The following is a 41954-nucleotide window of genomic DNA, read 5'->3' on the forward strand; positions in this document are numbered from 1 at the left end:
TGTCCGGGTTCAGTTGCCAGCTGAAGGAGGGCGCAACGAACACACGCTGGCTGTCGACGTGATCGCGGAAACTGTGGTTGTCCTCGATAGCCAGGTTCACCCGGGACAGAACGTTGCCGTCATCATCCAGCGGTGTGTTGACGTCCACGGCGGTGCGATAGCGATCCCAACTGCCGACGCTGGTTTGCAGTGTGGTGAAGGCTTCGGGCTGGGGTTTCTTGGTGACGATGTTCACCGTACCGCCCGGATCGCCACGACCATAGAGGCTGGCGGCCGGGCCTTTGAGCACTTCGATGCGTTCGATGTTGGCCACGTCCGGCGTGCTTGGATAGCCTCGGTTGGCGCTGAAACCGTCCTTATAGAACTCCGACGTGGTGAAGCCGCGCACGCTGTATTCGTAGAGTGTCAGGCCGCCGAAATTGTTCTGTTTAGACACGCCACCGGCAAATTCCAGTGCGCGTTCGACGTTGGTGCTGCCCAGGTCCTTGAGCACACTGACGGGAACCACACTGATCGATTGCGGGATATCGCGAAGGGCGGTGTCGGTTTTGGTTGCGCTGGAGGAGCGCGTGGCGCGGTAACCCTTCACCGGGCCAGTGGGGGATTCGTAGTCGGAGGTGACGCTGATGGCGTCCAGTTCAACGGTTTGCGATTCTTCGGCGAAGACCGGATCCCCCAGCAAACCGAGGGCCAGGCCTGCGAGGGAAGCCATTGTTCGAGACGACATGTTATGTTGTTCCAATAGTGATATTGAAACAATATAACATGCCTAATGAGAATGTCTGCTGTTAACGGCTTCGGAGTCATGGATCTGCTGAGGGTGCAAAAAAGATCGCAGCCTTCGGCAGCTCCTACTCTTCTTTTTCCTTGATCGGGGCGGGTGGCGGACGCAGACCGATTTCTGCCGTGAGCTTGAGCTCTTTGCCGTTGCGCATCACCTGAATGGTGACCTTGTCGGTCGGCTTGATTCGCGCCACCTGGTTCATCGAGCGGCGACCGTCGCCGGCCGGTTCACCGTCGATGCTGAGGATCACGTCGCCCAGTTGCAGGCCGGCCTTCTGCGCCGGGCCATCACGGAAAATCCCCGCGACCACAATCCCCGGACGCCCGGACAGACCAAACGATTCCGCCAATTCCTGACTCAACGGTTGCACTTCGATGCCGAGCCAGCCGCGAATCACCTGGCCGTGTTCGATGATCGACTTCATCACTTCCATCGCCAGTTTGACCGGGATCGCGAAGCCGATGCCCTGAGAACCGCCAGACTTGGAGAAGATCGCCGTGTTGATGCCGGTCAGGTTGCCATTGGCGTCCACCAGTGCACCGCCGGAGTTGCCGGGGTTGATCGCGGCATCGGTCTGGATGAAGTCTTCGTAGTTGTTGAGCCCCAGCTGATTACGCCCGGTAGCGCTGATGATGCCCATGGTCACGGTCTGGCCGACGCCGAACGGGTTGCCGATGGCCAGGGCCACGTCACCGATGCGGATATTGTCGGAACGGCCGACGGTGATCGAGGGCAGGTTTTTCAGATCAATCTTCAATACCGCGAGGTCGGTTTCCGGGTCGCTGCCGATGACCCGGGCCAGGGTTTCACGGCCATCCTTGAGCGCCACCACGATCTGGTCGGCACCGCTAGTCACGTGGTTGTTGGTCAGCAGATAACCTTCCGGGCTCATGATCACGCCCGAACCGAGGCTCGACTCCATGCGCTTCTGCTTGGGCGAGTTGTCGCCGAAGAAGCGGCGGAACTGCGGATCTTCGAACAGCGGATGGCTGGGCTTGTTGACCACTTTGGTGGTGTACAGGTTGACCACTGATGGCGCGGCCGTGGTCACCGCGTCGGCATAGGACACCGGCCCCTGCTGCAGACCGATGGTTTGCGGGGCTTGCTGCAGATTCACGTCCAGGCTCGGTAGCCCGACCCATTGCGGGTAACGCTGCATAATCAATAGAGCAACAAGCACGCCGGCCAACAGCGGCCAGCCGGAAAAACGCAGCGCCTTGAGCATTAAGCACGTCCTACAGAGGTTGCAGGCGGTGTGAGACCGCCCATAATGTCGCGCATTATACGAGGCCGCGCGCGCCTCTGAACGGGATATTTAGGAGTCTTTTATGGCCGTCGCCCTGAGCACCCTGGTCGAAGAAGCCGACCGCTACCTGGCGAGTGCAAAGATCGCCGATTACTGCCCCAATGGTTTGCAGGTCGAAGGCCGGCCGCAAGTGATGCGCATCGTCAGCGGTGTTACCGCCAGCCAGGCGTTGCTGGACGCGGCGGTGGAAGCCCAGGCCGATCTGGTGCTGGTGCATCACGGCTATTTCTGGAAAGGCGAGAACCCGTGCATCACCGGCATGAAGCAGCGCCGGTTGAAAACCCTGCTCAAGCACGACATCAGCCTGCTGTCCTATCATTTGCCGCTGGATCTGCACCCGGAAGTCGGCAACAACGTGCAGCTTGCCCGGCAACTGGATATCACTGTTGAAGGCCCGCTGGATCCGGACAATCTGAAGGTTGTTGGCCTGGTCGGCTCGTTGAGCGAACCGATGACCCCTCGCGATTTCGCCCGTCGCGTGCAGGAAGTCATGGGGCGCGAGCCATTGCTGATCGAAGGCAGCGAGATGATTCGTCGGGTCGGCTGGTGCACCGGTGGCGGCCAGGGGTACATTGATCAGGCGGTGTTGGCGGGCGTCGATCTGTACCTCAGCGGCGAGGCCTCCGAGCAGACGTTCCACAGCGCCCGGGAAAACGACATCAGCTTCATCGCCGCCGGCCATCACGCCACCGAGCGTTACGGTGTGCAGGCTTTGGGCGATTACCTGGCGCGACGTTTCGCCCTCGAGCACATCTTCATCGATTGCCCGAACCCTATCTGATTTCAAAACTGAATGGGGTTGCCCTGTAGGAGCGAGGCTTGCCCGCGAAGAACGATAACGCGGTTCATCAGGAATACCGCGTTATCGTTCTTCGCGGGCAAGCCTCGCTCCTACAGGGGCCGTTGTGCCAAACGAGGGGGTATATTCATATACCCTTTCGATCTAGCCAGCGTCCTGATTAGAAGGGGGCGCTGTGCTAGGATTCCCCGCTCGAACACGGCCCGCAGGCCGTCCATAAGATCGTTTTCGTGAGTAGCCATGGTCGACAAACTGACGCATCTGAAACAGCTGGAGGCCGAAAGCATCCACATCATCCGCGAGGTCGCCGCCGAGTTCGATAACCCGGTGATGCTGTACTCCGTCGGTAAAGACTCCGCCGTGATGCTGCACCTGGCACGCAAGGCATTCTTCCCGGGCAAACTTCCGTTTCCGGTGATGCACGTCGACACCCAGTGGAAGTTCAAGGAAATGTACGCGTTCCGCGACCGCATGGTCGAAGAACTCGGCCTGGACCTGCTGGTGCACGTGAATCCCGAGGGTGTTGCGCAGGGTATCAACCCGCTCACCCACGGCAGTGCCAAGCACACCGACATCATGAAGACCGAAGGCCTCAAGCAGGCCCTCGACAAGTACGGCTTCGATGCGGCATTTGGTGGCGCCCGTCGCGACGAAGAGAAATCCCGTGCCAAAGAGCGCGTGTATTCCTTCCGTGACACCAAGCACCGCTGGGACCCGAAAAACCAGCGTCCCGAGTTGTGGAACGTCTACAACGGCAAGGTCAACAAGGGCGAGTCGATCCGGGTATTCCCGTTGTCGAACTGGACCGAGCTGGACATCTGGCAGTACATCTACCTTGAAGGCATTCCGATCGTGCCGCTGTATTTCGCCGCCGAACGCGACGTTATCGAGATGAATGGCACCTGGATCATGATCGACGACGAGCGCCTGCTCAATCACCTGAGCGACGAAGACAAGGCGCGCATCGTGAAGAAGAAGGTCCGTTTCCGTACGCTGGGCGACTACCCGTTGACCGGTGCGGTCGAGTCCGAGGCCACCAGCCTGACCGACATCATTCAGGAAATGCTCCTGACGCGAACTTCCGAACGCCAGGGCCGAATCATCGATCACGATGGCGCCGGTTCGATGGAAGAAAAGAAACGTCAGGGTTACTTTTAAGCTTCGAGTTACAAGCGGCAAGCTGCAAGTTAAGGGCGGTACGCGTAATTTCGCAGTTTGGTGCTTGCAGCTGGGTGTTGCGAGCCGTTATCGGATGACTCGCAATGGATTTCGAGAAGCTGATTGTCTGGCAGAGAAGCAAGTGTTTGGCGGTAAGGATCTATAGAGAGTTGTCGAGATGTGGGGACTTTGGCTTCAAGGATCAAATTACCCGCTCTGCACTTTCGGTGCCTTCCAATATTGCTGAAGGAATGGAGCGTTGCGGTCCCAAGGAAAAAGTACATTTTCTTTGGGTGGCGAAAGCTTCATGCGGTGAGTTACGCACTCAGATCCTCATCGGCCGTGAAATTGCCTACATCGCTGATCCTCTGGCTGACGATTGGATTACAGAGACCCGCGAGCTTTCAAGAATGCTATGCGGCTTGATCAACAAAATTTCTGAGTAGCTGTACGCCGACAAGCTTGCCGCTTGAAGCTTACAGCTTGGAGCTCGAATGCAATGAGTCACGCATCTGATTTGATCAGCGAGGACATCCTCGCCTATCTGGGCCAGCACGAACGCAAGGAAATGCTGCGCTTTCTTACCTGTGGCAACGTCGACGACGGCAAAAGCACCCTGATCGGGCGCCTGCTGCACGACTCCAAGATGATCTACGAAGATCACCTGGAAGCCATTACCCGCGACTCGAAAAAAGTCGGCACCACCGGTGAAGACATCGACCTGGCGTTGCTGGTCGACGGCTTGCAGGCCGAGCGTGAGCAGGGCATCACCATTGATGTCGCCTACCGCTATTTCTCCACCGCCAAACGCAAATTCATCATCGCCGATACCCCCGGCCATGAGCAGTACACCCGCAACATGGCCACCGGTGCATCCACCTGTGACCTGGCGATCATCCTGGTGGACGCCCGTTACGGCGTGCAGACCCAGACCCGTCGCCACAGCTTCATCGCCTCGTTGCTGGGCATCAAGCACATCGTTGTCGCCATCAACAAGATGGACCTCAACGGCTTCGACGAAAGCGTGTTCGAGTCGATCAAGGCCGATTACCTGAAGTTCGCCGAAGGCATCGCGTTCAAGCCGACCACCATGGCGTTCGTGCCGATGTCCGCTCTCAAGGGCGACAACGTAGTGAACAAGTCCGAGCGCTCGCCGTGGTACACCGGCCAGTCGCTGATGGAAATCCTCGAAACCGTCGAAATTTCCAGCGACCGCAACTACACCGATTTGCGCTTCCCGGTGCAGTACGTCAACCGTCCGAACCTGAATTTCCGTGGTTTTGCCGGCACCCTGGCCAGCGGCATCGTGCACAAGGGCGACGAAGTCGTTGTGTTGCCGTCGGGCAAGAGCAGCCGCGTGAAATCCATTGTCACCTTCGAAGGTGAACTGGAGCATGCAGGTCCTGGTCAAGCCGTGACGCTGACCATGGAAGACGAAATCGACATCTCTCGCGGCGATTTGCTGGTGCACGCCGACAACCAGCCGCAAGTGACTGACGCCTTCGACGCCATGCTGGTGTGGATGGCTGAAGAACCAATGCTGCCGGGCAAGAAATACGACATCAAGCGCGCCACGACTTACGTGCCGGGTTCGATCACCAGCATCGTCAATCGTGTTGACGTAAACACCTTGGCCGAAGGGCCCGCCAGCTCGCTGCAGCTGAACGAGATCGGTCGAGTCAAGATCAGCCTCGACGCGGCCATCGCACTGGACGGTTACGACAGCAACCGCACCACCGGTTCGTTCATCGTCATCGATCGACTGACCAACGGCACGGTCGCGGCCGGCATGATCATCGCCCAGCCGTTGAGCCATGGCACCAGCACCCACCACGGCAAACTGGCTCATGTGGCTACCGAAGAACGCGCCCAGCGCTTTGGTCAGCAACCCGCCACCGTGTTGTTCAGCGGCTTGTCGGGCGCTGGCAAAAGCACCCTGGCCTACGCGGTTGAACGCAAGCTGTTCGACCTGGGCCGTGCGGTGTTTGTACTCGATGGCCAGAACCTGCGTCACGACCTGAACAAAGGTCTGCCACAGGATCGCGCCGGGCGTACCGAGAACTGGCGTCGTGCTGCGCACGTTGCGCGTCAGTTCAACGAAGCCGGTCTTTTGACCTTGGCAGCCTTTGTTGCGCCGAGCGCTGAAGGTCGTGAGCAAGCCAAGGACCTGATCGGCAAGGAGCGTCTGCTGACGGTCTACGTCCAGGCCTCTCCGACGGTCTGTGCCGAGCGTGATCCGCAAGGTCTGTATGCGGCGGCCGGGGATAACATCCCGGGCGAATCCTTCCCGTACGACGTGCCGCTGAATGCCGATCTTGTGATCGACACCCAGTCGTTGTCGCTGGAAGAAAGCGTCAAGCAAGTGCTGGATCTGCTGCGTAAACGTGGCGCGATCTAAGCGTTAGCAGCAAATAAAAAACCCGCAGATGAGTGATCGTCTGCGGGTTTTTTTGTGTCTGGGAGGACGCCTTCGCGGGCAAGCCTCGCTCCTACAGAGCAAAGGAACCTGTAGGAGCGAGGCTTGCTCGCGAAGAGGCCGGTGCAGACACCTCAAACCTTCGCGGTGTACTCGCGGTGCATCTGCCCCAGCAACGCATCCTTGTCATTCCATAGCTGATTGATCCAACCCTGAAACTCAAGCCGATACACACCGTCCTGGTCGTAGTTCTTGCCGACGAACTGCGGTGGAATCTTCAGTTCCTGAAAGTGCACCACCACCTCCTTCACGTTCCCACAGAGCAAATTCCAGTAACCCGGACGCCCGGCCGGATAGTGAATGGTCACATTGACGATGGCTTCCAACTGGTCGCCCATGGCATCCAGCACGAAGGCAATACCGCCCGCTTTCGGCTTGAGCAGGTAGCGGAACGGTGAGCTCTGCTGTACATGCTTGCCCTCGGTGAACCGCGTGCCTTCGACGAAGTTGAAAATCCCCACCGGGTTATGGCGGAACTTGTCGCAGGTCTTGCGGGTGGTTTCCAGGTCTTTGCCTTTCTTCTCCGGGTGCTTCTCCAGGTAGGCCTTGGAGTAGCGCTTCATGAACGGAAAGCCGAGCGCCCACCACGCCAGACCAATCACCGGTACCCAGATCAGTTGCTGTTTGAGGAAGAACTTCAGCGGGCGAATGCGCCGGTTGAGCACGTATTGCAACACCATGATGTCGACCCAGCTCTGGTGGTTGCTGGTGATCAAATACGAGTGCTGATAGTCCAGGCCTTCCAGGCCGCTGAGTGTCCAGCGCGTGTGTCCGAGCAAGTCCATCCAGGCCTTGTTGTTGCTGATCCAGGCTTCATGGATATGGCTCATCAGCCAATCGGTAAAACGCTGGGCGGCGGGGAAGGGCAATAGCAGTTTGAAAATCGCCACGATGAACAGCGGTGTGCAGCAGACAATCGTGTTCAGCGCCAACAGCAGCGAGGCAATGACGCCTCGCAGCGGTGCAGGTAGGGAATCCAGCATTTAAAGATCCAAAGGTCGGTTGGCAGCTTGAATCGCGGTCAACGCGATGGTGTAAACGATGTCATCGACCTGCGCGCCGCGCGGCAGGTCATTCACCGGTTTGCGCAGGCCTTGCAGCATCGGCCCGAGGCTGACGCAGTCGGCGCTGCGCTGCACGGCTTTGTGGGTGGTGTTGCCGGTGTTCAGGTCGGGGAACACGAACACCGTGGCACGACCGGCTACCTGACTGTTCGGCGCCAGCTGTCGAGCCACGGTTTCGTTGGCTGCGGCGTCGTATTGCAATGGGCCGTCGATCAGTAGCGAGTTTTGCTGTTCGTGGGCGAGCAATGTGGCCTCGCGAACCTTCTCGACTTCTTCACCGCTGGCCGACTCACCGCTGGAATAGCTGATCATCGCCACACGTGGAGTGATGCCGAACGCCGCGGCCGAATCGGCGCTTTGCAAGGCGATCTCGGCCAGTTCGCTGGCGCTCGGGTGCGGGTTCATCACGCAGTCGCCGTAAACCAGCACTTCTTCCGGAAACAGCATGAAGAACACTGACGACACCAGCGTGCAGCCCGGCGCGGTCTTGATCAGTTGCAGGGCCGGGCGGATGGTGTTGGCGGTGGAATGAATGACCCCGGACACCAGCCCGTCGACTTCATCCAGCGCCAGCATCATGGTGCCGATCACCACGGTGTCTTCCAGTTGCTGCTCGGCCATCGGCGCGTTGAGGCTTTTAGTCTTGCGCAGCGCAACCATCGGTTCGACGTAACGCTCACGGATCAGGTCCGGGTCGAGGATTTCCAGCCCAGGCGGCAACTCGATGCCTTGGGCGCGGGCGACCGCTTCGACGTCCGCCGGTTTGGCCAGCAACACGCAGCGGGCAATGCCGCGCGCCTGACAGATCGCCGCGGCCTGCACGGTCAACGGCTCGCTGCCTTCGGGCAACACGATGCGCTTGTTGGCGGCCTGGGCGCGCTGGATCAGCTGGTAGCGGAACACCGCGGGCGACAGGCGCATTTCCCGTGGCGTGCCGCAACGTTGGTGCAGCCAGTTGGCGTCGAGGTGGCTGGCGACGAAATCGGTGATGATTTCCGCACGTTCGCGGTCGTCGATCGGGATTTCCTTGTTCAAGCCGTTCAACTGGTTGGCGGTGTCGTAGGAACCGGTGCTGACCGACAACACCGGCAAGCCGGCCTGCAAGGCGCCACGGCACAAATCCATGATGCGCGGGTCGGGCAGGGTGTCGCTGGTCAGCAACAGGCCGGCCAGAGGGACGCCGTTCATCGCCGCGAGGCTGACGGCGAGGATGATGTCGTCGCGATCGCCGGGGGTTACCACCAGCACACCGGGCTTGAGCAGCTCCACGGTGTTGCGCATGGTACGCGCGCAGATAATGATTTTGGTCATGCGCCGGGTTTCGTAATCGCCGGCGTTGAGCACCTGAGCGCCCATCAGGTCGGCCACGTCACGGGTGCGCGGTGCGTTCAGTTCCGGTTGATACGGGATGCAGCCGAGCAGGCGGAAGTCGCCACTGCGCAGCAACGGCGAGTGCTCCTTCAGGCGCGAGGCGAAAGCCTCCATGCTTTCGTCGGTCTTGACCTTGTTGAGGATCACGCCCAAGACTTTCGGGTCTTTCGGTCCGCCGAACAATTGCGCCTGCAACTCCACCCGGCCGGACAATTCAGTCAGCACTTCGTTTTCCGGTGCCGAGACCAGAATCACATCGGCGTCCAGGCTCTTGGCCAAATGCAGGTTGACCCGCGCCGCGTAACTGGCGCTGCGGGTCGGGACCATGCCTTCGACGATCAGCACGTCTTTGCCGACAGCGGCTTGCTGATAAAGGGTGATGATTTCTTCGAGCAGTTCGTCCAGCTGACCGTCGCCGAGCATCCGCTCAACATGGGCCAGGCCCAGTGGCTGAGGCGGTTTCAAACCGTGGGTGCGGGCCACCAGTTCGGTGGAGCGTTCAGGGCCCGTGTCGCCCGGGTGCGGCTGGGCAATCGGTTTGAAAAAGCCGACTTTGAGACCGGCCCGCTCAAGCGTACGCACCAGCCCGAGGCTGATGGAGGTCAGACCCACACCAAAATCGGTGGGTGCGATAAAAAAAGTTTGCATGCGAATTCTCTAAGGGAGCATGGCAATGGTGAGCACCTATGGCTGGTGTTCTACCGAATTTCAGTCGCCAAGGTTATCGCTAACCGAGCCTTGTGCGCACCAACCACAATCAAAGGGTTGGCCTATTTTTTCATTACGCAGCGAAGGGTCCAGCACCCAGACCCGGGATTGCCACGGCGGCTGGTGCCGCAGGTGTTGGGTATGGCCGCAGGAAAGCTCGGCCACCCAGTATCCGTCTTCGTCCTGATGAAAACCTGTGACGGTCGAGGCTTTCGTCGCGACCCGTCTGTCCGGGTTGTGTTCGCTTTCGGGCGATTGCTTCGCTAAACTTGGACATTCATCTTTCTTATGCAAAAGGTCTCGCCCCATGCTGATCGCCGCCAATAAGGCTGTCTCCATCGACTATACCCTGACCAACGACGCTGGTGAGGTCATCGACAGCTCCGCCGGCGGCGCGCCGCTGGTCTACCTGCAAGGCGCAGGTAATATTATCCCGGGCCTGGAAAAGGCACTGGAAGGCAAAGCAGTCGGTGACGAACTGACTGTCGCCGTAGAACCTGAAGATGCCTACGGTGAATACGCTGCCGAACTGGTCAGCACCCTGAGCCGCAGCATGTTCGAAGGCGTCGACGAACTGGAAGTGGGCATGCAGTTCCACGCTTCCGCGCCGGACGGCCAGATGCAGATCGTCACCATTCGCGATCTGGACGGCGACGATGTCACTGTCGACGGCAACCACCCGTTGGCCGGTCAGCGCCTGAATTTCCAGGTCAAGATCATCGACATCCGTGACGCCAGCCAGGAAGAAATCGCTCATGGTCACGTCCATGGCGAAGGTGGCCATCACCACTGATTTTCTGCGCTAAGCTTTCGAGAGCTGGAGAGGCGCCCGAGGGCGCCTTTTTAGTCCGCGGCTGTCCTTGATGGCACCGCCAAGTGGCTGTTTTGAGAAGAACACTGGAATTTGGAGTTCGTCATGAGTGCTTTTCACGACCTTAAACTGACAGCCCTGGATGGTCAGGAGCTACCTTTGGCGCCCTTCAAGGGGCGTGTCGTGCTGGTGGTCAACGTTGCCTCCAAATGTGGTTTGACCCCACAGTACGCGGCGCTGGAAAACCTTTACCAGCAATACAAGGACAAGGGGTTCAGTGTGCTGGGCTTGCCGTGCAACCAGTTTGCCGGGCAGGAACCGGGCACCGAGCAAGAGATCCAGGCATTCTGCAGCCTCAACTATGGCGTGACCTTTCCGTTGTCCAGCAAGCTGGAAGTCAACGGCCATGAACGTCATCAGTTGTATCGTCTGCTGGCGGGCGAAGGCGCGGAATTCCCGGGCGACATCACCTGGAACTTCGAAAAATTCCTGCTGGGCAAGGATGGTCGTGTGCTGGCGCGGTTCTCGCCTCGAACGGCGCCGGATGATCATTCTGTCATTCAGGCGATCGAAAAAGCGCTGAGCTGACATCCCCCTCTGTAGGAGCGAGGCTTGCCCGCGAAGGCGTCATATCAGTCGATATCAATGTTGAATGACATGACGCCTTCGCGGGCAAGCCTCGCTCCTACAATGCTTCCTATCTTTTAGACCTTAATCACCGCAATCAATAGTGCTGTGCATCGCTTGCCGCTCCGCATATTATCGCCGTCATAAAGCCTGTCCCGTGGAGCGTCCCATGCCCGTCAAAGCCCTGTTCAAGCCTTTTCATCTAGGCGCTCTCGAGTTGCCGACCCGCGTCGTCATGGCGCCGATGACCCGCTCGTTTTCGCCGGGCGGTGTGCCCAATTCCAAAGTGATCGAGTACTACCGTCGTCGCGCCGCTGCCGGGGTTGGGCTGATCATCACTGAAGGCACCACCGTTGGTCACAAGGCCTCCAACGGCTATCCGAACGTACCGCACTTCTATGGTGAAGTGGCATTGGCCGGCTGGAAGAAAGTCGTCGATGCGGTGCATGCCGAGGGCGGGAAAATCGTTCCGCAACTGTGGCATGTGGGCAGCGTGCGCCGCATCGGCACCGAGCCGGACGCCAGCGTGCCGGGTTACGGTCCGTCGGAAAAATTGAAGGACGGTCAGGTCGTGGTTCACGGCATGACCAAGGAAGATATCCAGGACGTGATCGCCGCGTTCGCCCAAGCTGCCAAAGACGCTCAGAGCATTGGCATGGACGGTGTGGAAATCCACGGTGCCCACGGTTATCTGGTGGACCAGTTTTTCTGGGAAGGCAGCAATCAGCGTACTGACGAATACGGTGGCAGCCTGGCGAACCGTTCGCGCTTCGCCATCGAACTGATTCAGGCGGTGCGTGCAGCGGTCGGCGAAGGTTTCCCGATCATCTTCCGTTTCTCCCAGTGGAAGCAGCAGGACTACACCGCGCGTTTGGTGCAAACCCCGCAAGCCTTGGGTGAGTTCCTCAAGCCATTGTCCGATGCTGGCGTGGACATTTTCCACTGCTCGACGCGACGTTTCTGGGAGCCGGAGTTCGACGGTTCCGAGCTGAACCTGGCCGGTTGGACCCGCAAGCTCACGGGCAAGCCAACCATCACCGTCGGCAGCGTCGGCCTGGACGGTGAGTTCCTGCAATTCATGGTCAACACCGACAAGATTGCGCAACCGGCCAGCCTGGAAAAACTGCTGGAGCGGTTGAATAACGATGAGTTCGATCTGGTGGCAGTGGGTCGTGCATTGCTGGTGGACCCGGACTGGGCGCAGAAAGTGCGGGACGGTCGTGAGCAGGACATTCTGCCATTTAGCCGTGAAGCGTTGATGACGCTGGTTTAAGCGGCATCCGGGCGGGCCTCTTCGCGGGCAAGCCTCGCTCCTACAGGTTAGCGTCGCACGCAATATTGCGAACGACACAAACCCTGTAGGAGCGAGGCTTGCCCGCGAAGCTTTTCAAGGCAACAACGCTGCATCAGGCAGGGATTGCCCCTGCAAACAAGCCCCGCGCAACTGTCCTTCAAACTGCTCGATAATCGCCGCCCAACCCTGGCGGCTCGCATGCTGGCGCGCATTAAGGCGCACACAGCGCAAGGTTTCGCGTTCCTCCAGCAGCCAACGTGCGGCATCGCAGAACGCCTCTTCATCCCCGGGCATAGCCAGTACGCCGTTGTAGCCATGGCGAATATGCTGGGCCGCCGCGGCCTGATCGTACGCGACCACCCCCAGCCCCGAGGCCAATGCCTCAAGCACCACATTGCCGAAGGTTTCGGTCAGGCTTGGAAACAGAAACACATCCCCCGACGCATAGTGACTGGCCAAGGCTTCGCCGCGTTGTGAGCCGCAGAAAATCGCTTCGGGCAATTCCTTCTCCAGCATCGATCGTTGCGGCCCATCACCAACCACAATCAATTTCATTTTTCGTTGTGGATAAGTCATTTTCAGCGTGTCGAAACTGCGCTTGAGCAAGCCAAGATTTTTCTCTGGCGCCAGGCGTCCTACGTGGATCAAGGCAATATCTTCCTCGGCCAGTCCCCATTGCTCGCGCAGCGATTTCAGCCGTTTGGCCGGATGAAACAACTGGCTGTCGACACCTCGAGAGAGCAGCGCCAGGCGCTCGAAACGGCGGCGTTCCAGTTCCAGTCGCTGGCTGGCACTGGGCACCAGGGTCAGGGTCGAGCGATTGTGAAACCAGCGCAGGTAGTGAGTCAGCAAGCGCGTCAGCAGCCCGAGACCGTACTGGCTGGAGTACTGCTGAAAATTGGTATGAAAGCCACTGACCACCGAAATCCCCAAGCGCCGCGCCGCGCGCAATGCGGACAACCCCAGCGGTCCTTCGGTGGCGATGTACAACACGTCCGGACGATGGCGTTTCCAGCGCCGCAGCAGCTTGTGCATCGACGACTGACCCCATTGCAGGCCGGGATAACCCGGCAGCGGCCAGCCTCGACACAGCAGCAACTCATCGTTGCTGCCCATGAGCGGGTCGCCACCCTGACGTGGCCGCACCAACTCCACCTGATGCCCGCGCGCGCGCAAACCATCGAACAAGCGGCCAAGGGTATTGGCCACGCCGTTGATTTCCGGAGGGAAGGTTTCGGTGATCAGGGTGATATGCAGAGCTGTCGTCATGACCTCAGTGTCGGCTGAGGCCATGTCGTCATTGTGACGGTGGGATGATGGATTTGTGACGAGATACTTGGCGGTGACGATTTGTGTTCATCGGACATCGCTCAGTAACCCTTGGACTCAAGGGCTCCGCTATCACCACGGCACTGGCGGGGGATGGGCTACGGCGCGGGCGATACACGACCGTGACTTATGGTCGATCGGGGCGTTCGGCGAGTCCCAGGTGCGCTGCCCCAATGGCAGTAACCACGATTTCAGCTGAGTCCACATTTCCTCGGGCGAACTGAACTCCGGCTTCTCGATCCACAATTGGATGCCTGCCCCCGCCATCGCCGGACTTTGCGCAGGAATTTCGGTGAAAGCACCTCCTGCCTTGTCCATGAAGCGGTTGGCTCGCCAGACATCATAAATGCCATGAGGCGAATGTTTGGCGTGGAAGAGGTTGTCCCAGGTTTTGTTGATAACAAAGTAGAAGTCACCGTGGGCGTTGATCACGGTATAGCCGGCATCCACCAACTCCTGCACGTTCATAAGGTTTTTCACGCTGCCCCAGATGCTCCAGCATTCGATTTGCACATGTTTGTCCAAGGCGATGATTTGATTTTTTTGCACGGCTCCATCGTTCCAGACCCGGGCGATTTTGCCTTTCACCCTTACAAAATCCGCCAGTTCATTAACGAAGTACCTGACGGCATCCTCGGAATTAGCCTCTGGATTATCTGAAGCATCACGTGCGTATTGAGCCAATTTTGGCGTGTTGTTCGGGGTGATCGGACTTAGAAAGAATTCGTCTGCCCCCAAATGGACATATCGACTGTCTGGAAACATATCCAATAGGTCGCAGAACAGTGTTTTCAGAAAGTCCCGGGCGGCGGGGATGCTGAAGTCGAGGGCTTTCGAGACAACGATACCGTTACTGAGCTTGAGTTGAAACTCTGGTCTGTCGCGCAATATCCAGCCCATATGCCCAGGCATATCCAGCTCTGGAATAACCTGGACATGATAAGCGGCGGCAGTGTCGAGCACGCGTTTCAGATCTGCTGCACTCCAGGCATCATCGCTGGAAATATCCGGGAAGGAAGGGAACATTACCCTTACCCCCTCATTGTCGGTGAGGTGTAGATGCAGTGTGTTGAGCTGGTTCCAGGCCATTTCCTGTATCAGACAGATCACCCACTCAGGACTGAACTGCCGACGCCCCATATCAATCATCACCGAGCGTTCGGCATAGACGGGGGCGTCGATCACTACGCCTGGGTCAAGCACCGTAGATACCCGAACCGCTTTATGCAGGGTCGTCAGCGCACGGGCCATGGCTCCCGGATTTTGCGCGGTGACGCGAATGGAGCGAGTGATATCGATCCGGTAGACCTCACCTTCACCATTGGCAGGGATAGGTGTATCTGCGGTATCCGGAGTGGACAGTGTCAACACTACATCGCCATCACCCGCCGGAGGGATACCTTCCGATCTCAGTACGATTGCTGGTGGCCGTGTGAGTTCGGCTGCACTCGTGAAGCCGAATGCCAAGCGTGTTGCCAAAGGGCGAAGACGCTCATCGTCAATAAGTATTCGCGTGCTCGCACTGACTACAAATCCTGTATGAGGCTCAGCAAATCCTGCATGAGACTCGGCGTGGAGTACGGATGGACTCATGCTGAGCCATGGGAAGCGCTCATTTTCACAGTGGGTATTGTGGCTTTCTGCAGCTGTTGTCATCGGTCTGATCTCCAAAAGTCGAGGGCGTCACTAAACCCTGACTACTTGAAGGTTTTTGACATGACTGAGCCCGAAGACTTATTGAATACCTGGCGCTGGCGGCTGGCTACTGTCAGAAGTAACAGGTAAGAAAAGGGCGGTAGCTAAAACAGAGCAACGATCCTGTTGGATAGAAGGCCCGGGAAACAGGGATGAGACTCTCACGAGGTAGCACCCCTGTGCTTAAAGCCGAGCTCTAATCAGCAGATCGTGTCACCAGATTTTCCGCGCCACGCTCACGCACCCAGAATAACGTTGCCCCGGCCACGGCCGCCGGCATCATCAGAATGTTGACCACCGGAATCAGCAACACCAGATACACGCTCCCGCCGAAGCCGAGGCTCTGCCAGCGCTTCTGCCGCAGCCAGGCGAGCATCTCGTTCCAGCCGAGTTTGTGGTTGTCTGCCGGGTAGTCGATGTACTGGATCGCCATCATCCACACCCCGAACAACAGCCACAGTGGCGCGGCGATGATGTTGACCACCGGGATGAACGACAGGATGAACAGACCGATGGCCCTGGGCAGGAAGTAGCCGAGTTTGCGCATTTCCCGGGACAGGGTGCGCGGGATCATGGCGATCAGTTCGCCCCAGCTGAAGGCCGGGAAGTCGTCGGTGCCGCGCACCACCACTTCGACTTTCTCCGCGAGGAAGCCATTGAACGGCGCGGCGATGATGTTGGCGAGCATGGTGAAGGTGAAAAACACCATCAACACGACCAACACGACGAAAATCGGCCAGAGGATGTAGCTCAGAAAGCTCAGCCAATCAGGCAGGGACGGCATCAGCGTATCGACCCACATACTGAACTGATGGCCAGCCAGATAGATCAATCCGACGAACAGCACCAGGTTGATCGCCAACGGCAACAACACGAACAAGCGCAGGCTTGGGCTCAGGACCAGCTTGAGGCCCTCGCGCAGGTATTGCGGGCCAGACAGAACGGGGGCGGGCATAACGTGCTCCGAGCAAAGGGGAAACGCGCCGACCTTACCGGCTTTGCCTGACAGGCGAAAGCGCGGTAGCGGCATCGACATTAACTGTAACAAAGGCGTCTATATATTCACCTCGATGGGATAGAGACCGCCTATGAGCTGGATTGTTAAACCGTATTTCCTTAATCTTCGCCCCCTCGATACGCTGCACCCATTCTTTTTACAGGACTGTCGAGCCCAAGCCTTCCCCAAGTGCTTTCAACGGTCCTTTTTTATTCCCGCCGGCAATCCGGCGTTCCGCGCCCAGTGTTTCGGGCTCGGTCAACAGGAGCAGGTCATGTCTGAAGTTCGTCATTCGCGAGTGATTATTCTCGGTTCCGGCCCTGCCGGTTACAGCGCCGCGGTCTATGCCGCCCGTGCCAACCTCAAGCCACTGTTGATCACCGGCATGCAGGCCGGCGGTCAACTGACCACCACCACCGAAGTCGACAACTGGCCGGGCGACGTCCACGGCCTGACCGGCCCGGCGCTGATGGAGCGGATGAAAGAGCACGCCGAGCGCTTTGAAACCGAGATCGTGTTCGATCACATCAATGCCGTGGACTTCGCCGCCAAGCCCTACACCCTGATTGGCGACAGCGCGACTTACACCTGCGACGCACTGATCATTGCTACCGGCGCCAGCGCCCGCTACCTCGGCCTGCCGTCGGAAGAAACGTTCATGGGCAAAGGCGTTTCGGCCTGTGCGACGTGTGACGGTTTCTTCTATCGCAACAAGCCCGTGGCTGTAGTGGGTGGTGGTAATACGGCTGTGGAAGAAGCCCTGTACCTGGCCAACATCGCCAGCACCGTCACCTTGATCCACCGTCGCGAAACGTTCCGCGCCGAGAAGATCCTGATCGACAAGCTCAATGCCCGGGTTGCCGAAGGCAAGATCATCCTCAAGCTGAACTCGACCCTGGACGAAGTGCTGGGCGACAACATGGGCGTGACCGGTGCTCGCCTGAAGAACAACGACGGCAGCTTCGACGAGCTGAAAGTCGACGGCGTATTCATCGCCATCGGCCACACCCCGAACACTTCGTTGTTCGAAGGTCAGCTGACGTTGAAAGACGGCTATCTGGTTGTGCAGGGCGGCCGTGACGGCAACGCCACTGCAACCAACCTCGAAGGCATCTTCGCCGCCGGTGACGTGGCTGACCACGTTTACCGCCAGGCCATCACCTCGGCCGGCGCCGGTTGCATGGCGGCACTGGATGCCGAGCGTTACCTCGACGATCTGCAGAACGCTTGATTCTGATTCTGTAGAAAGCAAAAAACCGGCTTCGGCCGGTTTTTTTGTGCGTGCGATTTGTTGCCGATCAAAGTACCTGTGGGAGCAAGCCTGCTCGCGATAGCGGTGTATCAGTCGACATCAAGATTGAATGGTAAATCGCTATCGCGAGCAGGCTCGCTCCCACATGGACTGTATGGACTTTGGGATCAGGACAATTTCGCGAGGCACGCCTCAAGAATATCCAGCCCTTCCTCCAGCACTGCCGCCTCTGTAGTTAAAGGCGCGAGCAGCCGAATAATGTGCCGCGATTTGCCGCTGGGCATCAGCAACAAGCCCGAGTCGCGCGCGAGGGCCAGAAGCTGCGTCAACTGCGCCGAAGCCGGTGTGCCATCGGCATTGATCAGTTCGATGCCGCGCATTGCCCCGACGCCGGTCAAGCGGCCCAGATACGGTGACAGTTCGCAGGCTCGCCAGGATGTGTAGCGGCTGACAATCGCTTCTTCCTGTTGCGCACCCCAGGCGTGCAGATGTGCGTCAGTCATTTCGTCCAGGGTCGCCAACGCGGCCGCACAGGCGATGGGGTTGCCCGAGTAGGTGCCGCCTAATCCGCCCTTGGGCAAGTTATCGAGTAGCGACTTGCGCCCGACAACCGCCCCCAGCGGCACGCCGCCGGCAATGCTTTTGCCCAGCAGGATCAGGTCCGGTTCAATACCCAATCGCGAGAACGCAAACCGCTGGCCGGTACGGCCGAAGCCGGACTGGATTTCATCGGCGATCAGCAGGATGCCTTTCTCGTCACAGAAACGTCGCAGCGCTTGGGCAAATTCCACATCCATCGCCAGGAAACCCGCTTCGCCCTGTACCGGTTCGACAATAAAACAGGCCACGTCATCAACGTCGATCTCGACGCTGAACAGCCGCTCCATCGCCTTCAGGGCCTCGGCACAGGTCACGTCATTGTCTTTGCTGGGGAAGGGCAGGTGGAACACGGGCCCCGGTAGCACACCGACTTTCTGCTTGTACGGCGCGACTTTGCCGTTGAGGTTGAGGGTGGCGAGTGTGCGACCGTGGAAGGCGCCGTCGAAGGCGATGACTGCCGTGCGACCGGTGGCGCCACGGACGATCTTCAGAGCGTTTTCCGCCGCTTCTGCACCGCTGTTGGTGAGCATGCCGCTGACCGGGTAATCCACCGGGATAAACGCCGTCAGGCGATCCATCAGTTCGAGGTAAGGCGCATGCGGGGCGGCGTTGAACGCGTAATGGGTCAGCCGGGTGGCTTGTTCGCAAATGGTCTCGACGATGCGTGGATGGCAATGGCCGAGGTTCAGCACGCCGATACCACCGACGAAATCGATGTAGCGTTTGCCATCGGTGTCCCAGACCTCGGCGTTTTTGCCGTGGCTGAGCGTGACGGGATGAACGATGTTGATTGACTGACTGATGTTTTCGCTGCTCATGGATACCGGACTCAGAAGAAGGGATGCTTCTTTTTATCTAAGCCGCGAGCAGCGGTGCCCGGCAAACGAAATAAAGTCGCCGGGTCAATATTAAAAGTCGGGATGTGCCGCTAATACCTGTAGGAGCACGGCTTGCCGGCGATGGCGTTCTTGGGATCGCCTTCGCGGGCAAGCCTCGCTCCTACAAAAAGCGTTCAGCGGCGAGTCAGCGGCTGCTGCGAGAACTTCACACCGGCCAACCCATGGGCGATCAACGCGCGGATATTGCCATGGTCGCTGCCTTCAGGCGTGGCCACTACCGAGCGGTAATGCTCGCCAAATGCCAACAGCGCTTCCTCATCGTTCAGACCTTCCAGCAATGCCAGACCCAGGGTTTTGCACGAACCTTCGTTCTGCCCGGCGGCGTTTTCCACACCACCGTTACTGAACGACTGGGGCTGATAGTCGTAACCGGCTGCGATGAATGCCAAGGTATCGGCGAAAGCGTGTTCACCGCTCTTGAGGCTGGCGTGCAGGGTGTTCAAATCACTCATTGGGTTTTCCTTTGGCGAACGCCGCTTGCTGGTCGGCGCTGGCTTCGTTCTGGTATTGGGCTTTCCACTCGGCGTACGGCATGCCGTAAACCACTTCGCGGGCTTCGTCGAGGCTGACGTCGATCTGGCGTTCGTCGGCGGCGGCCTTGTACCACTTGGACAGGCAGTTGCGGCAGAAACCCGAGAGGTTCATCAGGTCGATGTTCTGCACGTCCTTGCGGCTGTCCAGGTGGGCAACCAGCCGGCGAAAGGCGGCGGCTTCAAGTTCCAGGCGTTGTTGCTCGGTCATAAGGGGCTCTTTGAGACAGCTGCAAGCTGCAAGATGTGGTTTGCGGTGGCTTGTAGCTTACAGCTTGAAGCTTAAGGCTTGAAGCTTAGCGGCTTGCCGCGAGCGTTATCGATACCGACTCGGCGAAGCGCAAGGCATGGGGCTTGTCGACTTCGACTTCGGCGTACAGCACCGACTCGTTGACCATGATCAGGTCCAGCAACTCCTGGGTCAGGCGTTCGAGCAGGGCAAAGCGATTGCCCTCCACGTGGGCGATGATCGCCTTGGTGATGGTGCGGTAATTCAATGCGTGATCGATATCGTTGTCACGCACTGCGTCCTGGGCGGCGTACAGGATGGTCAGGTTGATCAGCACATCCTGCTTGTTGAGGATTTCGTCCTCGTTGATCCCGATGAAAGTTCGCAAACACAGGTCCTTGACCCGGATGCGTGCCATTCCTGGTTGAAGTTGTGGCATTGCTACTTGCTCCGTCCAATCAATTGCAGGAACTCCTGGCGGGTATTGCTCGACTCGCGGAAGGCGCCGAGCATCACCGAGGTGTTCATGGTCGAATTCTGTTTTTCGACGCCGCGCATCATCATGCACATGTGCTGGGCTTCGATAACCACCGCGACACCGGCGGCGTCGGTCACTTGCTGCACGGCGTCGGCGATTTGCCGGGTGAGATTTTCCTGGATTTGCAGTCGGCGGGCGAACATATCCACAAGCCGCGCAATCTTCGACAGGCCCAGCACCTTGCCCGTTGGAATATAAGCCACATGAGCCTTGCCGATGAAGGGCAGCATGTGATGTTCACAGAGCGAGTACAGCTCTATGTTGTCGACGATCACCATTTCATCGTTATCTGAGGCAAACAGCGCGCCGTTGACGATCTCGTCGACACTTTGCTCGTAACCATGACACAGGTATTGCATCGCCTTGGCGGCGCGCACCGGGGTGTCTTGCAGTCCTTCGCGGTCGGGGTTTTCACCGAGGCCGATCAGAATCTCGCGATAGCTCTGGGACAAGGAGTTGTGTGGCGGGAATAACGTCATGGGACATCCTCGCGGGAGCGGCTTATTTGACGTGCCGTCCGCCGTTGACGGTCAGGGTCGTGCCGGTGACATAAGGGTTGTCGAGCAAATAGCGCAGGCTCTGGTAGATCACTTCGCTGCCGGGCTCGATGCCCAGTGCCGATTTGGCCAGAACCCTGGCGCGGTACGCCGCGTCGTCGTCGGGATTGAACAGTAGCAGGGCTGGCGCGATACCGTTGACCTTGATTCCCGGCGCGTACTTCGCGGCAAAAGACAGGGTCAGGCTGTCGAGCCCGGCTTTGCTGGCGCAGTAGCCGATGTGCTTGCTGCTGCCCCTGCGGGTCACGTCATCACTGATATGCACGATATCGGCGGGATTTGAGCGCCGTAGCGAATCGGCACAGTGCAGGTTGATCAGGTAAGGCGCCAGCATGTGCACGCTGAACATGCGGGTGAAGGCCGCGGCTTCGGAGCCCGGGGTTTCTGCCTGCCATTCGGAAGCGTTATGGACAATCGCCCGCAAACTGTCGGTGTGGTTTTTCAGTTCGCCGATGAACGCAAGGATGCCGGCCTCGCTGGAAAAGTCCGCAAACACCGCGGTCGCCCCCAGATCACGCAGGGTTTGCACACCAGGGCGTTCGCTGCGATAGCTGAAAATGACCGGATAGCCGTCTTCGAGCAAACGCTGCGCACAGTGCAGGCCGACACGCTGGCCGGCACCGGTGATGAGGATTGGGGCTGCGGTAGAGGTCATGAACGGCTCGCGTCGCGGTAAGAGCAAAACTATACCAGCGACGGGAGTTGTTCACCTACGTCCTGCGATCGTCGCCTTTGTAGGAGCGAGGCTTGCCCGCGAAGAACGATGACGCGGTTTGAGAGATAGACCGGATTGTCTTCTTCGCGGGCAAGCCTCGCTCCTACAAAAGGGGTTATTGATTTTGGGGGGAGGGTTCGGCGGGCAACGGACGTGCCGATGGGGTTTGCAGCCACCCGGCCAGCAGACGAGTCGACAACGGAATGAAGAAGTAAACCATCAACGGCGTCAGGCACAGGGTGCTGACAAACACACGGGTCAGCAAACCCGTTTCAGCCAGCAGCGGCCCCAATACAAAGTTGAACAACAGGGACACCGGAAAGAACGCCAGCCAGATGGCCACGGCTTGTTTCCAGCGTGGCGGACGTTGACCGACCGCACCGAACCAGCCATCGATGCCACGGACCCGATGTTCCGAAGGGTGGGCAAACAGATCACTGCCGCGTCCCAGCCAGGCAGTGCGCGATGCGGAATGCTCCCAGGCGTGCATGGTCTGCTCGTCGGCGAAGCGAAAGATAATCTGGAATTCGTCATCATCGGGCGGTGGCGCGAGCACACCAGAGCCGAGGTAACCGGGGAAGTCGGTGGCCAGTTGTTCGCCTTCGCGCAACCAGGCCATCAGGTCCTGATAACGCCCATCGGCGACGCGGCGCGCAACCATCAGGGTGACGGGTGAAGTAGACATTGTGTATCTCCATATTACTAACACGTCGCTCCGGATAAGAGCTTCGCCAGACACAGCGCCGGGGTGGTGGGCTGCATCTCAAGACAAGCAAGGATTATTCCTGATTATGCCATGGACGTCTGTGCCAATTAGTTCAACAACCTGTTGAGCACTAATGGGGCAGTGGAGTTAGAATCGGATCCAATTTTATACATGGACGTAGATTTCAAAATGCCTGTGCTGACCGACGTTGCACCTGGCTTGCCTCCCAGTACCTCGCTGATGCGAGAAGAGCTGTTTCCGATTCGTGAGGTCGCGCGCCTGACAGGGGTCAACCCGGTCACGCTACGCGCATGGGAGCGGCGGTACGGTTTGATACAACCTACGCGCACCGAAAGCGGACACCGTTTGTATTCGATGACCGATATCGAGCGTGTTCGCAGCATCCTCGGCTGGATAGAACGCGGCGTCTCGGTCAGCAAGGTCGGCAAAATACTGGCCAAGACCGAGCCGCTCAAGGTGCTGGCGCAGGTCATTCCCAACGAACTCGTTCAAGCCGACTACGACCAATGGCAGCAGCGGGTCAAGGCGGCGGTGGATGCTTTTGACGAAGTTCAACTGGAGCATGTCTACGGTCAGATTTTTTCCAGTTACCCGCTGACGGTGGTGTTTCAGGACATTCTGATTCCGGTCTGGAAGCGATTGCTACAACGCCATGAAACGTTCGGTCAGACCAGCGAGTGGCTTTTCCTCGATGGTTTTCTGCGTTCTCGAGTGTTGCAACGCCTGCTGCTGGTACGTGTCATGCAACCGCGACGAGTAATTGTCTGCGCACTGGCCGATCAATGTCGCGAGCTCGATGTGCTGGTCACGGCGCTGTATCTGAGCAGCGTCGATTCGGCTATTCAGTTGCTGGCGATCGGTCAGCCTTTCGACGAGTTGATTTTGGTCTGTGAGAAGATCAAGTCCAAGGCACTGGTGCTGGTTTCCAATCACGCGCCGGCTGCCGAACTGCCTAGACGTTTGAAACGCTTGGCCATGAGCCTGGATTGTCAGGTGTTGCTGGCCGGAGAGGCATCGGACCTGGCACAGGAGAGCCTGGCTGGATCATCGGTCGGTTGTCTGGGAAACGAGGGAGTGTTAATGCGCCAGCGTCTGAAGCAGTTCCTGGCGGGAAACCTGGATACCTGAGCGTAGATAGACTGAAAGATCAGATATGCAGGGCAGGATGGGTCAGGCGATGTTGCTGAAGAATGTACTGACGCAGACGTTCGGTTTCGTCCTTGTCACTCTGGCTCAATTCGTAGGCGTAGAAACCCTGCTCGGTTTCACGCTCGAAGGTGCCGCGTAACGCAATCCGCTCATAACCTGACGGGCTGAACCACAGCGCGAAGTGCTTTGGCGCCTTGGTCTTGTTGCGAACCTCCAGCAAAACCCCTTTGAACGATATTTCATGCACCCACATCGTGCCGGGTTGGCCCTTGGCATTTTCCAGTGCCACGGGCTCTTCGAGCACCAGGCGCCATGGCCGAATCATCGGTCCGTCTTCATAGATGCTGGGGACGCCGAGGCGTAGATGCATGGCGTGAAATTCATCTTCCACCAAGTGCAGCGGGAAGGTCATTTGCTGATTTTCGAAGTTGGCCTGGATGGTGACTTGTTCATGAGCGGCCAGGCGTGTGAGCAAGTCACGAATCTGCGAACCACCGTTGACGAGTAGGCTCGACGTCGCATCTCGCACATTGAGCTGCGGGTTGTGTTGCATGTTCTGGATAAAATCCAGCTCATCCTGCGTCAGGAGTGCGTCGCGCTGCATGATTTTGCTCGAAAGTAATAATTACAAAGTCATCGGTGATTGTAGTAAATGACCACTAATTCGCAGATTGGTTTGAGCCGTTCGTCGTTTTTAGTGCGACAAGTTCCGCCTGTACCTCAGCCAACTGCGCCTCCAGCTGCGCGACTCGCTGCTGCGCCTTGACCTGAACCGTGACGTCTTTCTGCACCCCGACGAAATAGGTTTGTCCGTCGTGCGGGTTTTTTACCGTGGAAAGCGACAGTTCGTTCCAGAACGGCGTGCCGTCCTTGCGGTAATTCCTGAGGATTTCCCGGCAGGAGCCACCACTGCCCAACGCCTGCCGAATCAAGGCGAGGGCAGCCTGATCCCGGTCTCCTGCCTGCAAGAAGCGGCAATCCTGATAAAGGATTTCTTCGCTGGTATAACCCGTCAGGCGCTCGAATGCCGGGTTTACGTAAATCAGGATGTTGTCCTGTTCGCCTTCCTTTTCGGCAATCACGATGCCGTCATTGGAGGCGTCAATCACCATTTGCAGCAGTGAGGCATTGATCATCGCAGGGTCCTTTGCGTCTTGATTGATACGCTGCATTCTAAAAGATCAATGAGGTCGGTGCTGTTAATATCTCGTACTTATATTTAGATTCAGGATCAGAATTGATGAAAGTCGCCATCCTTTCCGGCTCGGTGTACGGCACGGCTGAAGAAGTCGCCCGCCATGCTGCAAGCATTTTGAACGCCGCCGGTTTTGAAACCTGGCACAACCCGCGCGCGACACTCGCCGATGTTCAGGCGTTTGGCCCCGAAGCGTTTCTGGCCGTGACCTCGACCACCGGCATGGGCGAGTTGCCGGACAATCTGCAGCCGTTGTATTTCGCCATACGCGATCAGTTGCCGGCGGCCTGGCGTGGTTTGCCGGGCGCGGTGATCGGTTTGGGCGATTCCAGTTATGGCGACACGTTCTGCGGCGGCGGCGAACAAATGCGTGAATTGTTCGGCGAACTGGGCGTGCGTGAAGTGCTGCCAATGCTGCGCCTGGACGCCAGCGAAACCGTAACGCCGGAAACCGACGCCGAGCCATGGCTGGCGGAACTGGCCAGCGCACTGCGAGGCTGACGTGTGCGGGTGCTCTGAATGGATCCAGACTCACCCGCGCACTGACTCGCTCGGCCATCAAGCTGGCTGCCAATGCAACTATACGAAGTCCGGGGGCTGACTAGACTGCTGTAACGCAGCAAAAAACAATAAAAACCCAGAAAAATAAAAAAGAGAATCCTTGCCGTGAGCGTAGCCCCCGTCCAATCGCCACACAGCATCAAAGACAAAGTCAGTGCCGCCGAATGGCAGGCCCGAGTCGACTTGGCTGCCTGTTATCGTCTGGTCGCCCTGCATGGCTGGGACGATCTGATCTTCACGCACATTTCCGCCAAGGTGCCGGGCACTGAAGACTTCCTGATCAACCCCTTCGGGCTGATGTTCCATGAAATGACTGCGTCGAGCCTGGTCAAGGTCGATCAGGCTGGCAACAAGTTGATGGACAGCCCTTACGAGATCAACCCGGCGGGTTACACCATCCACAGCGCCGTGCATGAAGTCCGTCATGATGTCGTGTGCGTACTGCACACCCACACAGCGGCGGGGGTGGCGGTATCGGCGCAGAAGCAGGGCATCTTGCCGATCAGTCAGCAGTCCTTGTTCGTCCTTTCCAGCCTGGCTTATCACGCCTACGAAGGCGTTGCGCTGAACCATGAAGAAAAGGCGCGACTGCAAGCCGACCTCGGAGAAAACAATTTCCTGATGCTGCACAACCACGGTCTGTTGACCTGTGGCGGCACCATCGCCGACACGTTCCTGATGATGTTTACCTTCCAGCGCGCCTGCGAAATTCAGGTGCTGGCGCAGAACGGTGGCGCGGAGTTGATCGCCATCGAACCGCAGATTCTGGCGGGCGCCAAGGCGATGATCGCCGGTGTCACCAAAAGTACTCAAGGGATGGGCGGTGCGCTGGCCTGGCCGGCGCTGCTGCGCAAACTCGATAAACAAGACCCGGGTTATAAACTCTAAATGGCCCTCGCCGAGATTCCCCTGTGTGTCTGGCGCAAGCGCGGCCAGACGTTCGTATTTCACGGTCAGACCATCCGCTATTGGACCGCTGGGCAGGGCGAGCCGCTGTTGCTGATCCATGGCTTCCCGACCGCCAGTTGGGACTGGCATTACCTGTGGCAACCGCTGGCGCAGCGCTATCGGGTAATTGCCTGCGACATGCTCGGCTTCGGTGATTCGGCCAAACCGGTGAGTCACGACTACAGCCTGCTGGAACAGGCCGATCTGCAACAGGCCTTACTGGCGCATCTGAACGCTGAGCAACCCGTTCACCTGTTGGCACACGATTATGGCGACAGCGTGGCCCAGGAACTGCTGGCCCGGCACTATGAAACGCGCGCTGATATCGCCAGTTGCGTCTTCCTCAATGGCGGTCTGTTTCCCGAAACCCATCGTCCAGTGTTGATGCAAAAACTCCTGCTCAGCCCCTTCGGCTGGATGATCGGGCGAGCCTTTAGCCGTGACGCGTTGGTGAAGAGTTTCCAGCAGATCTTCGGCCCACAGACCCGGCCCACCGAAAGCGAACTGGATGATTTCTGGAGCCTGGTCGACAGCAATCACGGGCAACGGATCATGCACAAATTGATCAGTTATATCCCGCAGCGCCGTGTCCAGCGTGAACGTTGGGTCAGCGCCATGCAACGTGGCGAGGTGCCGTTGCGGGTCATCGATGGCGAGGTCGATCCGGTTTCTGGCGGGCACATGGTGGCGCGCTATCGGCAACTGATTCCCGCCCCGGATACGGTCCTGCTGCCTGAGATTGGCCATTACCCACAGATCGAAGCGCCGGCGCAGGTACTCAAGCACTACCTGGAATTTCGCGATCGGCTGGTTTCACCGCCGCGCAAAGCGGCCTGTTCCTGACTATCCCGCTGCCTTATTGCGCACCATTCAGCTGCCCCCGTGTTCATTGTGACCGGCAGCGCTGTGGCTGACACTCGCACTCATTGTCCCTTGGCCTGCTGGAGTTCCCCATGAATGAGTCTGTGCGCTTCGAAGATAAAGTGGTGATCGTCACCGGTGCGGGCGGTGGCTTGGGGCGGGCGCACGCGCTGTTGTTCGCAAAGCAGGGCGCCAAAGTGCTGGTCAATGATCTCGGCGGTTCGGCTCAAGGCGAAGGCGCCAATGCGTCGGCGGCCGATCGTGTGGTGATGGAGATTCGCGAAGCGGGCGGCACCGCCGAGGCCAACCACGACTCCGTCACCGACGGTGACAAAATCGTTCAGCATGCACTCGACACTTTTGGCCGTGTCGATGTCGTGGTGAACAACGCCGGCATCCTGCGGGACAAGACCTTTCACAAAATGGACGACAGCGACTGGGACCTGGTTTACCGCGTCCACGTCGAAGGCGCCTACAAGGTCACCCGCGCCGCCTGGCCACACATGCGCGAGCAAAACTATGGCCGCGTCATCTTCACCGCCTCGACTTCGGGCATCTACGGCAACTTCGGTCAGTCCAACTACGGCATGGCCAAACTCGGCCTCTATGGCCTGACCCGCACCCTCGCCATCGAAGGCCGCAAGAACAACATTCTGGTCAACGCCATCGCCCCGACCGGCGGCACCCGCATGACCGAAGGCCTGATCCCGCCACACGTGTTCGAACAACTCAAACCGGAACTGGTCAGCCCGCTGGTGGTGTACCTGGGCAGCGAACATTGCCAGGAAACTTCGGGGTTGTTCGAAGTGGGTGGCGGCTGGATGGGCAAGGTGCGCTGGGAGCGCAGCCTTGGGGCCGGGTTTGATCCGCGGGTGGGGTTTTCGCCGGAAGATGTGGCGGCGCATTGGCAGCAGATTTGTGATTTTGAGGGGGCAGCGCATCCGAAGGACAATATTGAGGCGCTGAAGGAAATGATGGAGAACTTGCAGAAGTATTCCATCTGATTGCGCGACATCTGCCGGACTTGCCTTGATGCCAGTCAGTTAACAGCGATCCGGAAGTTGAAGAACCATTGTGGCGAGGGAGCTTGCTCCCGTTGGACGGCGAAGCCGTCCTAAAAGCGATGGCTGCTGCGCAACCGAATGGGGGCAAGCTCCCTCGCCACAGGTACGATGTTCCTCTCTTAAAACTTTAACTGACTGGCCTTGGGGCTTGCCCTGAGTACTGCCGTCACCCCTCGATGATTCCCTGCCTGAAAAGCTTTCGCTCATAAAAAAGGCCGCTGCAAACGCAGCGGCCAAAGTAAGACGTTGGATCAAGGAGCAACAAATCAACGTCAGTGAACAGGGGGCGATGAGTCGAAAAAATACGCTTCAAATCATCTGGAATCTGTCGCCAACGGGGTGGGTCTATCATCCCCGTCGCTTCGTGCTTTCAGGCCGTTTGCCGTGAAAGCCCGGCAAGAATAAGGGCTTGAGCGCAAAGGAAAAATAGCGATTCCAGACATGCACTGTTGCAGTCTGAGCAACAGTCTTTGGCTGCCCCCTGTAACAGCTGCCGAACGCAGCCTCGCGAGCTCGGCAGCTGCTACAAGCGAACGCAGCCTTCGGCAGCTGCTACGCCCATGTCCCATGCGCTGCGCTGATAACCCTCCATCCAGCCCATCCATACCCCGCGCAAAACCCCGTCCCATGCGGGCATTCATCCTTTGGAGGGACAACGCGAATACCTCCTTGGTGCGCTTATCGCTCCCGGCGTGCGGCAGTAGGGTGGGGCCTTCTGTCACTCACCGGGGAAGACGCATGACAAAAACAACAATGCGCGCCATCTTCAAACCGCAAGCGCTGGCCGCTGCGGTGGCCTTGGGCTGCTGTGCCCAGGCGCAGGCTGTTTCATTCAACATCGGCGAAATCGAGGGGCAGTTCGATTCCTCGTTGTCGGTCGGCGCGAGCTGGGGCATGCGCGATGCCGACAAGTCACTGGTGGGCACCGTCAACGGCGGTACCGGCCAGTCTTCGACCGGTGATGACGGACGCCTGAACTTCAAGAAAGGCGAGACCTTCTCCAAGATCTTCAAAGGTATCCACGACCTCGAATTGAAGTACGGCGACACAGGTGTGTTCGTCCGTGGCAAGTACTGGTACGACTTCGAGCTGAAGGATGAAGATCGCGAGTTCAAGCAGATCAGTGACAACGGTCGCAAAGAGGGCGCCAAGTCTTCGGGCGCGCAGATCCTCGATGCGTTCGTCTATCACAACTATTCCATTGCCGATCTGCCAGGCACAGTGCGCGCCGGCAAACAGGTGGTTAGTTGGGGGGAAAGTACCTTCATCGGCAACTCGATCAACAGCATCAACCCGGTCGACGTTTCCGCATTCCGTCGTCCTGGCGCGGAGATCAAGGAAGGCCTGATTCCGGTGAACATGCTGTTCGCCTCTCAGGGCCTGACCGATCAGCTCACCGTGGAAGGCTTCTACCAACTGGAGTGGGATCAGACTGTCCTCGACAACTGCGGCACCTTCTTCGGTGTCGACGTGGCGGCGGACGGTTGCAACACCGGTTACACCGTCGGCAACCCGGCGATTGCCCCGTTGGCGCCGCTCGCGGCAGCCTTTGGTCAACCTATCCAAGTCAGCCGTGAAGGTGTGATCGTGCCCCGTGGCGGTGACCGCGATGCCCGGGATTCCGGGCAGTGGGGCACAGCCTTGCGCTGGCTCGGTGACGACACCGAATACGGCCTCTACTTCATGAATTACCACAGTCGCACACCCACCGTCGGCACCTCCACCGCCGGGCTGTCGACACTGGCCAGGCTGCCGGGCATGATCAGCGCCGCCAACCGTCTGGCCCCGGGCAGCGGCTCGGGCCTGGCGCAAAGCGTGATGCTCGGGCGCGGCCAGTATTACCTCGAATACCCGGAAGACATTCGTCTGTACGGTGCAAGCTTCTCCACCACTTTGCCCACCGGCACTGCCTGGACCGGCGAAATCAGCTACCGGCCCAACGCTCCTGTGCAGGTCAACACCAACGACTTGACCCTGGCGTTGCTTAACCCGATCGCCGGCGGCGCCGCATCGCCTGTCGCGACCCGGCCAGGTGCCGACAACACGGGTTATCGCCGCAAGGAAGTGACCCAGGTCCAAAGCACCCTGACGCACTTTTTCGACCAGGTATTGGGCGCCCAACGGCTAACCCTGGTCGGTGAAGCAGCGGTGGTACGAGTCGGAGGTCTGGAGTCGCGGAGCAAGCTGCGTTACGGCCGTGATTCGGTCTACGGCCAGTACGGTTTCGGTGGCGATACCGACGGCTTCGTCACCTCAACTTCCTGGGGCTACCGCGCTCGGGCGATCCTCGATTACGCCAACGTGATTGGCGGGATCAACCTCAAACCCAACCTGTCCTGGTCCCATGACGTCGCCGGCTACGGTCCCAACGGGCTGTTCAACGAAGGCGCCAAAGCGGTCAGCGTCGGTGTCGATGCCGATTACCGCAACACCTATACCGCGAGCCTCAGTTACACCGACTTCTTCGGCGGTGACTACAACGTCCTGGAAGACCGTGACTTCCTGGCGCTGAGCTTCGGTGTGAACTTCTGATCTGGCTGAGAAGGATGATGTTAATGCGCAAGATGATTCTGCAATGCGGCGCCCTGGCACTGAGCCTGTTGGCCGCCAACGTGATGGCGGCGGTCTCGCCGGAAGAAGCCAACAAGCTCGGCACCACACTCACGCCACTGGGCGCCGAGAAGGCCGGCAACGCCGACGGCTCGATCCCGGCCTGGACCGGTGGCATCCCGAAAAACGCTGGCGCTGTCGACAGCAAAGGCTTCCTGGCTGACCCGTTCGCCAGCGAAAAACCGTTGTTCACCATCACTGCTGCAACCGTTGATAAGTACAAGGACAAGCTTTCGGATGGTCAGGTGGCGATGTTCAAACGCTACCCGGAAACCTACAAAATTCCGGTCTACCCGACCCATCGCACCGTCGGCTTGCCGGCGGAGATCTACGAGTCGGCCAAGCGTAGTGCGCTGAATGTGAACAGCATCAACGACGGTAACGGCCTGGCCAATTTCACTGGCAACCGCTATTACGCGTTCCCGATTCCGAAGAACGGCGTCGAGGTGCTGTGGAACCACATCACCCGTTATCACGGCGGCAACCTGCGCCGCATCATTACCCAGGTGACCCCACAGACCAACGGCAGCTACACGCCGATCCGCTTCGAGGAAGAGATCGCCGTACCGCAATTGATGAAGGATCTGGACCCGGAAAAAGGCGCCAACGTGCTGACTTTCTTCAAGCAGTCGGTGACCGCGCCGGCACGCTTGGCGGGTAACGTGCTGCTGGTGCATGAAACCCTCGACCAAGTGAAAGAGCCGCGTCTGGCGTGGATCTACAACGCCGGTCAGCGTCGGGTACGGCGCGCGCCGCAAGTGGCCTACGACGGGCCGGGCACCGCCGCTGACGGCCTGCGCACGTCGGATAACTTCGACATGTTTTCTGGTGCGCCGGATCGCTACGACTGGAAACTGATCGGCAAAAAGGAAATGTACATTCCCTACAACAGCTACAAACTCGACTCGCCGAGCCTTAAGTACGATGACGTGGTGAAGGCCGGGCACATCAATCAGGACCTGACCCGTTACGAGTTGCACCGGGTCTGGGAAGTGGTCGGCACGGTCAAGTCGAGCGAGCGGCATATCTATGCCAAACGCCATATGTACCTCGACGAAGACAGCTGGCAAGTGGCGCTGGTAGATCATTACGACGGTCGCGGTCAACTGTGGCGGGTGGCCGAAGGTCACGCTCAGTATTACTACGATCACCAGACGCCGGCCTACACCCTGGAGGCGCTCTACGACATCATCGCCGGCCGATACATTGCCCTGGGCATGAAGAACGAAGAGAAGCACAGCTTCGAATTCGGCTTCAACGCCAAATCTGCCGACTACACCCCATCGGCCCTGCGCGCCGAGGGCGTTCGGTAAGGGTTTTGATACATTGGCATCACCAGAGGCGACCTGCGGGTCGCCTCTTTTATGGGCGCCAATCAGCGTCCTGAATACTTCTCAACAAGTGGGTTGGAGAGGGCTAGGGTGGCCGGACAATTATAAAAAGGCACACCGCAATGACCGCCATGACTCCGTGTCTGGACCGTTCTGGATTCCTGCCCCGCCTGTCCTCTCATCACCTGTCGCGGTCTCGCCTGAATGAGCCGTTACTGGCCTCAACAGCACGGGTGAAATTGCTCTGCGCACCCGCCGGCAGCGGCAAGAGTGCGCTGCTTGCCGAATGCCTGTTGCAGGCACCAAGCCAGTGCCGGGTGCATTGGTTGCCATTGTCTGGCGTGGCGTGGAGCGCGGCGGATTTTCGTCATCGTCTGGCAGAGACTCTGGGGTTGGCCTCATCGGATGAAGCCGGGTTGCTGGGCTGTCTGGCGCGATTGCAGACGCCGACTTGGTTGTTTCTCGATGACTATTGCCGTCTGCCGAACCCGGAGCTGGATTCGCTACTGGATCGCATGCTGGCGATCAGCAGTCCGATGCTGACTTGGTGGCTGGGTGCCCGCCGCCGGCCGCAATGCAACTGGCCACGGTTGCTGCTCGACGCTGAGTTGTACGAGTGCGAGAGCACTTCGCTGGCGTTCACCCAGGGTGAAGTCGAGCAGATATTGCAGCCCTGGGTACCCGAGCAAGCCGGCAAGGTGGCGAGTCGGATCATCCAGCGCACCGGCGGCTGGTGTGCCGGGGTACGGATTACATTGCTGCAGAAGTGCGACTGGTCGCGTCAGGACAAACCCTTGGGACGGGCGGATACCTTGCTCGATTACCTGGAGCATGAGTTGTTCAGCTCGCTGACACCTGAGTTGAGCGAGGCCTGGAGGGTGCTGGCCCACTTACCCCGCTTCAATGCCCGGCTGTGCGATCACCTGTTCGGAGCTGGGGAGGGCGCGCAGTACTTGCGGACCTTACAAGCGCTGGGCTGTTTTATCGAACCTTGGGGGGATTCCACCGATTGGCTGCAGATATTCACCCCGTTCACCCAGTTGTTGCGCGATGAGCAATGGCCGGCGGGACGCTCCTGGCATCGGCGTGCCTGCCAATGGTTCTGTACCGAACAGGACTGGAAGTCGGCCTTCGAACAGGCTTTGCTCGCCGAGGAATACGAAGTGGCGGTCAGCCTATTGCAGCACTTCAGTTTCGAGCATTTGTTCGAGGAGCAAACGGTGGTGCTGTTGTTGCGTTTGCATGAGCAGCAAGGCGAGGAACTGACGCTGGGCAGCCCGCAATTGGTCGGATTGATTACCGCTGCGCTGTTGTTCGCCGGGCGTTTCGAACAGGCAACTGCCTGCATTGCTCATTTGGCGCATTTCACGCCTCAACCCTCGGCGGTGCTTCAGCGTCAACTGATTGCACGCTGGCAGGCCCTGCAGGGTTGGCTACTGCATTTGCAGGGACGAATGGAGACTTCACGCGCGCATTTCCTTGATGCGTTGAGCGCGCTCGATCCCGAATGCTGGACGGCGCGCCTGATGTGTTTGTCCGGTCTGACGCAACAGGCCTTGCTAAGGGGCGAACTCGACGTGGCGCAAGCCCATAACCGCGAGGCGCTGTGCCTGGCGCGGGCGCAAGGTTCGCTGGTGTTCGAGGGCCTGATGGAGCTCGATCATGCGCAATTGCTGGAGCAACGAGGCGCGGCGGTGCGGGCCGAAAGTCTGCTGTGCGACATCGATGAACTGCTCCGCCAGCGTTCGGATCGACCTGCACCCTTGTTGGGACGAATTGCATTGCGTCGCGGGCGGTTGGCCTTGTGCCTGGGGGCAGATGAGCGCGCTGCCGAATTCTTTCAAGCAGGTCTGGACGATTGCTTGCGCAACCACGACAAGCGCGTGTTGTATGGATTTCTGGGGCAGGCCCAACTGGCAGCGAACACGGGCGATTACGCCCAGGCGTTCGTCCGGTTGCGCGACGCCGAGCGGCTGATGCAACAACGGCATATTCCAGACACCGTCTATCGCGGCGTTCTGCTGCAAGTCAGCAGCCAGCTCTGGTTGCAACAAGGTCGCCCGGAACTGGCACACGAAGCACTGACCCGGGTGTTGCGCCACTATCGCGGACCGAATGCCCGGCAGGCACCGCCGGCGACCCTGGAACTGATTCCACGGATCGAGTACTTGCTGATACTCGCCGAAGCCCGTCTGGGGCGGGGAAAGGCCAATGCCCCGGTGCAACTTCAGCAATTGCTGGAACTGGCGCAGCAGAACGGGATGTACGCGCTGCAAACCGAACTGCAACTGACCATGGCCGAAGTACTATGGCTTGGCGGCAATACAACGGAAGCGATTGACGTGTTGCAGAAAGGATTACACATGGTTGCACGCTATCAGGGGCAACAAGCGGAGTGCGAATTGCGTTTGCGTCAGGCGCCATTGTTCGAAGCGTTGACTTCGCAGTTGCCAGGCGATGGACTTTTTGCCACCGCTTGCGAGACGAATCCGCTCAGCCACCGTGAACTGCAGGTACTAAAGTTGATTGCCCTCGGCAATTCCAATCAACAGATCGCCGATACATTGTTCATTTCATTGCATACTGTTAAAACGCATGCCCGAAGAATACACGGGAAGTTAGGTGTTGAACGCCGTACGCAAGCAGTGGCCAAGGCCAAGTTGCTCGGGGTGTGGGGCTGAGTTGGGCGGTTTTATGTGTGTGATGGGAACTTGTCGTTTGTTTAAAACGAGTGGCTGATAGTTACATGCGGTTGAAGTTGTGAATATTTGGTATTGCTTCGCCGTTTTGATGTTTCTTTTCTCTGCATTAGATTCGTGCAACTAACTGGGCATTCAGCCTGTTATAGCGATTCGTGTAAGGAGATATAAAATTAACATCATGAATACTGATTTTTCTATTAGTAACGACAGCCGTCCACAATGGCTGGTACGTGCCAATGTTGCTGATCAACTTCATTATGGCGAACTGGAACAGCAGTCTATCGCCAGTCAGATTGAACTGGATAAACAATTGGGGATTTTCGCCAGCGTGCGGGTGTATGCCCGTTATCTGGCCAATCAGGCGCTGGAACTGGAGTTTGGCAGCACGCTGGATCCTGACAGCATCACGACGTCCAGTCGCTATGTTTTCCAACAGGCTGGGCGGACATTCATTCAGGAGGACAAGCGCACCCTGACGGACTTGCTCTTGCATGGTCTGCATGAAGAAGGTCAGCGTGCAAATATCACTTTGCGCGGCGAAGGACTTCCGTCGGGGCTGAACCAGCAATGGCTGGAAGAATCCTTGAATCACGATGTTCGAGCGGCTTACGGCGCCGAATTCCGGAGTGTGTACCAACGCAGCGGTGTGCTCGCAGCAATGAACAACGTCACCCGGGATCAGCTGTTGCTGAGTGCGTTTGCCTCCAAACTTCAGGGACACCTCAACGACAGCAATCTGCAGCGGGTTCGACGTGCGGTTGCCGGGGATGCGAGCCTGACGATTGGGCCCTTACAGTTGCGTGAAGACACCCGTGCACTCAAGGGTCTGGTCGCCATTGGAAGCCGCGACGACAGCCAGGAGGACTGGCTTCTGTACGCTCCAGGTTCGCCCGATGGCCAGGATTGGTACGAGCTGCCCACCTTCAGGCGTCTGAGCCTTGATATCAGTCGGTGGACGGCAACGCAAAGCGGTCTTGACTACCTGACTTGGCAATCCCATGCATTGGATCGTGAGACGATCACCGGCTATCTGAAAAAAATCCCGCAGCTGCCTTCGCTCTGGGTCGGTGTCACGCTTGCACCTTCCCCGTTCAAGGGAGAAGAGGTGTTGAACGCAATTGGTGACAACGACCGGGCGTGGCGGGTGGCGCAGGAAGAGAGTCAGACGCCCTATGGATACCGCACCGCGTCCAACGAGCAGCGTCAACGTTTTGCGCGGATCAACTGCGAACTCAGGTCGCTACAAACCGTCGAGGTGCGTCAGGGCGGATTCGTCAGCTTTGAACGTTTTTGCCATCAACTGATCAAGCAACGCGTAGAAGAAGTTCTTCTGCAAAGAGGTGAGCGTGTAGTCATCAATCCTGACCGAATCAATGTGGAAATCAGGAACAAAAGATGACACTGACCCAGTTGATTGTCGGCGAAGTGCACTTTTATGCCGATGGTGAAGGCCAACCCCTTTACCCCAGATTCACACTGGCTGCTGATCATCCGCCGATCAACAAGCTCGATATCCGCGATATTGCCAGTTGGTCGAATACGCTACGTCCTGGCGAGAAGTACATCGATATGTTGCGCTCGGTTCACCTCAACCGATCCCATTCTGAGGGGGCATTCAAGCGACAGATCTACATGGCGGTACTGCAACGTCAGATGAAAGTGGCAATCATGCAGGGGGCATTCACTGGACGGTTGCCCAAGGAGCACTTCGCGGAGTTGATCGAAGTTGTCGAACAGTTCAATCCGCTTCAGCCCCTGCCGACAAGTCCTGTGGGCGAGGCGCCTGGCGATGTGCGTTACAGTGCGTTGTTCAACCTCCATCTCAGGGGGCGTTTGGTGGTCGGGGTGTTCGTGTTCAGGCTGGTGGTGGCTGGGCAAGTCGAGGAGTATTTGTTTACCCCGGATGCACCGGACGGACGTGAGCTACGACCGTTCAAGGAGTTTGTGTCGGCAGTGAAAAAAGGCACGCTCGGTGATTATCTCCATGATCGGGTTTTTGCCAAGTATCAACCGCAGGTCGGCGCTTACCTCACTGATCTTGAACAATTGAGCAACTTTACCGAGGCTCCTACCCTGGAGCGCAATAGTCGCGTCACCGACTTGAACGACTGCTACAACGACGTGGTGTACAAAGTCATTTCCGATGTCGACGAGAAGACCGAAAGCCTTAACGAAATCATCTGGGGCCTGGTGTACAACGCAGTCGTCACGGCGGCCAGTGTCATCAGTATTGTTTATGCGCCAGTAGGTATCGCACTGAGTGCGGCCTTGCTGACCCAGAACCTGGTGCAAGGCGCCGAGGCCTACACGGAGGGCAATCGGGCAAAAGCCCTGAGCCACTTCAAGGAGGCGCTGTTTGAACTGGCGTCTCTGGGCAAGGCCGGTCTTGGCAAGTCGGGCGCCAGTGAGTTGCAGAAAAATCTCATCGGGTTGCTGGGCGATGCATTAGAGGTAGAAGCGTTGTATGCGGCTGCCACCGGGCAGCCCCGCCTGCATGAGCGGGCGCGGGAGGTGATTCAGGAGATTCTCGATGATCCGGAAACCATCAGCAGCAAAACCACCGTTGTGTAACGACCCGGTCTGTTGACCAGCAACGGATGGCCGCCGATGTCGATTCGTGTTCAGCGAGCGACTTCGTCGGCCTCATAACCCATCCGCCAGCTCACAGCCCGGGTCGCCGCCAGCAAGCGCTGCGCCGCCGGGCCGTTTTCATCGGCGTGGAACAACGAGGTCGGGCCGACGATGGTCATCACCGCCGCCACCTGCCCGACCGCGTTGAACACCGGTGCCGACAACGCATCGACCCCCGGCATCAGCAAACCATGCACATGGTGCAGGCCGCGCTCGCGGATCTGTTCGCACAAGGTTACGTAGGTTTTCTCATCGGCCAATGGATGAACGCCGGCGGCGCGGACTTCGAGATCGCGCAACTCGTCGGTTTCGCGGTGCGGCAAATAGGCACTGAACACCAGCCCTGTCGACGAGCTGAGCAATGGCAGAACCGAGCCCAGTTGCGTGACCACCGTCACCGCGCGCACCGCCGGTTCGATGTGCACCACCGTTGCGCCCTGATTGCCCCACACCGCTATAAAGCAGGTCTCATTCAGATCGTCGCGCAGTTCGGACAGGGGCAGGGCGGCGACTTTCAGCACGTCCATACTGTTCAAGGCAGCCAGGCCGACCCGAAGTGCTTCACGGCCGAGGCCATAGTGGTTGGTGGCGGTGTTCTGCTCGGCAAAACCACTGGCGATCAGCGCCTGTAGATAGCGGTGGACCTTGCTGGCCGGCATCTGCACGTGTTCGGCCAGACGCGACAGCGAGGTGGATGGCGACAGCTCGGCAAGCGCCTTGAGGATGTCGGTGCCGACCTCGGCCGAGCGGACTTTCTGTTTACCGTTGCTTTCGCTGGTCATGGAGGCGGTGTGATCCCGGGACGAATGGGCGTCTTTATAGCTTGACGGTCAATACCAATCAAATTACGTTATGCGTAATCGAATTACGACAAAAATAACCCAGGCGTGCCAAGACCTCTTCAGCAGAGCGACAGGCCACGGCCTACTCCCCGTTCAGGAGGCTCCATGAACCTCGATTCAACGGCGCCAGCGCTGGCTTATCAGTCAGGCTTCGGCAACGAATTCAGCAGCGAAGCATTGCCAGGCGCACTGCCCGTCGGCCAGAACTCCCCGCAAAAAGCTCCTTACGGCCTGTACACCGAATTGTTCTCCGGCACTGCGTTCACCATGGCTCGCAGCGAAGCACGGCGGACCTGGATGTACCGCATTCAGCCATCGGCCAATCACCCGGCATTCGTCAAACTGGATCGGCAACTGGCCGGTGGTCCGTTGGGTGAAGTGACCCCCAATCGCCTGCGCTGGAACCCCTTGGACATTCCGGCCGAACCCACCGATTTCATCGACGGGCTGGTGAGCATGGCGGCCAATTCGGGCGCGGAGAAACCGGCCGGGATCAGCATTTATAACTACCGCGCCAACCGTTCCATGGAGCGCGTGTTCTTCAACGCCGACGGCGAAATGCTGTTGGTACCGGAACTGGGCCGTCTACGCATCGCCACCGAACTGGGCGTGCTGGAGCTGGAGCCGCTGGAAATCGCCGTCCTGCCTCGCGGGCTGAAATTCCGCGTCGAACTGCTCGACCCGCAAGCCCGCGGCTACATTGCCGAAAACCATGGCGCCCCTCTGCGCCTGCCGGATCTGGGGCCAATCGGCAGCAACGGCTTGGCTAATCCGCGAGACTTCCTGACGCCGGTGGCCCATTACGAAAACCTCAAGCAACCGACCACCCTGGTACAGAAATTCCTCGGCCAGTTATGGGGTTGCGAGCTCGATCATTCGCCGCTGAATGTGGTCGCCTGGCACGGCAATAACGTGCCTTACAAATATGACCTGCGCCGTTTCAATACCATTGGCACCGTCAGTTTCGATCATCCGGACCCATCGATTTTTACCGTTCTGACTTCACCGACCAGTGTGCATGGTCTGGCCAACCTGGATTTCGTGATCTTCCCGCCACGCTGGATGGTCGCCGAAAAGACCTTCCGTCCGCCGTGGTTCCACCGCAACCTGATGAACGAATTCATGGGCCTGATCCAGGGCGAATACGATGCCAAGGCCGAAGGTTTCGTGCCTGGCGGTGCGTCGTTGCACAGCTGCATGAGCGCCCACGGCCCCGACGGCGAAACCTGCACCAAGGCGATCAACGCAGAGTTGGCGCCGGCTAAAATCGACAACACCATGGCTTTCATGTTCGAGACCAGCCAGGTGTTGCGCCCGAGCCGATTCGCCCTCGATTGCCCGCAACTGCAAAACAATTACGACGCTTGCTGGGCCACGTTGCCCGCCACTTTCGACCCGACTCGGAGATAACCCATGACTCAGACTTCCATCACTCGTAGCTGGGTTGCCTCCGCCAACGGCCACGCGGATTTTCCACTGCAAAACCTGCCGTTGGGCGTGTTCAGCATAAAGGGCTCCGCGCCGCGCAGTGGCGTGGCAATCGGCGACCATGTCTTTGATCTGGAAGCGGCACTGGATGCCGGGCTGTTCGACGGTGTTGCAAAGAAAGCAGTCGAAGCCACCCGTGGCGGTCAGTTGAATGCGTTTTTCGAACTGGGTCGCGAGGCGCGCGTCGCCTTGCGTGAACGCTTGATCGAGTTGTTCAAGGAAGGCAGCACCCTGCACGGCAAGATCGAGGCTCAAGGTGCCAAACTGCTGCCACTGACAGCCGATTGCGACATGCACCTGCCGGCGAAGATCAACGACTACACCGATTTCTACGTCGGCATTGAGCATGCGCAAAATGTCGGCAAACTGTTCCGCCCGGATAACCCGTTGCTGCCGAACTACAAATACGTGCCGATCGGTTACCACGGCCGTGCCTCGACCATTCGCCCGTCGGGCACCGATGTTCGCCGTCCGAAAGGCCAGACGCTGCCAGCCGGCCAGACCGAGCCGACGTTTGGCCCGTGCGCGCGTCTGGACTATGAACTGGAACTGGGCATCTGGATCGGTCAGGGCAACGCGATGGGCGACTCCATCGCCATCGGTGACGCCGCCGACCACATCGCCGGTTTCTGTCTGCTCAACGACTGGTCGGCGCGAGACATCCAGGCTTGGGAATATCAGCCGCTGGGCCCGTTCCTGTCCAAGAGTTTCATCACCAGCATCTCGCCTTGGGTGGTGACGGCGGAAGCGCTGGAGCCGTTCCGTCGTGCGCAGCCTGCGCGCCCGGAAGGCGATCCGCAGCCGTTGCCGTATCTGTTCGACAAGCGTGATCAGGCCGCTGGCGCCTTCGACATCGAACTGGAAGTGTTGCTGCTCACCGAAGGCCTGCGCGAGCAAAAACTACCGGCCCATCGCCTGACCCTCAGCAATACCCAACATATGTACTGGACCGTTGCACAAATGGTTGCGCATCACAGCGTCAACGGCTGCCAGTTGCAGGCCGGTGATCTGTTTGGTTCGGGCACGCTGTCCGGTCCCGAAAACGGTCAGTTCGGCAGCCTGCTGGAAATCACCGAGGGCGGTAAGAAGCCGATCGAACTGGCGTCGGGCGAGGTGCGTAAATTCCTTGAGGACGGCGACGAAATCATTCTGCGTGCCCGTTGCAGCCGCGAGGGTTTTGCTTCCATCGGTTTCGGCGAATGCCGTGGCAAAGTGCTGCCAGCGCGCTAAGAGGATCGGGTCATGGAACTCTATACCTACTATCGTTCGACCTCGTCTTACCGGGTGCGTATTGCGTTGGCGCTCAAGGGGCTGGATTACCAGGCGCTGCCGGTCAACCTGATCGCGCCGCAAGGTGGCGAACATCGGCAGCCGACCTATCTGGGCATCAACCCCCAAGGCCGGGTGCCGGCCTTGCGCACTGATGAGGGCGAGTTGCTGATCCAGTCACCAGCGATCATCGAATACCTGGAGGAACGTTATCCACAGGTGCCATTGCTGTCCAAGGACCTCGTCGCCCGTGCCCATGAGCGTGGCGTGGCGGCGGTGATCGGCTGCGATGTTCACCCGCTGCACAACGTCAGCGTGCTCAACAAACTGCGGCAGTTGGGGCACGATGAGCCGCAGGTGGTTGAGTGGATCGGTCACTGGATCAGCCAAGGGTTGGCGACGGTGGAGCAATTGATCGGTGACACCGGTTATTGCTTTGGCGATCAACCGGGGCTGGCGGACGTCTATTTGATCCCGCAGTTGTATGCGGCCGAGCGCTTCAATATTTCCCTTGAGGCCTACCCGCGAATTCGTCGAGTGGCGGCGCTGGCGGCGACGCATCCAGCCTTCTTCCTGGCCCATCCGGCAAACCAGCCCGACACCCCTTAATGGCTCACATAGACCTAATGTGCGGGCTTGCTCGCGAAGAACGATAACGCGGTGCTCCTGATGGACCGAGGCGTCTGGTTCGCCGGCAAGCCTGGCTCCTACAGGGCGCGGTGATATCGGTTGGATCGCATCTGACCTTTGTAGGAGCGAGGCTTGCCCGCGAAGAACGATAACGCGGTATTCCTGATGGACCGAGGCGTCTGGTTCGCCGGCAAGCCTGGCTCCTAC

At 58.7% G+C, this 41954-nt stretch carries 39 protein-coding genes (1 of these 39 only partly in view); 21 read left to right on the forward strand and 18 right to left on the reverse strand.

Annotated elements, in window-relative coordinates; genetic code table 11:
• Together PMI18_RS13460 and algW are read right to left on the reverse strand one after the other, a co-directional pair.
• Positions 1–727, reverse strand: the 5' end (the start) of a protein-coding gene (locus tag PMI18_RS13460; protein WP_007901589.1) for a TonB-dependent siderophore receptor. It extends 1379 nt beyond the left edge of the window; the window shows 727 of its 2106 coding nt (coding positions 1–727); the start codon lies at positions 725–727; its stop codon lies beyond the left edge, outside the window.
• A 124-nt stretch (positions 728–851) separates the two neighbouring features.
• On the reverse strand, positions 852–2009 hold the full coding sequence (gene algW, locus PMI18_RS13455) for a Do family serine endopeptidase AlgW (RefSeq protein WP_007901590.1): 1158 nt from the start codon (positions 2007–2009) through the stop codon (positions 852–854).
• Positions 2010–2112: 103 nt separating this feature from the next.
• Between algW and PMI18_RS13450 the strand changes: the two genes are divergently transcribed.
• The 4 genes from PMI18_RS13450 to cysN all read left to right on the forward strand — a co-directional run bounded on the left by PMI18_RS13450 (position 2113) and on the right by cysN (position 6445).
• Complete coding sequence (locus PMI18_RS13450; RefSeq protein ID WP_007901591.1) at positions 2113–2871, forward strand: Nif3-like dinuclear metal center hexameric protein; 759 nt, start codon at positions 2113–2115, stop codon at positions 2869–2871.
• 258 nt (positions 2872–3129) lie between these two features.
• Positions 3130–4047: a sulfate adenylyltransferase subunit CysD gene (gene cysD, locus PMI18_RS13445; RefSeq protein WP_007901592.1), complete on the forward strand. Its 918-nt coding sequence runs from the start codon at positions 3130–3132 to the stop codon at positions 4045–4047.
• A 104-nt stretch (positions 4048–4151) separates the two neighbouring features.
• The gene (locus PMI18_RS13440) at positions 4152–4493 is read left to right on the forward strand and encodes a four helix bundle protein (RefSeq protein ID WP_007901593.1); all 342 of its coding nucleotides are present in this window, start codon (positions 4152–4154) and stop codon (positions 4491–4493) included.
• A gap of 53 nt (positions 4494–4546) precedes the next feature.
• Positions 4547–6445 (forward strand): sulfate adenylyltransferase subunit CysN, encoded by a 1899-nt coding sequence (gene cysN / locus PMI18_RS13435; RefSeq protein WP_007901594.1) that lies wholly within the window; start codon positions 4547–4549, stop codon positions 6443–6445.
• A 152-nt stretch (positions 6446–6597) separates the two neighbouring features.
• Here the strand turns inward: cysN and PMI18_RS13430 are convergent, their stop codons facing one another.
• Genes PMI18_RS13430 through PMI18_RS30415 form a run of 3 tightly spaced genes read right to left on the reverse strand, consistent with a single transcriptional unit; the run spans position 6598 to position 10005 of the window.
• A complete protein-coding gene (locus tag PMI18_RS13430) occupies positions 6598–7506 on the reverse strand; it encodes an acyltransferase (protein ID WP_007901595.1) in 909 nt (302 codons plus the stop codon).
• Positions 7507–9606: a phosphate acetyltransferase gene (gene pta, locus PMI18_RS13425; protein ID WP_007901597.1), complete on the reverse strand. Its 2100-nt coding sequence runs from the start codon at positions 9604–9606 to the stop codon at positions 7507–7509.
• Positions 9607–9666: 60 nt separating this feature from the next.
• On the reverse strand, positions 9667–10005 hold the full coding sequence (locus PMI18_RS30415; RefSeq protein WP_081499860.1) for a DUF3565 domain-containing protein: 339 nt from the start codon (positions 10003–10005) through the stop codon (positions 9667–9669).
• On the opposite strand from PMI18_RS30415, the gene PMI18_RS13420 reads away from it, so the two are divergent.
• The 3 genes from PMI18_RS13420 to PMI18_RS13410 all read left to right on the forward strand — a co-directional run bounded on the left by PMI18_RS13420 (position 9974) and on the right by PMI18_RS13410 (position 12377).
• Entirely contained in the window at positions 9974–10459 is a 486-nt protein-coding gene (locus PMI18_RS13420; protein ID WP_007901600.1) for an FKBP-type peptidyl-prolyl cis-trans isomerase, read from the forward strand. The genes PMI18_RS30415 and PMI18_RS13420 overlap by 32 nt on opposite strands.
• A 123-nt stretch (positions 10460–10582) precedes the next feature.
• A complete protein-coding gene (locus PMI18_RS13415) occupies positions 10583–11065 on the forward strand; it encodes a glutathione peroxidase (RefSeq protein ID WP_007901603.1) in 483 nt (160 codons plus the stop codon).
• A gap of 208 nt (positions 11066–11273) precedes the next feature.
• The gene (locus PMI18_RS13410) at positions 11274–12377 is read left to right on the forward strand and encodes an NADH:flavin oxidoreductase (RefSeq protein WP_007901605.1); all 1104 of its coding nucleotides are present in this window, start codon (positions 11274–11276) and stop codon (positions 12375–12377) included.
• Positions 12378–12491: 114 nt separating this feature from the next.
• On the opposite strand, the gene PMI18_RS13405 is transcribed toward PMI18_RS13410, so the two are convergent.
• The 3 genes from PMI18_RS13405 to cysZ form a co-directional block, all read right to left on the reverse strand.
• Positions 12492–13691 carry a glycosyltransferase family 4 protein gene (locus tag PMI18_RS13405; RefSeq protein WP_007901607.1) on the reverse strand — a complete coding sequence of 400 codons (1200 nt, stop codon included), beginning with the start codon at positions 13689–13691 and terminating at the stop codon, positions 12492–12494.
• A gap of 108 nt (positions 13692–13799) precedes the next feature.
• Entirely contained in the window at positions 13800–15383 is a 1584-nt protein-coding gene (locus PMI18_RS13400; protein ID WP_007901610.1) for a family 20 glycosylhydrolase, read from the reverse strand.
• Between the two features lie 235 nt (positions 15384–15618).
• Positions 15619–16377, reverse strand: coding sequence for a sulfate transporter CysZ (gene cysZ, locus PMI18_RS13395; RefSeq protein ID WP_007901612.1), 759 nt, complete (start codon positions 16375–16377; stop codon positions 15619–15621).
• Between the two features lie 316 nt (positions 16378–16693).
• Here cysZ and trxB point away from each other — a divergent pair, with 316 nt between their 5' ends.
• On the forward strand, positions 16694–17650 hold the full coding sequence (trxB, locus tag PMI18_RS13390; protein WP_008008648.1) for a thioredoxin-disulfide reductase: 957 nt from the start codon (positions 16694–16696) through the stop codon (positions 17648–17650).
• Between the two features lie 188 nt (positions 17651–17838).
• Here trxB and PMI18_RS13385 read toward each other — a convergent pair whose 3' ends face one another.
• The 7 genes from PMI18_RS13385 to PMI18_RS13355 form a co-directional block, all read right to left on the reverse strand.
• Positions 17839–19089, reverse strand: coding sequence for a 2-aminoadipate transaminase (locus PMI18_RS13385; RefSeq protein WP_007901617.1), 1251 nt, complete (start codon positions 19087–19089; stop codon positions 17839–17841).
• 194 nt (positions 19090–19283) lie between these two features.
• Positions 19284–19622 carry a HopJ type III effector protein gene (locus PMI18_RS13380; RefSeq protein WP_007901631.1) on the reverse strand — a complete coding sequence of 113 codons (339 nt, stop codon included), beginning with the start codon at positions 19620–19622 and terminating at the stop codon, positions 19284–19286.
• On the reverse strand, positions 19615–19911 hold the full coding sequence (locus tag PMI18_RS13375; RefSeq protein WP_007901640.1) for a DUF1244 domain-containing protein: 297 nt from the start codon (positions 19909–19911) through the stop codon (positions 19615–19617). The genes PMI18_RS13380 and PMI18_RS13375 overlap by 8 nt, the downstream gene beginning before the upstream one ends.
• A gap of 85 nt (positions 19912–19996) precedes the next feature.
• Entirely contained in the window at positions 19997–20368 is a 372-nt protein-coding gene (folX, locus tag PMI18_RS13370) for a dihydroneopterin triphosphate 2'-epimerase (RefSeq protein ID WP_007901645.1), read from the reverse strand.
• Between the two features lie 2 nt (positions 20369–20370).
• The gene (folE, locus tag PMI18_RS13365) at positions 20371–20946 is read right to left on the reverse strand and encodes a GTP cyclohydrolase I FolE (protein WP_007901646.1); all 576 of its coding nucleotides are present in this window, start codon (positions 20944–20946) and stop codon (positions 20371–20373) included.
• Between the two features lie 22 nt (positions 20947–20968).
• On the reverse strand, positions 20969–21679 hold the full coding sequence (gene folM, locus PMI18_RS13360) for a dihydromonapterin reductase (protein ID WP_007901647.1): 711 nt from the start codon (positions 21677–21679) through the stop codon (positions 20969–20971).
• Between the two features lie 175 nt (positions 21680–21854).
• Positions 21855–22424, reverse strand: coding sequence for an antibiotic biosynthesis monooxygenase (locus PMI18_RS13355; protein ID WP_007901648.1), 570 nt, complete (start codon positions 22422–22424; stop codon positions 21855–21857).
• A 210-nt stretch (positions 22425–22634) separates the two neighbouring features.
• Here PMI18_RS13355 and PMI18_RS13350 point away from each other — a divergent pair, with 210 nt between their 5' ends.
• Positions 22635–23594 (forward strand): MerR family transcriptional regulator, encoded by a 960-nt coding sequence (locus tag PMI18_RS13350; protein ID WP_238542613.1) that lies wholly within the window; start codon positions 22635–22637, stop codon positions 23592–23594.
• Between the two features lie 19 nt (positions 23595–23613).
• Here the strand turns inward: PMI18_RS13350 and PMI18_RS13345 are convergent, their stop codons facing one another.
• Positions 23614–24219, reverse strand: a complete 606-nt coding sequence (locus PMI18_RS13345; RefSeq protein ID WP_007901651.1) for a hypothetical protein — start codon at positions 24217–24219, stop codon at positions 23614–23616.
• 55 nt (positions 24220–24274) lie between these two features.
• Complete coding sequence (locus tag PMI18_RS13340) at positions 24275–24751, reverse strand: PAS domain-containing protein (RefSeq protein ID WP_007901653.1); 477 nt, start codon at positions 24749–24751, stop codon at positions 24275–24277.
• A gap of 104 nt (positions 24752–24855) precedes the next feature.
• On the opposite strand from PMI18_RS13340, the gene PMI18_RS13335 reads away from it, so the two are divergent.
• The 9 genes from PMI18_RS13335 (at position 24856) to PMI18_RS31560 (ending at position 37458) form a co-directional block, all read left to right on the forward strand.
• A complete protein-coding gene (locus PMI18_RS13335; RefSeq protein ID WP_007901655.1) occupies positions 24856–25311 on the forward strand; it encodes a flavodoxin in 456 nt (151 codons plus the stop codon).
• A 165-nt stretch (positions 25312–25476) separates the two neighbouring features.
• The gene (locus PMI18_RS13330; RefSeq protein ID WP_007901657.1) at positions 25477–26259 is read left to right on the forward strand and encodes a class II aldolase/adducin family protein; all 783 of its coding nucleotides are present in this window, start codon (positions 25477–25479) and stop codon (positions 26257–26259) included.
• Positions 26260–27162, forward strand: a complete 903-nt coding sequence (locus PMI18_RS13325; protein WP_007901659.1) for an alpha/beta fold hydrolase — start codon at positions 26260–26262, stop codon at positions 27160–27162. It begins immediately after the preceding gene.
• Between the two features lie 110 nt (positions 27163–27272).
• Positions 27273–28184 (forward strand): SDR family oxidoreductase, encoded by a 912-nt coding sequence (locus PMI18_RS13320; RefSeq protein ID WP_007901663.1) that lies wholly within the window; start codon positions 27273–27275, stop codon positions 28182–28184.
• Positions 28185–28982: 798 nt separating this feature from the next.
• The gene (locus tag PMI18_RS13315; protein WP_007901664.1) at positions 28983–30776 is read left to right on the forward strand and encodes a DUF1302 domain-containing protein; all 1794 of its coding nucleotides are present in this window, start codon (positions 28983–28985) and stop codon (positions 30774–30776) included.
• 23 nt (positions 30777–30799) lie between these two features.
• A complete protein-coding gene (locus PMI18_RS13310; protein ID WP_007901665.1) occupies positions 30800–32167 on the forward strand; it encodes a DUF1329 domain-containing protein in 1368 nt (455 codons plus the stop codon).
• Positions 32168–32307: 140 nt separating this feature from the next.
• Positions 32308–34866: a LuxR C-terminal-related transcriptional regulator gene (locus PMI18_RS13305; RefSeq protein ID WP_007901666.1), complete on the forward strand. Its 2559-nt coding sequence runs from the start codon at positions 32308–32310 to the stop codon at positions 34864–34866.
• Positions 34867–35065: 199 nt separating this feature from the next.
• On the forward strand, positions 35066–36286 hold the full coding sequence (locus tag PMI18_RS31555; protein WP_007901668.1) for a dermonecrotic toxin domain-containing protein: 1221 nt from the start codon (positions 35066–35068) through the stop codon (positions 36284–36286).
• Entirely contained in the window at positions 36283–37458 is a 1176-nt protein-coding gene (locus tag PMI18_RS31560; RefSeq protein ID WP_007901670.1) for a dermonecrotic toxin domain-containing protein, read from the forward strand. The genes PMI18_RS31555 and PMI18_RS31560 overlap by 4 nt, the downstream gene beginning before the upstream one ends.
• A 50-nt stretch (positions 37459–37508) precedes the next feature.
• Here PMI18_RS31560 and PMI18_RS13300 read toward each other — a convergent pair whose 3' ends face one another.
• Positions 37509–38300 (reverse strand): IclR family transcriptional regulator, encoded by a 792-nt coding sequence (locus PMI18_RS13300; RefSeq protein WP_007901672.1) that lies wholly within the window; start codon positions 38298–38300, stop codon positions 37509–37511.
• A gap of 165 nt (positions 38301–38465) precedes the next feature.
• Here PMI18_RS13300 and hmgA point away from each other — a divergent pair, with 165 nt between their 5' ends.
• From hmgA to maiA, 3 genes are read left to right on the forward strand one after another with little or no spacing between them, the layout of a single operon-like run.
• On the forward strand, positions 38466–39770 hold the full coding sequence (hmgA, locus tag PMI18_RS13295; RefSeq protein WP_007901674.1) for a homogentisate 1,2-dioxygenase: 1305 nt from the start codon (positions 38466–38468) through the stop codon (positions 39768–39770).
• Positions 39771–39773: 3 nt separating this feature from the next.
• A complete protein-coding gene (gene fahA, locus PMI18_RS13290) occupies positions 39774–41078 on the forward strand; it encodes a fumarylacetoacetase (protein WP_007901676.1) in 1305 nt (434 codons plus the stop codon).
• A gap of 12 nt (positions 41079–41090) precedes the next feature.
• The gene (maiA, locus tag PMI18_RS13285; RefSeq protein WP_007901679.1) at positions 41091–41726 is read left to right on the forward strand and encodes a maleylacetoacetate isomerase; all 636 of its coding nucleotides are present in this window, start codon (positions 41091–41093) and stop codon (positions 41724–41726) included.
• Positions 41727–41954 lie beyond the last annotated feature (228 nt).

Source organism: Pseudomonas sp. GM102, assembly GCF_000282555.1.
Classification (GTDB): Bacteria; Pseudomonadota; Gammaproteobacteria; order Pseudomonadales; family Pseudomonadaceae; genus Aquipseudomonas.

Coding starts and splice junctions, on each gene's coding strand:
- algW (WP_007901590.1), bottom strand. CDS start 2,009: ATGCTCAAGGCGCTGCGTTTTTCCGGCTGGCCGCTGTTGGCCGGCGTG.
- PMI18_RS13450 (WP_007901591.1), top strand. CDS start 2,113: ATGGCCGTCGCCCTGAGCACCCTGGTCGAAGAAGCCGACCGCTACCTG.
- cysD (WP_007901592.1), top strand. CDS start 3,130: ATGGTCGACAAACTGACGCATCTGAAACAGCTGGAGGCCGAAAGCATC.
- PMI18_RS13440 (WP_007901593.1), top strand. CDS start 4,152: ATGGATTTCGAGAAGCTGATTGTCTGGCAGAGAAGCAAGTGTTTGGCG.
- cysN (WP_007901594.1), top strand. CDS start 4,547: ATGAGTCACGCATCTGATTTGATCAGCGAGGACATCCTCGCCTATCTG.
- PMI18_RS13430 (WP_007901595.1), bottom strand. CDS start 7,506: ATGCTGGATTCCCTACCTGCACCGCTGCGAGGCGTCATTGCCTCGCTG.
- pta (WP_007901597.1), bottom strand. CDS start 9,606: ATGCAAACTTTTTTTATCGCACCCACCGATTTTGGTGTGGGTCTGACC.
- PMI18_RS13420 (WP_007901600.1), top strand. CDS start 9,974: ATGCTGATCGCCGCCAATAAGGCTGTCTCCATCGACTATACCCTGACC.
- PMI18_RS30415 (WP_081499860.1), bottom strand. CDS start 10,005: ATGGAGACAGCCTTATTGGCGGCGATCAGCATGGGGCGAGACCTTTTG.
- PMI18_RS13415 (WP_007901603.1), top strand. CDS start 10,583: ATGAGTGCTTTTCACGACCTTAAACTGACAGCCCTGGATGGTCAGGAG.
- PMI18_RS13410 (WP_007901605.1), top strand. CDS start 11,274: ATGCCCGTCAAAGCCCTGTTCAAGCCTTTTCATCTAGGCGCTCTCGAG.
- PMI18_RS13405 (WP_007901607.1), bottom strand. CDS start 13,691: ATGGCCTCAGCCGACACTGAGGTCATGACGACAGCTCTGCATATCACC.
- PMI18_RS13400 (WP_007901610.1), bottom strand. CDS start 15,383: ATGACAACAGCTGCAGAAAGCCACAATACCCACTGTGAAAATGAGCGC.
- cysZ (WP_007901612.1), bottom strand. CDS start 16,377: ATGCCCGCCCCCGTTCTGTCTGGCCCGCAATACCTGCGCGAGGGCCTC.
- trxB (WP_008008648.1), top strand. CDS start 16,694: ATGTCTGAAGTTCGTCATTCGCGAGTGATTATTCTCGGTTCCGGCCCT.
- PMI18_RS13385 (WP_007901617.1), bottom strand. CDS start 19,089: ATGAGCAGCGAAAACATCAGTCAGTCAATCAACATCGTTCATCCCGTC.
- PMI18_RS13380 (WP_007901631.1), bottom strand. CDS start 19,622: ATGAGTGATTTGAACACCCTGCACGCCAGCCTCAAGAGCGGTGAACAC.
- PMI18_RS13375 (WP_007901640.1), bottom strand. CDS start 19,911: ATGACCGAGCAACAACGCCTGGAACTTGAAGCCGCCGCCTTTCGCCGG.
- folX (WP_007901645.1), bottom strand. CDS start 20,368: ATGCCACAACTTCAACCAGGAATGGCACGCATCCGGGTCAAGGACCTG.
- folE (WP_007901646.1), bottom strand. CDS start 20,946: ATGACGTTATTCCCGCCACACAACTCCTTGTCCCAGAGCTATCGCGAG.
- folM (WP_007901647.1), bottom strand. CDS start 21,679: ATGACCTCTACCGCAGCCCCAATCCTCATCACCGGTGCCGGCCAGCGT.
- PMI18_RS13355 (WP_007901648.1), bottom strand. CDS start 22,424: ATGTCTACTTCACCCGTCACCCTGATGGTTGCGCGCCGCGTCGCCGAT.
- PMI18_RS13350 (WP_238542613.1), top strand. CDS start 22,635: ATGCCTGTGCTGACCGACGTTGCACCTGGCTTGCCTCCCAGTACCTCG.
- PMI18_RS13345 (WP_007901651.1), bottom strand. CDS start 24,219: ATGCAGCGCGACGCACTCCTGACGCAGGATGAGCTGGATTTTATCCAG.
- PMI18_RS13340 (WP_007901653.1), bottom strand. CDS start 24,751: ATGATCAATGCCTCACTGCTGCAAATGGTGATTGACGCCTCCAATGAC.
- PMI18_RS13335 (WP_007901655.1), top strand. CDS start 24,856: ATGAAAGTCGCCATCCTTTCCGGCTCGGTGTACGGCACGGCTGAAGAA.
- PMI18_RS13325 (WP_007901659.1), top strand. CDS start 26,260: ATGGCCCTCGCCGAGATTCCCCTGTGTGTCTGGCGCAAGCGCGGCCAG.
- PMI18_RS13320 (WP_007901663.1), top strand. CDS start 27,273: ATGAATGAGTCTGTGCGCTTCGAAGATAAAGTGGTGATCGTCACCGGT.
- PMI18_RS13315 (WP_007901664.1), top strand. CDS start 28,983: ATGACAAAAACAACAATGCGCGCCATCTTCAAACCGCAAGCGCTGGCC.
- PMI18_RS13310 (WP_007901665.1), top strand. CDS start 30,800: ATGCGCAAGATGATTCTGCAATGCGGCGCCCTGGCACTGAGCCTGTTG.
- PMI18_RS13305 (WP_007901666.1), top strand. CDS start 32,308: ATGACCGCCATGACTCCGTGTCTGGACCGTTCTGGATTCCTGCCCCGC.
- PMI18_RS31555 (WP_007901668.1), top strand. CDS start 35,066: ATGAATACTGATTTTTCTATTAGTAACGACAGCCGTCCACAATGGCTG.
- PMI18_RS31560 (WP_007901670.1), top strand. CDS start 36,283: ATGACACTGACCCAGTTGATTGTCGGCGAAGTGCACTTTTATGCCGAT.
- PMI18_RS13300 (WP_007901672.1), bottom strand. CDS start 38,300: ATGACCAGCGAAAGCAACGGTAAACAGAAAGTCCGCTCGGCCGAGGTC.
- hmgA (WP_007901674.1), top strand. CDS start 38,466: ATGAACCTCGATTCAACGGCGCCAGCGCTGGCTTATCAGTCAGGCTTC.
- fahA (WP_007901676.1), top strand. CDS start 39,774: ATGACTCAGACTTCCATCACTCGTAGCTGGGTTGCCTCCGCCAACGGC.
- maiA (WP_007901679.1), top strand. CDS start 41,091: ATGGAACTCTATACCTACTATCGTTCGACCTCGTCTTACCGGGTGCGT.